Origin of the sequence: Marivita sp., assembly GCF_022763305.1 — a bacterium.
Taxonomy (GTDB): Bacteria; Pseudomonadota; Alphaproteobacteria; order Rhodobacterales; family Rhodobacteraceae; genus Marivita.
This window is the reverse complement of the sequence record NZ_JALEGT010000066.1, coordinates 1-46,339: the sequence shown is the minus strand read 5'-3', so window position 1 is coordinate 46,339 and position 46,339 is coordinate 1. Positions and strand designations below refer to the sequence as shown.

The 46,339-nt window shown below is 62.8% G+C and carries 62 protein-coding genes; 34 read left to right on the top strand and 28 right to left on the bottom strand.

The window, feature by feature from the left end:
- Window positions 1-140 precede the first annotated feature (140 nt).
- From MRY75_RS13125 to MRY75_RS13095, 7 genes are all read left to right on the top strand, one after another.
- The gene (locus MRY75_RS13125) at window positions 141-1,238 is read left to right on the top strand and encodes a chemotaxis response regulator protein-glutamate methylesterase (protein WP_292308462.1); all 1,098 of its coding nucleotides are present in this window, start codon (window positions 141-143) and stop codon (window positions 1,236-1,238) included.
- Window positions 1,239-1,242: 4 nt separating this feature from the next.
- A complete protein-coding gene (locus MRY75_RS13120) occupies window positions 1,243-2,967 on the top strand; it encodes a hypothetical protein (RefSeq protein WP_292308461.1) in 1,725 nt (574 codons plus the stop codon).
- Window positions 2,968-3,066: 99 nt separating this feature from the next.
- A complete protein-coding gene (locus MRY75_RS13115; protein ID WP_292308460.1) occupies window positions 3,067-4,092 on the top strand; it encodes an AraC family transcriptional regulator in 1,026 nt (341 codons plus the stop codon).
- A 114-nt stretch (window positions 4,093-4,206) separates the two neighbouring features.
- A complete protein-coding gene (locus MRY75_RS13110; protein WP_292308459.1) occupies window positions 4,207-4,572 on the top strand; it encodes a glycine zipper family protein in 366 nt (121 codons plus the stop codon).
- 22 nt (window positions 4,573-4,594) lie between these two features.
- On the top strand, window positions 4,595-4,771 hold the full coding sequence (locus MRY75_RS13105) for a hypothetical protein (RefSeq protein ID WP_292308458.1): 177 nt from the start codon (window positions 4,595-4,597) through the stop codon (window positions 4,769-4,771).
- A 12-nt stretch (window positions 4,772-4,783) separates the two neighbouring features.
- Window positions 4,784-5,650, top strand: coding sequence for an SDR family oxidoreductase (locus tag MRY75_RS13100; RefSeq protein WP_292308457.1), 867 nt, complete (start codon window positions 4,784-4,786; stop codon window positions 5,648-5,650).
- Window positions 5,647-6,309 carry a hypothetical protein gene (locus MRY75_RS13095; RefSeq protein ID WP_292308456.1) on the top strand — a complete coding sequence of 221 codons (663 nt, stop codon included), beginning with the start codon at window positions 5,647-5,649 and terminating at the stop codon, window positions 6,307-6,309. Before MRY75_RS13100 ends, MRY75_RS13095 begins: the two co-directional genes overlap by 4 nt.
- A 16-nt stretch (window positions 6,310-6,325) precedes the next feature.
- Here the strand turns inward: MRY75_RS13095 and MRY75_RS13090 are convergent, their stop codons facing one another.
- On the bottom strand, window positions 6,326-6,943 hold the full coding sequence (locus tag MRY75_RS13090; RefSeq protein WP_292308455.1) for a TetR/AcrR family transcriptional regulator: 618 nt from the start codon (window positions 6,941-6,943) through the stop codon (window positions 6,326-6,328).
- A gap of 377 nt (window positions 6,944-7,320) precedes the next feature.
- Between MRY75_RS13090 and MRY75_RS13085 the strand changes: the two genes are divergently transcribed.
- Complete coding sequence (locus MRY75_RS13085) at window positions 7,321-7,932, top strand: ferric reductase-like transmembrane domain-containing protein (RefSeq protein ID WP_292308454.1); 612 nt, start codon at window positions 7,321-7,323, stop codon at window positions 7,930-7,932.
- 45 nt (window positions 7,933-7,977) lie between these two features.
- Here the strand turns inward: MRY75_RS13085 and MRY75_RS13080 are convergent, their stop codons facing one another.
- From MRY75_RS13080 to MRY75_RS13070, 3 genes are read right to left on the bottom strand one after another with little or no spacing between them, the layout of a single operon-like run.
- Window positions 7,978-8,796, bottom strand: a complete 819-nt coding sequence (locus MRY75_RS13080; protein ID WP_292308453.1) for a substrate-binding domain-containing protein — start codon at window positions 8,794-8,796, stop codon at window positions 7,978-7,980.
- Window positions 8,797-8,825: 29 nt separating this feature from the next.
- Entirely contained in the window at window positions 8,826-9,581 is a 756-nt protein-coding gene (locus tag MRY75_RS13075) for an ATP-binding cassette domain-containing protein (RefSeq protein ID WP_292308452.1), read from the bottom strand.
- Window positions 9,574-10,281 (bottom strand): ABC transporter permease, encoded by a 708-nt coding sequence (locus MRY75_RS13070; protein ID WP_292308451.1) that lies wholly within the window; start codon window positions 10,279-10,281, stop codon window positions 9,574-9,576. Before MRY75_RS13070 ends, MRY75_RS13075 begins: the two co-directional genes overlap by 8 nt.
- A 293-nt stretch (window positions 10,282-10,574) precedes the next feature.
- Between MRY75_RS13070 and MRY75_RS13065 the strand changes: the two genes are divergently transcribed.
- From MRY75_RS13065 to MRY75_RS13055, 3 genes are read left to right on the top strand one after another with little or no spacing between them, the layout of a single operon-like run.
- Window positions 10,575-10,745, top strand: a complete 171-nt coding sequence (locus MRY75_RS13065) for a hypothetical protein (RefSeq protein ID WP_292308450.1) — start codon at window positions 10,575-10,577, stop codon at window positions 10,743-10,745.
- Between the two features lie 5 nt (window positions 10,746-10,750).
- The gene (locus MRY75_RS13060; protein WP_292308465.1) at window positions 10,751-10,915 is read left to right on the top strand and encodes a hemin uptake protein HemP; all 165 of its coding nucleotides are present in this window, start codon (window positions 10,751-10,753) and stop codon (window positions 10,913-10,915) included.
- The gene (locus tag MRY75_RS13055; RefSeq protein WP_292308449.1) at window positions 10,912-11,394 is read left to right on the top strand and encodes a hypothetical protein; all 483 of its coding nucleotides are present in this window, start codon (window positions 10,912-10,914) and stop codon (window positions 11,392-11,394) included. The genes MRY75_RS13060 and MRY75_RS13055 overlap by 4 nt, the downstream gene beginning before the upstream one ends.
- Window positions 11,395-11,435: 41 nt before the next feature.
- Here the strand turns inward: MRY75_RS13055 and MRY75_RS13050 are convergent, their stop codons facing one another.
- The 5 genes from MRY75_RS13050 to MRY75_RS13030 form a co-directional block, all read right to left on the bottom strand.
- The gene (locus MRY75_RS13050; RefSeq protein ID WP_292308448.1) at window positions 11,436-12,152 is read right to left on the bottom strand and encodes a GNAT family N-acetyltransferase; all 717 of its coding nucleotides are present in this window, start codon (window positions 12,150-12,152) and stop codon (window positions 11,436-11,438) included.
- Between the two features lie 94 nt (window positions 12,153-12,246).
- The gene (locus MRY75_RS13045; protein WP_292308447.1) at window positions 12,247-13,725 is read right to left on the bottom strand and encodes an aldehyde dehydrogenase; all 1,479 of its coding nucleotides are present in this window, start codon (window positions 13,723-13,725) and stop codon (window positions 12,247-12,249) included.
- 8 nt (window positions 13,726-13,733) lie between these two features.
- A complete protein-coding gene (locus MRY75_RS13040) occupies window positions 13,734-14,768 on the bottom strand; it encodes an LLM class flavin-dependent oxidoreductase (RefSeq protein WP_292308446.1) in 1,035 nt (344 codons plus the stop codon).
- 41 nt (window positions 14,769-14,809) lie between these two features.
- The gene (locus MRY75_RS13035; RefSeq protein WP_292308445.1) at window positions 14,810-15,589 is read right to left on the bottom strand and encodes an alpha/beta hydrolase; all 780 of its coding nucleotides are present in this window, start codon (window positions 15,587-15,589) and stop codon (window positions 14,810-14,812) included.
- The gene (locus tag MRY75_RS13030) at window positions 15,561-16,160 is read right to left on the bottom strand and encodes an amino acid synthesis family protein (protein ID WP_292308444.1); all 600 of its coding nucleotides are present in this window, start codon (window positions 16,158-16,160) and stop codon (window positions 15,561-15,563) included. The genes MRY75_RS13035 and MRY75_RS13030 overlap by 29 nt, the downstream gene beginning before the upstream one ends.
- Before the next feature lie 106 nt (window positions 16,161-16,266).
- Between MRY75_RS13030 and MRY75_RS13025 the strand changes: the two genes are divergently transcribed.
- The 3 genes from MRY75_RS13025 to MRY75_RS13015 all read left to right on the top strand — a co-directional run bounded on the left by MRY75_RS13025 (window position 16,267) and on the right by MRY75_RS13015 (window position 19,515).
- A complete protein-coding gene (locus MRY75_RS13025) occupies window positions 16,267-17,109 on the top strand; it encodes a LysR family transcriptional regulator (RefSeq protein WP_292308443.1) in 843 nt (280 codons plus the stop codon).
- A gap of 122 nt (window positions 17,110-17,231) precedes the next feature.
- The gene (locus MRY75_RS13020) at window positions 17,232-18,848 is read left to right on the top strand and encodes a GMC family oxidoreductase N-terminal domain-containing protein (protein ID WP_292308442.1); all 1,617 of its coding nucleotides are present in this window, start codon (window positions 17,232-17,234) and stop codon (window positions 18,846-18,848) included.
- 91 nt (window positions 18,849-18,939) lie between these two features.
- Window positions 18,940-19,515: a carboxymuconolactone decarboxylase family protein gene (locus MRY75_RS13015; protein ID WP_292308441.1), complete on the top strand. Its 576-nt coding sequence runs from the start codon at window positions 18,940-18,942 to the stop codon at window positions 19,513-19,515.
- Here MRY75_RS13015 and MRY75_RS13010 read toward each other — a convergent pair.
- The gene (locus MRY75_RS13010; protein ID WP_292308440.1) at window positions 19,503-20,510 is read right to left on the bottom strand and encodes a succinylglutamate desuccinylase/aspartoacylase family protein; all 1,008 of its coding nucleotides are present in this window, start codon (window positions 20,508-20,510) and stop codon (window positions 19,503-19,505) included. The two genes, MRY75_RS13015 and MRY75_RS13010, sit on opposite strands and share 13 nt — an antisense overlap.
- A gap of 210 nt (window positions 20,511-20,720) precedes the next feature.
- Between MRY75_RS13010 and MRY75_RS13005 the strand changes: the two genes are divergently transcribed.
- Genes MRY75_RS13005 through MRY75_RS12990 form a run of 4 tightly spaced genes read left to right on the top strand, consistent with a single transcriptional unit; the run spans window position 20,721 to window position 24,116 of the window.
- The gene (locus MRY75_RS13005) at window positions 20,721-21,470 is read left to right on the top strand and encodes an amino acid ABC transporter ATP-binding protein (protein ID WP_292308439.1); all 750 of its coding nucleotides are present in this window, start codon (window positions 20,721-20,723) and stop codon (window positions 21,468-21,470) included.
- A complete protein-coding gene (locus MRY75_RS13000; protein ID WP_292308438.1) occupies window positions 21,467-22,312 on the top strand; it encodes an amino acid ABC transporter permease in 846 nt (281 codons plus the stop codon). The genes MRY75_RS13005 and MRY75_RS13000 overlap by 4 nt, the downstream gene beginning before the upstream one ends.
- Before the next feature lie 42 nt (window positions 22,313-22,354).
- Window positions 22,355-23,185 (top strand): transporter substrate-binding domain-containing protein, encoded by an 831-nt coding sequence (locus MRY75_RS12995; protein ID WP_292308437.1) that lies wholly within the window; start codon window positions 22,355-22,357, stop codon window positions 23,183-23,185.
- Between the two features lie 55 nt (window positions 23,186-23,240).
- Window positions 23,241-24,116 (top strand): amino acid ABC transporter permease, encoded by an 876-nt coding sequence (locus MRY75_RS12990; RefSeq protein WP_292308436.1) that lies wholly within the window; start codon window positions 23,241-23,243, stop codon window positions 24,114-24,116.
- Here the strand turns inward: MRY75_RS12990 and MRY75_RS12985 are convergent.
- Window positions 24,113-25,231 carry a hypothetical protein gene (locus MRY75_RS12985; RefSeq protein WP_292308435.1) on the bottom strand — a complete coding sequence of 373 codons (1,119 nt, stop codon included), beginning with the start codon at window positions 25,229-25,231 and terminating at the stop codon, window positions 24,113-24,115. The two genes, MRY75_RS12990 and MRY75_RS12985, sit on opposite strands and share 4 nt — an antisense overlap.
- A gap of 87 nt (window positions 25,232-25,318) precedes the next feature.
- Between MRY75_RS12985 and MRY75_RS12980 the strand changes: the two genes are divergently transcribed.
- Window positions 25,319-26,266, top strand: coding sequence for a LysR substrate-binding domain-containing protein (locus tag MRY75_RS12980; RefSeq protein WP_292308434.1), 948 nt, complete (start codon window positions 25,319-25,321; stop codon window positions 26,264-26,266).
- Between the two features lie 90 nt (window positions 26,267-26,356).
- Entirely contained in the window at window positions 26,357-27,382 is a 1,026-nt protein-coding gene (locus MRY75_RS12975; RefSeq protein ID WP_292308433.1) for an aromatic ring-hydroxylating dioxygenase subunit alpha, read from the top strand.
- A gap of 2 nt (window positions 27,383-27,384) precedes the next feature.
- Here MRY75_RS12975 and MRY75_RS12970 read toward each other — a convergent pair whose 3' ends face one another.
- The 11 genes from MRY75_RS12970 to MRY75_RS12920 form a co-directional block, all read right to left on the bottom strand.
- Window positions 27,385-27,705: a non-heme iron oxygenase ferredoxin subunit gene (locus MRY75_RS12970; RefSeq protein WP_292308432.1), complete on the bottom strand. Its 321-nt coding sequence runs from the start codon at window positions 27,703-27,705 to the stop codon at window positions 27,385-27,387.
- Window positions 27,702-28,676: a fatty acid desaturase family protein gene (locus MRY75_RS12965; protein WP_292308431.1), complete on the bottom strand. Its 975-nt coding sequence runs from the start codon at window positions 28,674-28,676 to the stop codon at window positions 27,702-27,704. The genes MRY75_RS12970 and MRY75_RS12965 overlap by 4 nt, the downstream gene beginning before the upstream one ends.
- A 178-nt stretch (window positions 28,677-28,854) precedes the next feature.
- On the bottom strand, window positions 28,855-29,052 hold the full coding sequence (locus tag MRY75_RS12960; RefSeq protein WP_292308464.1) for a CsbD family protein: 198 nt from the start codon (window positions 29,050-29,052) through the stop codon (window positions 28,855-28,857).
- A 24-nt stretch (window positions 29,053-29,076) separates the two neighbouring features.
- Complete coding sequence (locus tag MRY75_RS12955) at window positions 29,077-29,319, bottom strand: hypothetical protein (RefSeq protein ID WP_292308430.1); 243 nt, start codon at window positions 29,317-29,319, stop codon at window positions 29,077-29,079.
- Between the two features lie 60 nt (window positions 29,320-29,379).
- On the bottom strand, window positions 29,380-29,841 hold the full coding sequence (locus tag MRY75_RS12950; RefSeq protein WP_292308429.1) for a host attachment family protein: 462 nt from the start codon (window positions 29,839-29,841) through the stop codon (window positions 29,380-29,382).
- Window positions 29,834-30,046: a hypothetical protein gene (locus MRY75_RS12945; RefSeq protein WP_292308428.1), complete on the bottom strand. Its 213-nt coding sequence runs from the start codon at window positions 30,044-30,046 to the stop codon at window positions 29,834-29,836. The genes MRY75_RS12950 and MRY75_RS12945 overlap by 8 nt, the downstream gene beginning before the upstream one ends.
- On the bottom strand, window positions 30,039-30,437 hold the full coding sequence (locus MRY75_RS12940) for a DUF4112 domain-containing protein (RefSeq protein WP_292308427.1): 399 nt from the start codon (window positions 30,435-30,437) through the stop codon (window positions 30,039-30,041). Before MRY75_RS12940 ends, MRY75_RS12945 begins: the two co-directional genes overlap by 8 nt.
- A 36-nt stretch (window positions 30,438-30,473) precedes the next feature.
- On the bottom strand, window positions 30,474-31,442 hold the full coding sequence (locus MRY75_RS12935) for a YihY/virulence factor BrkB family protein (RefSeq protein ID WP_292308426.1): 969 nt from the start codon (window positions 31,440-31,442) through the stop codon (window positions 30,474-30,476).
- A gap of 56 nt (window positions 31,443-31,498) precedes the next feature.
- Complete coding sequence (locus MRY75_RS12930) at window positions 31,499-33,010, bottom strand: phospholipase D-like domain-containing protein (RefSeq protein WP_292308425.1); 1,512 nt, start codon at window positions 33,008-33,010, stop codon at window positions 31,499-31,501.
- A 38-nt stretch (window positions 33,011-33,048) separates the two neighbouring features.
- On the bottom strand, window positions 33,049-33,597 hold the full coding sequence (locus MRY75_RS12925; RefSeq protein WP_292308424.1) for an RNA polymerase sigma factor: 549 nt from the start codon (window positions 33,595-33,597) through the stop codon (window positions 33,049-33,051).
- The gene (locus MRY75_RS12920; RefSeq protein WP_292308423.1) at window positions 33,590-33,754 is read right to left on the bottom strand and encodes a NepR family anti-sigma factor; all 165 of its coding nucleotides are present in this window, start codon (window positions 33,752-33,754) and stop codon (window positions 33,590-33,592) included. The genes MRY75_RS12925 and MRY75_RS12920 overlap by 8 nt, the downstream gene beginning before the upstream one ends.
- Window positions 33,755-33,861: 107 nt before the next feature.
- Here MRY75_RS12920 and MRY75_RS12915 point away from each other — a divergent pair, with 107 nt between their 5' ends.
- Complete coding sequence (locus tag MRY75_RS12915) at window positions 33,862-34,671, top strand: response regulator (protein WP_292308422.1); 810 nt, start codon at window positions 33,862-33,864, stop codon at window positions 34,669-34,671.
- A gap of 57 nt (window positions 34,672-34,728) precedes the next feature.
- On the opposite strand, the gene MRY75_RS12910 is transcribed toward MRY75_RS12915, so the two are convergent.
- On the bottom strand, window positions 34,729-34,890 hold the full coding sequence (locus MRY75_RS12910; RefSeq protein WP_292308421.1) for a DUF1328 domain-containing protein: 162 nt from the start codon (window positions 34,888-34,890) through the stop codon (window positions 34,729-34,731).
- Between the two features lie 119 nt (window positions 34,891-35,009).
- On the opposite strand from MRY75_RS12910, the gene MRY75_RS12905 reads away from it, so the two are divergent.
- Window positions 35,010-35,300: a hypothetical protein gene (locus tag MRY75_RS12905; protein ID WP_292308420.1), complete on the top strand. Its 291-nt coding sequence runs from the start codon at window positions 35,010-35,012 to the stop codon at window positions 35,298-35,300.
- Here MRY75_RS12905 and MRY75_RS12900 read toward each other — a convergent pair.
- A complete protein-coding gene (locus MRY75_RS12900) occupies window positions 35,297-35,665 on the bottom strand; it encodes a hypothetical protein (protein WP_292308419.1) in 369 nt (122 codons plus the stop codon). The two genes, MRY75_RS12905 and MRY75_RS12900, sit on opposite strands and share 4 nt — an antisense overlap.
- Before the next feature lie 79 nt (window positions 35,666-35,744).
- On the opposite strand from MRY75_RS12900, the gene MRY75_RS12895 reads away from it, so the two are divergent.
- The 11 genes from MRY75_RS12895 to MRY75_RS12845 all read left to right on the top strand — a co-directional run bounded on the left by MRY75_RS12895 (window position 35,745) and on the right by MRY75_RS12845 (window position 42,294).
- Complete coding sequence (locus MRY75_RS12895) at window positions 35,745-36,473, top strand: Crp/Fnr family transcriptional regulator (RefSeq protein ID WP_292308418.1); 729 nt, start codon at window positions 35,745-35,747, stop codon at window positions 36,471-36,473.
- Window positions 36,474-36,709: 236 nt separating this feature from the next.
- On the top strand, window positions 36,710-37,147 hold the full coding sequence (locus tag MRY75_RS12890) for a DUF2383 domain-containing protein (protein ID WP_292308417.1): 438 nt from the start codon (window positions 36,710-36,712) through the stop codon (window positions 37,145-37,147).
- A 23-nt stretch (window positions 37,148-37,170) separates the two neighbouring features.
- Window positions 37,171-37,620, top strand: coding sequence for a hypothetical protein (locus MRY75_RS12885; protein WP_292308416.1), 450 nt, complete (start codon window positions 37,171-37,173; stop codon window positions 37,618-37,620).
- A complete protein-coding gene (locus MRY75_RS12880; RefSeq protein ID WP_292308415.1) occupies window positions 37,617-38,018 on the top strand; it encodes a phage holin family protein in 402 nt (133 codons plus the stop codon). The genes MRY75_RS12885 and MRY75_RS12880 overlap by 4 nt, the downstream gene beginning before the upstream one ends.
- Window positions 38,011-38,784, top strand: coding sequence for a DUF3618 domain-containing protein (locus MRY75_RS12875; RefSeq protein WP_292308414.1), 774 nt, complete (start codon window positions 38,011-38,013; stop codon window positions 38,782-38,784). The genes MRY75_RS12880 and MRY75_RS12875 overlap by 8 nt, the downstream gene beginning before the upstream one ends.
- The gene (locus tag MRY75_RS12870; RefSeq protein WP_292308413.1) at window positions 38,781-39,806 is read left to right on the top strand and encodes an AI-2E family transporter; all 1,026 of its coding nucleotides are present in this window, start codon (window positions 38,781-38,783) and stop codon (window positions 39,804-39,806) included. The genes MRY75_RS12875 and MRY75_RS12870 overlap by 4 nt, the downstream gene beginning before the upstream one ends.
- Before the next feature lies 1 nt (window position 39,807).
- Window positions 39,808-40,779, top strand: a complete 972-nt coding sequence (locus tag MRY75_RS12865; RefSeq protein ID WP_292308412.1) for an amidoligase family protein — start codon at window positions 39,808-39,810, stop codon at window positions 40,777-40,779.
- Window positions 40,776-41,489 (top strand): gamma-glutamyl-gamma-aminobutyrate hydrolase family protein, encoded by a 714-nt coding sequence (locus MRY75_RS12860; RefSeq protein ID WP_292308411.1) that lies wholly within the window; start codon window positions 40,776-40,778, stop codon window positions 41,487-41,489. The genes MRY75_RS12865 and MRY75_RS12860 overlap by 4 nt, the downstream gene beginning before the upstream one ends.
- Window positions 41,490-41,575: 86 nt before the next feature.
- Window positions 41,576-41,767 (top strand): hypothetical protein, encoded by a 192-nt coding sequence (locus MRY75_RS12855; RefSeq protein ID WP_292308410.1) that lies wholly within the window; start codon window positions 41,576-41,578, stop codon window positions 41,765-41,767.
- Window positions 41,768-41,772: 5 nt separating this feature from the next.
- On the top strand, window positions 41,773-42,036 hold the full coding sequence (locus MRY75_RS12850; RefSeq protein ID WP_292308409.1) for a Rho termination factor: 264 nt from the start codon (window positions 41,773-41,775) through the stop codon (window positions 42,034-42,036).
- 63 nt (window positions 42,037-42,099) lie between these two features.
- Complete coding sequence (locus MRY75_RS12845) at window positions 42,100-42,294, top strand: PLDc N-terminal domain-containing protein (protein WP_292308408.1); 195 nt, start codon at window positions 42,100-42,102, stop codon at window positions 42,292-42,294.
- A gap of 51 nt (window positions 42,295-42,345) precedes the next feature.
- Here MRY75_RS12845 and MRY75_RS12840 read toward each other — a convergent pair whose 3' ends face one another.
- Window positions 42,346-42,768 (bottom strand): cytochrome c, encoded by a 423-nt coding sequence (locus MRY75_RS12840; RefSeq protein WP_292308407.1) that lies wholly within the window; start codon window positions 42,766-42,768, stop codon window positions 42,346-42,348.
- A gap of 145 nt (window positions 42,769-42,913) precedes the next feature.
- Between MRY75_RS12840 and MRY75_RS12835 the strand changes: the two genes are divergently transcribed.
- Complete coding sequence (locus MRY75_RS12835; protein ID WP_292308406.1) at window positions 42,914-43,348, top strand: DMT family transporter; 435 nt, start codon at window positions 42,914-42,916, stop codon at window positions 43,346-43,348.
- 34 nt (window positions 43,349-43,382) lie between these two features.
- Here the strand turns inward: MRY75_RS12835 and MRY75_RS12830 are convergent, their stop codons facing one another.
- The 3 genes from MRY75_RS12830 to MRY75_RS12820 all read right to left on the bottom strand — a co-directional run bounded on the left by MRY75_RS12830 (window position 43,383) and on the right by MRY75_RS12820 (window position 46,068).
- Window positions 43,383-44,024, bottom strand: a complete 642-nt coding sequence (locus MRY75_RS12830; protein WP_292308405.1) for a DUF3047 domain-containing protein — start codon at window positions 44,022-44,024, stop codon at window positions 43,383-43,385.
- Window positions 44,025-44,105: 81 nt separating this feature from the next.
- Window positions 44,106-44,789 carry an ABC transporter ATP-binding protein gene (locus MRY75_RS12825; RefSeq protein WP_292308404.1) on the bottom strand — a complete coding sequence of 228 codons (684 nt, stop codon included), beginning with the start codon at window positions 44,787-44,789 and terminating at the stop codon, window positions 44,106-44,108.
- The gene (locus MRY75_RS12820) at window positions 44,782-46,068 is read right to left on the bottom strand and encodes a lipoprotein-releasing ABC transporter permease subunit (RefSeq protein ID WP_292308463.1); all 1,287 of its coding nucleotides are present in this window, start codon (window positions 46,066-46,068) and stop codon (window positions 44,782-44,784) included. Before MRY75_RS12820 ends, MRY75_RS12825 begins: the two co-directional genes overlap by 8 nt.
- Window positions 46,069-46,339: the final 271 nt, after the last annotated feature.

Here is a 46,339-nt window from a genome sequence, read left to right as displayed (position 1 = left end):
CCGTGCGGCTTCGGAAAGAAAGGTTCCAAACGCGCCATTTGCGCGTCGCTCAGCCAAAAAAGATCGCTCATGTCACAGCTCCATTTTCGGAGCCGTGGATCAGGCAGGGCAACCGAAATCAATGCATCCTGACCCTAAACATGACACGTTCCATCAGTGTCCTTGTCGTCGATGACAGCGTGGCAGTACGCTCTGCCTTTTCCGCCATCATCAATGCCGATCCCGGCCTGACCCTGTTCGGGACCGCACAGGATCCGTTCGCAGCCGTGGAACGGATGCGGGACAACCTTCCCGACGTGATCCTGCTCGACATCGAGATGCCGCGCATGGACGGCCTGACCTTTCTGCGCAAGATCATGTCCCAGTGCCCCGTGCCCGTCGTGGTCTGTTCGAGCCATTCCCAGAAAGGCTCCATGGCGGCATTGAAGGCGCTTGATCTTGGCGCGGCGGAAGTGCTGGCCAAACCCGACCTCACCACGGCGGAGGCCCGGAACCGGGCGGGGATGCGCATCGGGCAGGCCGTTCGCAACGCTGTCGGCGGGACCGACACCGCCAGCGTGAGAGGCGTCAACACCGATGAGGGACGCAGCGATGCGCGCATCAGTCCGGACAAGATCCTCGCCAAGAAACCGCCTGTCCGCAAGGCTGGCCCGACCCCGCTCGTCGTCATCGGCTCGTCCACCGGGGGTCCGGACGCGCTGCGACAGGTTCTGACCGGGCTTCCGGCGAATTCGCCGCCCATCGCCATCGTCCAGCACATGCCCGCGGAATTCACCGGACCGCTTGCCAAACGGTTGAACGGGAACTGCCAGATCGAGGTGATCGAAGCGACTTCGGGCGATCTGCTGCTGCCCGGCTGCGCAGTCATCGCGCCGGGCGACCAGCATCTTCTCATCCACCGCGAAGGACGGGGTTACGTGGCGGAGGTCGTGAACGGACCGTATATCTCGCGGCACCGCCCGTCGGTCGATTTGCTGTTCCGCTCGGCCGCGCAGGCGGCAGGTGAAAACGCCATGGGGATGATCCTGACCGGCATGGGCGACGATGGCGCCACCTGTCTGGGCGAGATCCGCGATTGCGGCGGCTATACCGTCGCCCAGAACGAGCAAAGCTGCGTGGTCTACGGGATGCCGCGATCCGCTGTCGAGGCGGGCGTCGTGGACAAGGTGGCACCGCTCTCGGAGATGTCCTCGGAAATCGTGGGCTGGTACAACGGCAAGTCCCGCAAGGCTGGGTGATCGCATGAAAGACTTGTGGACCGACCGACCTGCGCAGACCGCATTCCACGCGGCACCCGCCAACGATCTTGTATCCCGGGAGCGGGCGATTTCCGATCTCGGCCGGAAGACCGAAGAGGTCTTTCTCGCGGCGGGCGATCACCTTGCGGCGACGTCGGACGCGCTGGGACAAACCCGGGGCGTGCTGGCGGTCTTCGACGAGATGAACGCCAACGGCACATTGTCCGATCTGCGTCAGCACGGACATTGGCATGACAGCGAGATGCGATCGCTCTCCGACGAGGTGTTCAAGGCGCTGGATCTTGTGTCGGCCCTGATGGAGCGCGCCCGCGGCGTCGATGCGCAGGTTCGCGAATTGCGCGGCATCCTGAAGATGATGAACATCGTGGTTCTGAACGCACGGATCACCGTCGCGGCGATCCCGATCGGTCCCGAAGATTCCGGCTCGAACCTGACCGGGTTCACCGAGGATGCGACCCACCTTGTTGCCGAGCTGGGCAGCATTCTTGGCGGGTTGGACGAGGCGATGCAGCGCATCAAGAGCGGCAGCAGCGATGCGCTCGACCGCGCCCGGTCTCTGGGGGATCTCCTGACCTCCAGCCTTTCCGGTCCGGTGGCTACGCTCAACCGCAATCTTGCGACCTTCGAAAGCCACATCCAGTCGCTCGGTTCGGCCAGCGCCGAAATCGCCGACCGGTCACGCGCGCTGATGTCCGCATCGGCAACAGCGGTATCGGGCCTGCAGATCGGGGACACGACGCGCCAGCGCCTCGAGCACGTGCTTTTCATCCTCGAGCGCATTCCCGACGCTCATGACGAAGCCGACGCCCTGACCGCATTGGCAGCCCACCAGATGCAGGATATCGCCGATCTGCATGTCGCTGGGGTGGACGCGGTCCGCGACGGATCGACCGCCCTGCAGGAGGGCATTCTGACCCTCATCCGGGACCACCTCGGCATCTTCGAAAAGCGCAACGGATCGCGCCGCCTGATGGACGGGCTCGAAGAGATCGAGAACAGGATCGCACAGGCGGTGACGACGCAAGGCCAGTTGATGGATTTTGCGCGCTCCCTTTCTCGGGAATTCGAGGCTCTGACCAGCGTGATCGCTGCAGGGGAGTCCTTTGAGGCGCGCATGCGGATGATCGGCATCAATGCGGTCATCGCCTGCGCCCGTCTGGGACGGCGCGGTCTGGCGCTGCGCGAGATCGCGGGTCAGCTTCAGCAGCTTGCGGGCGATGCCTCTGCCGGACTGCCCGTCGTGAAATCCGACCTGACCGAAATGATGGACCTCGCCAGCCAGACCATCGCTCTTCTGGAAGCCGCATGCGAGTGGGCCAACGCCTTGCCCGAGGGCGCGGTGCGGCAGCTCTCTGAAGGTGTGAAGCAGATCGGCGAGGCCGCTTATCGCAGCGGCGATGTCGTGGCGTCGATCCGCACTAAGCTCGACGAATCCCGCGGATGGCTGGCTCCGGTGTCGGAACATGCACATCTGATCGAGAAGACCGCGCGCATGTTTGCCAATGATCTTGGCGATACCGGCTTCCCGGGCAAGATCGACGGCATCGCGTCGGAGGCCTTCAGGATCTACACGATGGAGCGCGAACGCGACATCCACCGCAGCGTGATCCTGCCACCCGAGGGCGCCAAGGAAGCGAAAACACCCGAGCCGACCGTCGCCGAGACGACACCTGATAGCACAGAGTCGCTCGACGATATCTTCTTCTGACCCGGTCTCATGGCCCCCGCCCCGGTTTGGGCGTGGGGGCTTCCGTTTCCTGCAACCCCTGGCCTAAGGTGGGCGGGGACCAACAAGTGAAACCGGACCATGTCGGAACCGATGATGGCGGCGGGCTTCGCCTCGGCGCTTCTGGACTACGCGGTATCGCGCGGCGCAGACAGGCGCGTCCTGCTGGACGCGGCCGGGCTGGATGTGGCGGCGCTCGCGGATCAGGACAATCGCATCCCTGTCGCGGCCTACCAGGCGTTGATCGCGGCCGCGATGGCGGCCACCGGGGACACCGCGCTGCTCTTGCGGCATACGCTCACATCGCGGCTTGAAACGATCTCGGTTGTTGGTCAGATCGTCCATCACTCCGCGTCCCTGCCCCATTCCATCGACCAGCTGAACCGATACCTGCGGCTCATGGCGGACAATGACGCGCTGGCAGGCCGCGACCGGTTCGCACTTGTTCAGGAGCGGGGAGAGGTCTGGATCGTCGATCACCTGCCTGTCGCGGGCCCGGACTATATCGGGATCGAGGCGTCTTTTGCGCGGTTCATCAGCGAATTCCGGCGCTCCTTCCCTGACCAGACGTTCGAGCTTGAAATGCAGGTGACCTACGCGCCGCCGCCTCACGTGGACGACTACCCCGAACTTTTCCGGGTTCCCGTGACCTTCAACGCGACGCGCAACGCCCTGCGTATCGACCCCGTCTGGCTGTCCGACAAGACCGCGTTCGAACCCGGCAATGCCTATGTGTTCGGCGTGTTCACCCGGCATGCGGACACGCTCTTGCAGGAACTGGCCACGCGCGATTCTCTGCGCGCGCGGATCGAGGCGCACATCCTGCCCGATCTGCATGAAGGCACCCTGTCCATGGACAAGGTGGCCCGCGATCTCGGGATGAGTCGCCAGACGCTCTACCGGCGCCTGCGCGAGGAAGGCGTGACCTTTGCCGAACTGCATGACGATCTGCGCCAGCGCATGGCGCGGGATTATCTGACCGCGCGCAAGGTGTCGGTGAACGAAACCGCATACCTGCTTGGATTTTCCGAAGCCTCGTCCTTTGTCCGGGCGTTCAAACGCTGGACCGGACAAAGCCCCAGCGCGTTTCGGGAAAGCGCGGCCTGACCGCTGGCATCATTCTGGCACCAGATGTCAACGGATTGACACCTGCGGTCATCCCCGGGCGTCGGATGCAGGCGTATGTCCCCCGCATCACAACCGATGCAAAGGACAAAAGAGATGAAACCCGTTTCCCTGATCACGCTTGGCGCTGTCACCCTGATGTCGGCCTGTGCCGATACCGGCGCACAGGTCACCCCCATCCTCGACGGACCGCCCTCTGCGAGCTACGACGCCGATTTGGCCGAGTGCCGGGCGCTGGCGCGCAATCAGCGGCAGTTCGACCAAGAAACCCTTGGGGCTGCGGCCCTTGGCGCCGGGGCTGGCGCAGTGCTTGGCCACTGGGACGACGATGGCGATGCGCTGGGTGGCGCGGTGGCCGGTGCGTTGGCCGGCGGTGTGGCCAGCGCGGTTGACGTGTCGGAGCGGCGCGCAGCCATCGTTCTCAGCTGTCTGCGCGGCCGTGGCCACCGGGTCGTCGGTTGATCCCGGACGGAAGGAGACCCCCATGCCTGACCTGATCACCCTCCGCCGCCACCGCTTCGACGCGCTGCACGATCTGCTGACCGGCGCATCGGCAGAGCGGCCCCGCCGTCCCCAACCGTCGCCCGCGCAGCACGGTCTGCTGTGCGCCACTGTTCTGCTGACAGCTGGCGCTGCGGTGATCGGACTTGTCACATCCTGAAGGGAGCCCCCAATGAAAACCGTATTCATCGCAGGCGCGACCGGCTATCTGGGCCGCTATCTCTGTGCCGAATTTCAACGCCGGGGGTGGTACGTGACCGCATTGGTGCGTGACGCGCATCGGTGCGGCGCGCTTGACGCCGACAGCGTGATCGAGGCGCAGGCCACCCAGCCCGAGAGCCTGAACGGTGTGATGCAGGGTGCCGATCTCGTGGTCTCGGCGCTCGGGATCACGCGACAAACCGACGGCTTGAGCTACCGCGACGTTGACTACCAGGCCAATCTGAACCTGCTGCGCGAAGCGGAACGCGCCGGTGTGTCCCGCTTCGCCTATGTGCATGTGCTCAATGCCGACGCGATGCGGCACGTGCCCTTGGTTGCCGCCAAGGCCCAGTTCGTCGATGCGCTCCAAGCCTCGCGCCTTGCCTCCACGGTGATCGCACCGTCGGGATATTTCTCGGATATGGGAGAGATCCTCGATATGGCCAGGTCAGGCCGGGTCTGGCTCTTTGGTGACGGGTCAGCCCGGATCAATCCGATCCACGGGGCGGACCTGGCCAAGGTGGTGGCGGATGCGACCGAACATGGAACAGACTGGGTCGATGCGGGCGGACCAGAGACCTTTTCGCAGACAGAGCTGGCCGAATTGGCCTTTGCCACGCTCGACCGGGCGCCACGGATCACCCATGTGCCGGACGTCCTGCGCAAAATCGCCCTCGCCGTCCTGCCGCGCGTCACACCGCAAAGGGTTCACGGTCCACTGCAGTTCTTCCTGACGGCCTGTGCCATGGACATGGTGGGCACGGCTTTCGGCACATGTCGACTGGCTCGGTCATTTCAGGACAGCGCCATGGCCCGCAACAACGGAGGTCAGTCATGACCCTCATACGAACAGGCGGTCTGGCCGCGTGGGCCTGCGCAGCGACCTACGGTATCGGGTTTGCCCTTCTCGTGACCGTTCTTGCGCCTCTCGGCTATGGCACAAAAGAGATCGACATCGCGGCTGTCGTCGCCTTCATCAATGCGTCCCCCGGCCTCCTGATCTTCTGGAACACGACGATCTACATCGTCAACGCGCTTGCGCTCGCCTGTCTGGTCGTGGCGCTCGCCTCGCTGGTGCAGCGCGGCTCATCGGCATGGGCCGAACTCAGCCGGGCGCTTGGCCTGATCTGGGCCACGCTGGTTCTGGGGGCCGGGATGATCGCCAATGTAGCAATCGAGCGGGTGCTGACGGTCTTCCCCTCCGACCCCGAAGGCGCCGTCGGGATCTGGACGGTCCTGCATGCGGTCGAACTGGGCCTTGGCGGGGGCAACGAGATTGCCGGTGGCGCTTGGTGTCTGTGCGTCAGCCTCGCCGGGCAGACGACCCGGACCATTCCTGTCGTGACCAACGCGGTTGGCATCTGCACCGGCCTTGCAGGTCTGGCCACGCTTGCTCCGCCCATGGGTGACACCGCCGGGGCGATCTTTGGCCTTGGCGCCCTCGCATGGTTTCTGCTGATCGGCCTGCATCTGGTCCGCGCACCGCGCCGGAGCTGACGACCAGCGCACCTCGTCAGGTGTCGCGGGGGGACAGATCAGCGGCCAGCAAGTTGCGGAAGAACGCATCACGTTCGGCTGGGTCACCGTCCGGAAGGTCGATATACCCCGACAGGATCAGGTCGGCCATGCCATGGGCGCGGGTCCAGCAGGCCAGAACCTCAATCCGGCCCTCGGCAGACTGCATCGGATCCTGCCCGCGGAACTCTCCGACCGCGCGGGCCAGAACAAGGAACGCCGACAGGGCCGCCGCCTGCAGCGCCGATCCTTCTTTCGGCGTATCCGAGAGCCCGAAGATCAGGCGGAACATGGCCGGTTCGGACAGCGCGAAATCCAGATAGCCCTGCCCAGTCGCGATGAGCCGTTCATAAGGCGTCTGGATCGCGCGGGCCTGTCGGTCCTGCATGCAGGCCACCAGTCGCAGAAAGCCGCGCTCTGCCAGTGCTTCGATCAGCCCCGAGGCATCGCCGAAATGATGCGCCGGTGCGGTGTGGCTGACGCCGACACGGGCCGCGACCCTGCGCAGCGAAAACCCGGCGACACCGCGCGCGGCCAATTCCTCTTCTCCGGCATCGAGAATGGCCCGGCGCAGATCACCGTGGTGGTAGGTTGTCGATTTGCCATCGACCGTCATGCGGACGCACCCTGGATTTCGCTTCGGAAAAAATCTTTACAGTGGAAAGATGGGGTCTGATCTGCTAAGGGTCCAGTGCATAATTTGTGTCAGAGTCGGTCTCTTGTCTTCGAAATGGTCTGCCGGTGCTGACATGGCGACCCGTTCCATGACGATCGGACCCGTTCACATACCCTGTCGCTGAAATGGTAATTCGGTGAATGTGAGACAGGGTGGCCCTGCGCTGCGTGTCAACGCGGCGCAGGGTTTTGATTTTGGGCACCCGCGCATGTGGACGCCGGCCCAGGACATGAACCCGCAGAAATTTTCGCCGCAACCGACGGAAAACCGCCCCTCGCACGTGTACCGATTCAGGACCACAGATGACGGAGGGCGCCATGCTCGAACGACTTTCCTTTCTCAACCCGTATTGGCTTTGGGCACTGCTCGCCCTGCCGGCGCTTGGCATCTCGGTCGAGGCTCTGACCTCGGCCGATCCACGGGTGTTTCACATCCTCGTGCACCCGACCGGCGAGTTTTCGGCGCGCTTTCTGATCATCACGATGATGGCCACCCCGCTGATGCTGGTTCTGCGCGGCTGGCGCGGGCCGCAATGGCTCAAGAAGAACCGCCGCTATTTCGGCGTGGCCGCGTTCGGTTATGCGCTGCTGCACACGCTGTTCTACCTGATCGACAAGGGATCGCTGAGCACGGTCACGGGTGAATTGTCCCGGCTTTACATCTGGACCGGCTGGATCGCCTTCCTGATCTTCGTGCCGCTGGCCATTACGTCCGCCGATCTGTTCGTGCGCAAGATGGGAACCTGGTGGAAATGGGTCCAGCGCTGGACCTACGCGGCAGCTGTGCTGACGCTGGTGCACTGGGCCGCTTTGCATGACTGGGGCAGCTGGGTGCCTGCGGCGGTGCATTTCGCACCCCTGATCGCCCTGGAAAGCTACCGCGTCTGGTACTGGTATCTGCGCCCGCGCCCGGTGCGCAGCCCTGCCTGACCGGAACAGGCAGGGGCGGCGTCAGGGCCGCCCCTGCCCCTGACCTCAGTTGGTCGGTGCGTTCGGGAAGAACAGTTGCTGATCAGCCACCTTGAAACCTGCGATCGCTTCCTGACCCTCGGCCGACACCAGCCAGTCTGCAAAGGTCTGCGCCGCGTCGACATTCACGCTCGGGCATTTCGCCGGGTTCACCGGGATCACGCCATACTGGTTGAACATGTCCTGGTCGCCTTCCACGACGACGCTGTAGTCCTGCTTGTTCTCGAAGCTGATCCAGGTCGCCCGGTCTGTCATGACATAGGCACCCATGCCGATGCCCGTGTTGAGCGTCGCGCCCATGCCCGAGCCGGTTTCGCGATACCAGCCGCCGGAGGCCGCCGTCGGATCGACGTCTGCGGATTTCCAAAGCGCCATTTCCGCCTTGTGGGTGCCGCTGTCGTCACCGCGCGACGCGAACGGCGCTTCCGACTCCGCGATCTTGGCCAGCGCGCCCTGCACGTCATTCATGCCGGCAACACCCGCCGGATCGGCCGCAGGTCCGACGACAACGAAGTCATTGTACATCAGGTCGGTGCGTTCCGTGCCAAAGCCATCCGCGACGAATTTCTCTTCCGACGCCTTGGCGTGAACCAGAAGCACATCGCCGTCGCAGTTTTCTGCGTTCTTGATCGCCTGACCGGTCCCGACGGCAACCACGTTCACCTGGATACCGGTCTCGTTCTGGAAGATCGGCAAAAGGTAATCATAGAGCCCGGAATTGGCTGTCGATGTGGTCGACTGGACGATGATCGACTGGTCCTGTGCGGATGCCGCACCGGCAATGATCAGCGCCACGGCAGTCGCGGCAAAAGGTTTCTTGAACATAGGTCCCTCCTCGGTTGTGTGAGATTGTGTCAGACGACAAGTCTGCCATTCAGGTAGTCCCGCGCCGCATCGGATTGCGGATCGGGGAAAAACGCCTGCGCCGTGCTGTGCTCGGCAACACGGCCCTTGTGCAGGAAGACCACGTCATCGGCCATGCGCCGCGCCTGCCCGAGATCATGCGTCACCAGAATGATGCGCACGCCGCGCGATCGGGCGTCGGACACGATCCGCTCGATGGCGAGGACCGATGCGGGATCAAGGCTTGCCGTGGGTTCATCGAGAAACAGCACCTCCGGCTCGGTGGCCAGTGCCCGCGCAAGGGCCAGCCGCTGCGCTTCACCGCCCGACAGGAGGCGCGCGGGCTGGGCAGATTTGTGCAGCAGTCCGACATGGTCGAGCAGCGCATCGCGCTGTGCCCTGTCCTGCCCCCGAACCTTGAGCACGAAGTCGATATTCGCAGCGACCGAGCGGCGCAGCAGCACCGGTTTCTGAAATACCAGCGCCTGACGTGCCATCACCTCGGACGGCGCCGCACCGCCCCAGCGGATATCCCCGGAGGTGGGCGCGATCAGGCCGTGCATCATCCGCAGCAGCAGGCTTTTTCCGGCACCGTTCGATCCCATGATCGCGGTGCACCCGGTCTGGCCCAGCTCGAGCGAGACGTCCTCCAGAACAAACGCCCCCCCCAGACGCAGGGCCACACCCTGCAGGGTCACCGGCAGGATCGGTGCGTCGGCTGTGGGGGTGTCCTCGGCGTCGGACTTCATTGCGGATGCATCAAACATAAGCTTGCCGCGCGGCTGTCATGCGCACCGATTGCACCGCCGCGTTCACGCCAAGCGCAATGACAAGCAGAATGATCCCCAGCGCCAACGCCAGCGCCAAATCCCCTTTCGACGTCTCGAGCGCGATGGCGGTGGTCATGACCCGCGTCAGATGGTCGATATTGCCGCCCACGATGATCACCGCCCCCACTTCGGCCACCGCGCGCCCGAAGCCGGCCAGCCCAACGGTCAGCAGTGAATAGCGCGCATCCCAAAGCAGCGCCTGCACCGTCTGCAGCCGCGTCAGACACAAGGACCGGAACTGCTCGGCATATTCGGCATGGAGGTCTTCGATCACCTGCCGTGACAGCGCGGCGACGATGGGCGCGATCAGAATGGTCTGCGCGATGATCATGGCGGTTGGTGTGTACAGCAGCCCAAGGAAACCCAGCGGTCCGGACCGCGACAGGTACAGATAGACCAAAAGCCCCACGACCACCGGCGGCAGACCCATCAGCGCATTCATCAGGATGAGCACCGCATTGCGACCACGGAAGCGCCCAATCGCCACCAAGGCACCAATCGGGAGACCGATCATGCAGGCAATCACCGTCGCCGTCAGGCTGACCCGCAAGGACAGCAGAACGATTTCCAGCAGATCGGGATCGCCGGACAATACGAGCGCGATGGCCAGTCCCAGGGCTTCTCCGATGCTCTGCAAATTTTCCCTCAGGATGCATGATTTTCAAGCACTCCGAAGGTATGCAGTAATTTCCGGCGAGATCAAGGGCAGCCGAAACATAAACATTTATCTGAAACCGGCTTTTTCCGGATGCGCAAACCGACCCGTCTGATCGTCAGGGACGAGGCATTCAGTGCGGCGCAAATTATCTTGACTAAAATTGTAGGATTAAATTAGATACCCCCATTGAAGGCGCCGCCGACACGCGCCGCTGAAACCGTCATCCCAGCCACCCGCACGGCAGCCCGGATGTCAGAGGAAAGGACTGACCTGTGACGACACGCGAGCCGAAATCCCATGGAACCAACAGCAGGGAGAGCGCCCTTGGGTGGCGCGATCTCATCCAGTCGAACAACGATCTGGGCAGCATCGAAGGTTTTGCCCTGGAACAGCTGATCGACATGCAGCGCGACCGCCAGACGCAAAAGGTGGACACGCCATGAGCCTCATGCAGCATCTTCCCGGGTCTCGCGGCGCCGATGGGTCGGGCAGCGCGCCCGTCTACAATGCGCGGGACCTCATCCCGAACGGGCACACCGCAGAGCTTGTGCTCGACGGACAGGTCTACACGCTGCGGATCACCCGCGCCGGCAAGCTGATCCTCACGAAATGAAGGATATGTCGGATTTCCCCGGTCGCAGCGTGGTCGGACATCTGGGCGACCTTCCCGCCTGGGAAGCGACCCTGATTCTGTCAACGCGTCTCTGGATGGACGGGCCCGACGGTCAGGCCGAGGTCTGGTCGGATTTTGCCCGCTGCTTTGGTCCCGCGCGCGGTCGCGATGAATTGCGCCAGTTCGAAACATTCCTGTCCCGTCTGCTCAGTGCCGCCCGTCGCCCGCTCGTGCGGCACGGGACCGGCTGTGCCTGCATCGGATCGGACGAAGCTGTCCTGCGCCTGCTGGTCCATGAAGCGGCCAAAGGCGATCTGGCCGAAGCCGCGATGATCGCGAGCCTCATTCTGCCAGCACATCACGCGGAACCCATCGCCCTGATGGCCGCCCGTATCGGGTCTGCGATGAAAGCACTGGCAGACCACCCATCGGCTGCGCTGCACCCGCCCAAGCCCCAACCGGCGCGGCGCTTGCACTAGCCGACGCCCGGCCTGCCAGTGCGGGCCGGGCCCCTTGAGCCTTAGCGCTCGCGCAGAAACAGGTCCCAGCCGGGTTGCGCCAGTCCGCCTGACCGGAACCCCGCCCGGTCCAGCACCCGCCGAGAGGCAGTATTGCCCTGTTTGACTCTGGCGATAAGGCGCATGAGCAACGCATCTTCCGCGAAGGATTGCTTCACGAAGGTGGTGATGGCCGCCCGCGCGAACCCCTGCCCCCAATAGCTGCGCCCGATCCAGTAACTGAGTTCCGCGACACCTGAGGCACGGTCGTCTTCCCAGTGCAGCCGCACCTGTCCGACGGGGACATCGTCAAAGAGAATGGCGAGCACCTGATGGTGTGATCCCGCATTGGAAATCTCGATCAACGCTTCGGCCATTTCGGTGGTCACAGGGTCCGGATAAGGTTCCGGCAGGGTCTCCCAAAGGACCGGATCATCCAGAAGATCGGCCAGACGCGGCGCATCCCGACGCTCCCACGGGCGCAGATGAAGGTGCAGACCGATATCCGTATGCCTGCGGGTCGCCCGGGGATGGGTCGGGTCGACCACCTCGTTCGGAAAGAGATCATCCACGCTCTGCGCCAGCACCCACCCGCTTTGCATCGGATCGAAGGCAACCGGGATGCCTTCGGACCGGCAGAAATCAAGCTCTGCCTGGGTCAGAATCCCGTCCGATCGCAATCGGTCCAGACGAAATGGCCGACCGCAGGGCAGAGTGACGGTTTTTTCACCACGCAACATCTCACAGACCTTTCCCCAATACCTCGTATGTGGGGGCGGTTGCGAAAGTTGCAACTGAGATGTCTCTTTTTCCCGGCCCAGCCCTGCGCCCGTGTCAGCGCATCACAAACGGATTGGCCATCGGGGTCTCGGATGTGCTGATCCAGACCGTCTTGGTGCGGGTATAGTCATGGATCGCCTCGATCCCCGCTTCGCGCCCATAGCCGGACTGGTTGAACCCGCCGAAGGGCGCGATGGGCGACACCGCGCGATAGGTGTTGACCCAGCAAATCCCTGCCCTGATCCGTGCCGACACCCGATGCGCCCGCGCGATGTTCTGGGTGAAGACGCCCGATCCAAGGCCGAACGGCGTGTCATTGGCCAGCGCGATGGCCTCGTCTTCCGTATCGAACGGCAAGAGAGACATGACGGGACCGAACATCTCGACCTTGAGCGTTTCGGTCCCGGCATCGGCGCACTGAACCAGCGTGGGGGCCATGTAATTGCCGGGCCGGTCCAGACGCGCCCCGCCGAACCGGATGTGCGCACCACCCTCAACCGCTGCCGCCAGGGTGGCCTCGATCCGCCTGACCTGCGCCTCGGTGCAAAGCGGACCCACATGCGTTGCCGCCTCCAGCGGGTCGCCAATCACAACGCCCGCCATCTTCGACTCGATCCGCGCGATCAGGTCGTCCATCACAGATCGGTGCACCAAGCCGCGACTGCCCGCGACGCAGCTTTGCCCCGACGCGCCGAAATTGCCCGCGATCAGCCCGTTGGCCGCGCCATCCAGATCGGCATCCTCGAACACGAGGATCGGGGATTTCCCGCCCAGTTCCAGCGTCGTCACGGCGAAATTTTCGGCCGAATTGCGCACAACATGCCGCGCCGTTTCCGGCCCGCCGGTAAAGGCAATCCGGTCCACATCGGGATGACGGGTCAGCGGGATCGCGCAGTTCTCTGCATCGCCGGTGATCACCGACACCACACCGGGCGGAAAGCCCGCCTGTTCGATCAACCGCGCAAATTCCAGCATCGGCGCAGGCGCGATTTCCGACGCCTTGAGCACCACGGTGCAGCCCGCCGCCAAGGCCGGACCCAGCTTGGTCGCGGTGAGGAACATCTGCGCGTTCCAAGGCACAATGGCCACCACGACACCAATTGGTTCACGACGGGTGAAGACATGCATGTCCGGCTTGTCGATGGGCAGAACCGCCCCTTCGATCTTGTCCGCAAGACCCGCATAATAGCGATAGTAATCCGCAACATAGCCGGTCTGGCTTGCGGTCTCTGCCAAGAGCTTGCCACTGTCCGTGGTCTCGATCCGGCCAATCTCCTGCGCATGTTCCGCAATCAGATCCGCCAGACGATAGAGCAGCTTGCCCCGCTGCGTCTGGGTCATGTCGCGCCAAGCCGGATCGTTCAGCGCCCGCTTTGCCGCTACAATCGCACGGTCCACATCCCCCGCATCCGCGCAGGCGAATGTCGCCCAATCCGCGCCCGTCGCCGGGTTCTGCGACCGCATCACCTGCCCGCTGCCTCCTTCGGTCCAGGCACCGTCTATGAAAAGCGGATAATGCGGTAGCTGGGTCATAACATCTCTCACTCAAAAGCCGGCATCACGTCGTCGATGAAGCGCGCCAGGGATGCGCGTTTGCGCTCGAAACTCATGCCGCTGTCGATCCAGAACGAATATTCGTCATAGCCCAGATCCTCGTATGTCTTGATCCGATCCACAACCTGATCCGCTGTCCCGATGGTCAGGTCGCGCGCCATGTTCTCGGGCGCCATCAGCGCATTTGCCGCCATCTCATCCTCGGTGAGCGGTGCGATCAAGCCTTGGCTGACCGGGCGCTTGTTCTGGAACCATGCCCCGAAATAGCAATAAAACCGCGACAATTCCCTAGCCGCAACCGCCACATCATCGGCATCCGCGCCGACATAGGTGTGATGCAACAGCATGATCTTCGGGCGCGGCCCATCATAGCTGGCGCAAGCGGCGTTGAAGCGGCCCATCAGGGTTTCGATCTCCTCCATCCCCATCCAGAGCGGCGTGACCTGAATGTTGAACCCGTTGTGAACGCCGAACTCATGGCTGTTCGGATCCCGCGCGGCGATCCAGATCGGCGGGCCATCGGGTTGCACAGGCTTGGGCGAAGCCGTGGTGGACGGGAACTGGAAGAACTCGCCCTCATGCGCACAATCCCCCGTCCACAGTTTGCGCAGCAGTGGCGTTATTTCCCGCATGCGCTGCCCGGCTTCCCACGCATCCATGCCGGGCCGCAGGCGTTGGTATTCATACGTGTACGCCCCCCGCGCGATGCCCAACTCGATCCGCCCACCGGTCAGCAGGTCCGCCGACGCGGCCTCTCCGGCCAGCTTGATCGGATGCCAGAAGGGCGCGATCACCGTGCCGGTGCCCAGCCGCACATTCTTGGTATGATGCGCGACATTCACCAGCGACATCAGGGGGTTGGGCGCAATGGTGAACTCCATCCCGTGATGCTCACCTGTCCAGACCGCCCGCATCCCGGCGTCGTCCGCCATCTTGCACAGCGCGATGAACTCCTCGTTCAACTGGTCATGCGGCTGGTCCGGCGTCAGGCGTTCCATATGCACGAAAAGCGAGAACTCCATGTCTCAGGTCCTTTTCTGAAAGTAGGCAAGATCAGCCGGGGTCACAACAAAACCTCGGCCGCGAAATCCAACAGGGCCGCGTTCACCACCTCGGGATGGGTCATCGGCATCATATGCGCCGCACCCGGCACGATGATCGCGCGGCCCTTGGGGGCCAGCGCCGCCATCGCCTCGGACATCGCGGGGGTCGAATTCGGCTCCAACGCGCCGGTCATGAAGAGCGCGGGACAGGAGAGACGCGCCAAGTCCGCGCGGCGCGGGCCGGGGTTGTGGGCGAAGGCGGTATAGGCCGCCTTGTAGCCTGCTTGTGTCACGGAGCAGAGCCAGTCATGGCACGCCGCGCGTTCGGGCGTGTCGTCGGTGCTGAACCAGCGCGCCAAAGCGCCTGTCGGGTCGGCCACGGTGACGCCATCCAACTCCTCCGCCCGCGCCTGCACCGCGCGCGCGGCCTCGGCGCTCCGCTCGAAAACCGCGTTCAGCGCGACGACACCCTTGACCTGATCCGGCGCCCGCACCGCGAGGTCCAGCGCGATCATCGCGCCCATCGAATGGCCGACCACCAATGCAGGGCCTTCGAGGGCAGCGAGCACCGCATCGGTGTAGTCCGACACGCTTGTCACACCCGCCCGAACAGAGCTATCCCCATGCCCCGGCATGTCGAGTGCGGTGACGTGATACCGTGCTGCCAAGGCGTCGATCTGCCGGTTCCACGCCTCGGACCGAAGGCCCACGCCGTGCAACAGCACGATCTGCGCACCAGCTCCCGCCTCGATCGCGGCAAGGCCCGCCCGGTCAGACCGCGGCCGGGTTGTCCAGGTCATGGCCCAAATCCTTGAGGTCCTGATACCGATCCCCAATCCGGTGATGCGGCCGTCCCGACGTGGCTCCACCCAGCACGACGACAATCTCGTTCGCGCGCGGCGCGTCGGGAATGGCGAACTGGATGGTCAGGTAATGCGACCGCCGCCCGGCATCGTTCTTGTCCATCAGCGGCACCATGATCGGCGCATTTGCCGGGCCGCGCGTGTTGGTAAAGGCAAGGTACGACTTGGCCCCGACCGCCTGCCGGTAGAAGTTACCGAAGCGCAGCGTGTGGATCAGGCCCGAGGCATGTTCGACCTCGCCATCCAGACCCACGACCGCCGCCTTGCCATATGCCTCGATTGCGTCGCCACCGCCCGCCAGCCGCAGCATCCGCTCGGTCATCATCTCGCCCAGAACCGGACCATAGGCGCGGATTTCCGGGGTCAGGTCTTCGACATAGCGCCCCGCCCACGGGTTCCGGACAACCGCCGCCACGGCAAACATGCGCCACGGGGTTTCAGCCGCTTTGAACCCTTCGATCAGCACCTCTTCGTCATAGGTCACGATCTTGCGGATTTCTGGTGTCATGTCGGTCTCCTGTTCGCTGAGGGCGACACTAGGAACCGGCAAAATCTTTGACAAACGAATGAATTGCGGGGCTAGGTGTTAATAACAGTAATGGCTGATTTGACCCATGGCTAAATCCCTTCCTCCACTCACATGGTTCCGCTCGTTCGAGGCAGCCGCCCGGCATCTGAGCTTTACCGCCGCTGCCGAGGAAATCGGCCTCACGCAATCCGCCGTCAGCCAGCAGGTGAAGTCGCTCGAGATGCGCTTGCGCGTGCCGCTTTTCGTCCGTCAGGCGCGAGGTTTGATGCTCACCGATGACGGGCGCAGGCTTCTGCCCGAGATCAGCGCGGCGCTTGATGCGCTGGCAGGCGCGGCAAGCCGGTTCGAGGCGGGGCCGGTCGAGGACCTGCTGACCGTCGCCACCTCGGTCAGCATCGCCCAATGGGTCATCGCGCCGCGCCTGCCCGACTTTACCGCGCGCCATCCGTACATTCGATTACGCCTTCTCAGCGCGATCTGGCCCGACGATTTCCACACGGCCCGCGCCGATGTCGAAATCCGGTTCGGATCGTCAAAACAGGCCGGGCGCAATGCGCAGCCTTTGCAGCCCAACAACCTGATCGCGCTGAAATCCCCTACGCTGCAAGGCACGCTCGACACGGTGCCGCTGATCGAAGCGGTGGGCACGTCCAGCGGCTGGCGCGCGTGGTCGGACAAGGTGGGCGGGCCACGTCAGCCGTCGCTGTTTGCCGACACCTACGGCATGGCGCTGCAATTGGCGGTGCATGGCAACGGGGTGGCTCTGGTCAGCGCCGTGCTGGCCGGACATGCGCTCGAGACCGGGCTGGTGGAACGCGCGCATCCAGCGTCGATCCCCAGCCAGGAAGGCTATTACCTGTCGATTGTCGAACCCAGCCAAACGGCGACACAGTTCCAATCCTGGCTGATGGAGCAATTGCCGAAATGATCCCGGCTGTGCCGCGACGGCTTGCACGACCAGAATGATCCATCTAACGCTGTGCCACTGAAAATTCCGATTGTGCGGACCGCGCCCCGGACAATCGAACCGCGACCCATCGGAGGACAGGATTGGACGCATTTGATTTCGTGATCGTCGGGGCCGGGTCCGCCGGATCGGTGCTGGCCAACCGGTTGACGGCTTCAGGCAAATACACCGTGCTTCTTCTCGAAGCCGGTGGGTCCGACAAGACCCCGCTGGTCCAGATACCCATCGGCTACGGCAAGATCTTCTACGATGCCAAGGTCAATTGGAAATACGTCACGGAACCCGATCCCAATCTCGACAATCGCCCGATCTACTGGCCGCGCGGCAAGGTGCTGGGCGGGTCAAGCTCGATCAACGCGATGGTCTATGTGCGCGGGCACCAGAACGATTACGCAGAATGGAACGCGGTCGCCCCGGGCTGGGGCTGGTCCGATGTGGAGCCGCTGTTTCGCCGGATGGAAAACTGGGACGGCGCGCCCAGCCCGGCGAGGGGCACGGGTGGCCCGCTGGCGGTGCATGATGTCCTGTCCGAGGTGCATCCGCTCACCCGCGTCTATCTTGAAGCTGCTGCTCAGGCCGGGTTTCCGACGAACCCGGATTACAACGGTCCCGACATGGAAGGCGCCACGACCTACCAGATCACCACGAAGGGTGGCTTCCGCGCCTCGGCTGCACGCTGCTACCTCGATCCCGCCCGCACGCGCCCCAATCTCGACATCCGCACGCGCGCGCATGTGACCCGCGTTCTCTTCGAAGGCAGCCGCGCCATCGGTGTTGAATACCGCCACAAGGGCCAGACCAAGACCGCCCGCGCCCGGGCCGAGGTGATCCTGTCGGGTGGCGCGATCAACTCGCCGCAACTGCTGCAACTCTCGGGCATCGGGCCGGGACAGGTTCTGCGGGACCACGGCATCGACGTGCGGCTGGACGCGTCTCAGGTGGGCCGGAACCTTCAGGACCATCTGGGCAGCGACAACCTCTTTGTGTCGAAGGTCGCAAGCCTCAATCAGGAACTGCGCCCGCTGCTTGGCAAGGTGAAGGTCGCGCTACACTACGCGCTGAACCGCAAGGGTCCATTGTCGCTCAGCCTCAATCAGGGTGGCGGGTTCATCCGCGTGCGCGAGGACTCGCCCGGCCCCGACCTGCAGCTTTACTTCTCGCCGGTCAGCTACACCCGTGCCCCTGTCGGTGTGCGGCCCTTGATGAGCCCTGACCCCTTCCCCGGCCTGTTGATAGGATTCAACCCGTGCAAGCCCACCAGCGTCGGGCATCTGCAGATCCGTTCGGCCGATCCGTTCACGCCGCCCGAACTGCACCCGAATTACCTTTCCACCGAATATGACCGCAGCCTGATGCTGGCCGGCAGCAAACTGATGCGCCAGATTGCAGCAACCCCGGCGATGAGCGCCGTCATCGAAAGCGAACTTTTGCCCGGTGCCGCGGTCGATGATGACGCGGGCCTTGAGGCCTATATCCGCAAGACCGCATGGACCGTGTTTCACCAATGTTCGACCTGCCGCATGGGCAGCGATCCGGCGACCTCGGTCGTGGATCCAAGGCTCAGGGTGCGGGGTGTCGACGGGCTGCGGGTGGCGGATGCGTCGATCTTCCCGTCCATCCCGACGGGCAACACCAACGCCCCCGCCATCATGGTGGGCGAAAAGGCGTCGGACCTCATCCTCGAGGATGCGCGCGGCTGAGCGCAGACAGGCGGTTGGTCAAAGGACCTCGCCTGTGCGGCGCCGCGCGGTTTACACTCGTTCCAACCCTCACTGAACACAGGAGCCTGCCATGAGCGCATGGATCGAGATGATCTCGGACGAAGACGCCTCTCCCCGGTTGAAGGAATTGCTGGACCATGCCCGCACCCCGCATGGCACGGTGGATACGGTGATGCGCGTGCATTCGCTGCGCCCGGAGACCATGCACGGGCATGTGGCGCTTTACCGATCGGTGCTGCATTCAGACGACAACACGCTGCCCTTCTGGTTTCTCGAAGTGGTGGCCAGCTACACGTCGATCCTGAATGACTGCACCTATTCGCTGACGCATCATTTCATGAACGTGCGCAACCTTCTCAAGGATCAGCCCCGATCCGACCGCATCTTCACCGCGCTCAAGGCGCACCGGCCCGAGGACGAATTCGACGGCAAGGAGCTGGCCCTGCTGCGTTACGCGGCCAAGCTGACGGTCTCGGTGGGCAAGATGGTCAAATCGGATTTCGAAGCGCTCAAGATCGCGGGATGCGAGGACGGAGAGATCCTCGAGGTCAATCAGGTCTGCGCCTATTTCAATTATTCCAACCGCTTGCTGAACGGTCTTGGGGCAACGACGGACGGCGATATCGTCGGGTATTACAAGGCCTGATCCACGTCCTGCACGACCAGAAGCAACAGGTCCCCGCGCGACACCAGCCCGCGATTGGTGTGGGCGAGGATCAACCCGTCCTGCGGTATCGTCAGCCGGATGGAGGGACGTTCGGGTTCGGTCACATGGTGGAACCAGCCGGCGAAATCACCGGCGCGCACGTCCTGTCCTGCGGCCAGCGCACGGTCAAACAGCCCTTGCGCGGTGGCATAGAGCGATGCGCCGGGGTCGCGTATTTCGACCACGCGGGGTATCGGCGGGTGGTGCACCTCGCCCTCCACCATGCCCAGGTGGCGCAGGATGTTCCACATCCCCGTCTCGGCCATGTCTGTGATGGCAGGATCAACCCCACCGCCGCCGCCGAGTTCTGCGGCGATCATCGGCACCCGCACCCGCTCTGCTGCGGAATTCACGGACCGGTTGTCGTTGTTCGCCCCGAGCCGCCAGACCAGTGGCAGACCGAACAGCTGTGCCAGTTCCATGTTCCGCGCCGCAAGCGCGGGATCGGTGGTTTGGGTCGGCAGGGCACAGGGCTGAAAGACCGATGCCTTGCCCCCCGAATGCAGGTCGATGGCGGCATCGCATCGCGGCAGGATCTCGGTTTCGAGGAAATGCGCGATCATCGCGGTCGGTCCGCCGTCACGATCCCCGGGGAAGGCGCGGTTCAGGTTTGCCCCATCGAGCGGCGAGACCCGCGACGACGCGACCAGGGCGGGCATGTTGAGCGCGGGAAACGCGATGATTTGTCCGCGCAGCCCCGCCGGATTGATCGCGTTCAGCACGCGCATGATTGCCGAAGGTCCTTCGAATTCATCGCCATGTGTGCCCCCGACGAGCAGCAGCACCGGCCCGTCCGTCCCCTTGATCGAGACCACAGGGATCGGGTGATACCCCAGCGGCGTGCTGTTGTCGGACCAGCGCAGCATCGCGTCCCCCGCCTGCGTGCCGCTCCGGTCGAGATCAATCGTCAGGGACACTCTGCTTGTCTGGGTCATCGGCGGTCATCCTTGGGGCGAGTTTTTCAACCTGACGCCAACGTACGGAAAAGTGCAACAGCCCGTGCCGATGCGCTGATCAGTTTCGCGTCAGTCCGGCAGGGAAGACCTGCCGCGACCGAATGAAACAAAACTTTGCCTTGCACCTGCAAGGACTTCCTTGGTTTGATGGCGTCAGCCACTGGGGAAGTTTGTAGATGTCTGCTTTGCATGCCGGATAGCGCGCCGATCATCACGTTTGACCGGGTCGACAAGTTCTACGGCGACTTCCATGCCCTCAAGGACATCTCGATTTCGGTCCGCGAAGGCGAGCGCATGGTCGTCTGCGGCCCGTCGGGTTCCGGCAAATCCACCCTGATCCGCTGCATCAATGGGCTGGAGTTCCACAATTCCGGCGTGCTGACCGTCGACGGGGTCGAGGTCTTCGAGGAGTCCAAACAGATCTACCGGCTGCGCCAGGAGGTCGGCATGGTGTTCCAGCAGTTCAACCTGTTCCCGCACCTGACCGTTCTGGAGAATCTGACGATCGGGCCGATCAAGGTGCGCAAGGTGTCCCCATCCGAAGCGGAACGCACCGCGCGCAAATACCTGGAGCGCGTCCGCATCCCAGAACAGGCTGACAAATACCCCTCGGCGCTGTCGGGGGGGCAGCAGCAGCGTGTGGCGATTGCCCGCTCGCTGTGCATGCAGAGCCGGATCATGCTGTTTGACGAGCCGACATCGGCTCTCGATCCCGAGATGATCAACGAGGTGCTGGACGTGATGGTCGAACTGGCAGACACCGGCATGACGATGGTCGTGGTGACGCATGAAATGGGGTTTGCCCGCAAGGTCGCGGACACGATGGTGTTCATGGACGCCGGCGAAATCGTCGAGACGGCCCCGCCTGACGTGTTCTTCACCAATCCCAAGAGCGCCCGCTGCCGCGCCTTCCTCGATCAGATTCTGGATCACGGATGAGCATTGCAGAGCCGTCATACACGCCAAAGGGCCGGGCCTTGCCGCAACGCCAACCGCTTGCCCGGGCCATCGACTCGGTCACGTTCTCGATCCTGGCCTACAGCGTGATCATCGGCGGAATCGTCTGGCTGGCCTATAGCGGCGCGCAGGCCATGGGCTACAACTGGCAGTGGTATCGCATCCCGCAGTATTTCTATTCCTTCACCGACGACGGGTTCCAATGGGGCGAGATCAGCATCGGTCTGGTCCAGACCCTGACCCTGTCGGGCCTCGCCTTTGCGCTTGCCGTCGTGATGGGGCTGATCGTGGCGCTCTTGCGCCTGTCGGGACTGGTTGTCTGCACGGCGGTGTCGATCGGGTTTCTCGAACTGATCCGCAACATCCCCCTCCTCGTCCTGCTTTACCTTTTCTACTACGTGCTGGGACCCATCTTCGGCTTTGACCGGTATTGGGCCAGCATTCTCTGCCTTGCCGTGTTCCATTCCGTCCTGATTTCCGAGATTTTCCGCGCCGGTATCAATGCGGTGCCCAAGGGCCAGTGGGAAGCGGCCACCTCGATCGGCATGTCGAAAGGACAGGCGTACCGCTATATCATCCTGCCGCAGTCGATCCGGTTCATGCTGCCGCCGATGACCGGCGAGGTTGTGCACATGGTCAAGTCCTCGGCCATCGTCAGCGTGATTGCGGTCGCCGAGCTGACCACCATCGGGCGCAACATCATCTCGGAAACCTACATGAGTTTCGAAGTCTGGTTCACCATCGCCGCCGTCTACATGGCGGTGACGCTGATCCTGTCCGTCGGCGTGTCCTATGTCGAGAAACGATACGCCGTTGACACATAACCCGCGCCGTCAAGGCGCATTTTCTGAACAGGGAGTTCATCCATGAATATCACAAGACGATTTCTAGGCGCCGCCCTTGGCGCAACCCTGGCCACGGCGGGCCTGCCCGCGCTGGCCCAGAGCACAGCGCAGGAGGTTGCCTCTGCAAGCGTGATCGAAACCATCAAGGAGCGCGGTGTCATCAAGATCGGCCTGTCGCTCTTCAAGCCGTGGTCCATGCGCGACTTGAATGGCGATCTGATTGGGTTCGAGCTCGATGTGGGCCGTCAGTTGGCCGAGGACATGGGCGTCGAGGTGGAATTCGTTCCGACCTCGTGGGATGGCATCATCCCGGCACTGGTCGCGGGCAATTTCGACACGATCATCAGCGGCATGACGATCACACCCCAGCGCAACCTGACGGTCAACTTCACCGTGCCTTATGCCTATTCGGGCATGACCATTCTTGCCAACACGGCCATGACCGAAGGCTTCACGCTCGAGGATTACAACAGCCCGGACGTCACCTTTGCCGCCCGTCGGGGGGCCACGCCTGCGACCGTGATCGCAGACATGTTCCCGGAAGCGCAGCTGCTGCTTTTTGACGAGGACGGTGCGGCGACGCAGGAAGTGCTGAACGGCAATGCCCACGCGACCATGGCGTCCGAGCCCACCCCGTCCAGCGAGGCGCGCCGCTATCCCGACGTGCTGAGCGTGCCCTTCGATCGGGCATTCCAGGCGGGTGGCGAAGGCTTTGCCGTGCGCAAGGGCGATCCCGACGCGCTGGCCTTCTTCAACAGCTGGATCACCGCCAAAACGAACACCGGCTGGCTGAAGGAACGCCATGACTACTGGTTCCGTGGCGACGACTGGGCCGAACTGGTTCCGGAATAAGCGACACACGCCCCCCGACCAGCCGTCGGGGGGCGGCTTTGCAAAGGCAAATGATGTGCTGAACCGACTGAAGAAACTGCACTGGCTCGACTGGCTTGTCCTTGCCGTGGTGCTGGGATTCTTCGGTTATATCTGGTGGAAGATCGAAGGCACGCTGAACTACAACTGGCGCTGGCACCTGATCCCCAACTACATCCTACGCTACCACACAGTGCGCGAGGAATGGTTCGCCAACGTCCTGCTGCAAGGGTTGATCGCGACCATTCGCATCTCGATCTACGCGAGCATTCTTGCAGTCATACTGGGCACGATCCTTGGCATCGCGCGCTGCGCCAAGAACCTCACCATCCGCATGCTGGCGCGCACCTATCTGGAATTCCTGCGCAACATCCCACCCGTGGTGGTGATCTTCATCTTCTTTTTCTTCCTGTCGCAGCAACTCATCACCGCGCTCAATATCGAAAGCTGGGCGCGCGAGATTGCCCGGTCCGAGAACCGTGCAGTCTGGGAATTCTTCTTCGGCGACATGCGCCGCTTTCCCTCGCTCATCTCGGGTGTGATCGTGCTGGCCCTGTTCGAAAGCGCCTTTGTCGGCGAGATCGTCCGCGCGGGCATTCAGTCGATCCCGAAGGGCCAGCGCGAAGCGGCGCGATCCATCGGCATGAGCCGGTATCAGGAGATGCGCTACATCGTGCTGCCACAGGCCATGCACAAGGTGATGCCGCCCATGGCGAACCAGTTCATCACCCTGATCAAGGACAGTGCGATCATCTCGCTCATTTCCGTGCAGGAGCTGACCTTCAAGACGGTCGAGCTTGTGGCGTCCACGCGCCTGATCTTCGAGGCGTGGATCACCACGGCGGCGTTTTATTTCGTGATCTGCTTCGGCTTGTCGATGCTGTTCCGCAGGCTGGAACGGCGCAGGTCCTAGGACACCGTCTCAAGGGCGCGGGTTGGCCCGGTCAGCGCATCCCATGCGGTCAGGCCGACATGCGTGTCGGGATGCGCAAAAATTGCCGCAGCATCGGGATAGGAGTCCAGAATGGCCTGCCCTCCCGCCAGACGCGCGGGGTGGAACACGCCGTGATCCCAGACGGGAACACCGTCGATCCAGATGGTCGGGTCCAGAACGTTCCAGGAAATCTCGCCCGGGGCATAGGCCCCGCAGGTGTGGAAGTGCAGGATGCGCGGATTGCCAAAGGCGGCACCGCCCCAGCGTTCGTAATTCGCCTTCGCCTCTTGCAGGTAGCCGCATCCGGGATGAATGCCTGCGTGCCATGAATGGACGAAATTGCGCTCGATCCCGAGATGGGCCGCGACACGGTCGTAATGCGCATTGGCCGCCGCAACATCGCGCGGGCTGCCGTCAAAGCCCAGCACCCGACCGTGCCCGAGATAGGCCATCACGCGACCCTCGAATTCCAGTGTGTAGTCGTCATAGTAATGCGAGCCGGTACCCGTCAGGAAACCGCACAGGGCCACGCGCCCCGAAAAGCTGTGCGCTGGCACGGGTTTGAACACCGACATCGGAAAGCGCAGCACGGTCGTGTCGCCCTCTTCGTCGCGGGGCATCGCCGGCGCACCGACCACATCCGTCCCGTTGGGACAGGTCACGCGAACGGTTGCGGCACGGTCGAGACTGTCGGTGATCAACGCCTTCAGCGCGACGAACGCGCCGTAGGACGTTGTGCCGAAGCCAGACCCCAGCAGCCCCTCGTCGAGGGCGAAGCTGACAACGATCCGTTTGCCCGGCGGCATGTCGGAAAAGCGCAGCTGATCCCCCAACCGGGCAAGAAAGACGACAAGGTCCGCCTTGTCGATCTGGGTCCGCAGCGCATCGGGAAGCCGGGTTGCATCGGGATCGAAGCCGACATTCACCGTCTTGACCTGCAGCCCCATCTCGCGGGCCGTCCGCACCACGGCATTGAGGACCTGGGCGTCGAAATACCCGTACTCGGCCGGCTCGTAGGCCACCAGAAGGTGCTCGCCGCGCTGCGCCTGCGCGCAGTGCGTCAGCATGTTGAACGCGCCTGCCTGTGCCGTCATCCTGTGGCCTCCTGTGACAAAAGGTTAAGATCGCGGCGCGGCGCTCACCAATTGAAAGGCCGCATGAAATGCATTAGTGCAGCTAATATGATCTTGAATCTTCCCTACGCGGCGCTAAGGGCGTTCGAGGCGGTGGCCCGCCATGGCAGTTTTTCCGAGGCTGCCGAAGAGCTTGGCGTCGGCCAGAGCGCCGTGAGCCAGCACGTGAAGGCGCTCGAGGAATGGCTTGGGCATGACCTGATCACACGCGGTCCCAAGCGGTCGCTTCCCACGCGGGACGGCGCACGCCTCGCTCTCAGCATCGCGGACGGGTTGGGCCAAATCTCGGAGGTCTGCGAGGACATCCGCGACAAGCAGCGTGACGACCGCACGATCGTCATCAGCTGCCATCCCGGCTTTGCCTTCATCTGGCTGTTTCCGCGCCTTCTGAGTTTTGACCAGACCCACCCGGATTTCGCCATTTCCATTACCACCGATACAGGGCTGCGGGGTGTCGCGCGGGCCGAGGCCGACATCGCGATCCGCTACGGCACCGGCGATTTCCCCGGTTTTGCCGTCATTCCTCTCATGCACGAAACTTTGTGCCCAGTCTGTGCCCCCGGTCTGCTGTCGGGTGCGAAACCGCTGCGCCATGTTGCCGATCTGGCGCACCACACCCAGATCCGGGACGAATTCGCCCCGACAACGACAGACCTTCCCACATGGGAATACTGGGCGCGGGAAACCGGTCAGAGCCTGCCGACGCCCGCCCGCATTCGCAGCTTCAGCCAGTCCAACATGGTGGTTCAGGCGACGATCCAGGGGGACGGCGTGGCCATGGGGCGCAGCCCGCTGGTCATGGACGCGTTGCGCGATGGTCGGCTGGTGCAGCCGTTTCCGATCAGTGTGCCCTCCCCCCTGAACTACTGGTTGGTCTATCCCGAAGACCAGCGCCGCGCCCGCAAGATCGCGCTGTTCCTCGACTGGATCACAACCGAGGCCCGGATACAGGCACAAGACCACGCGCGCCTTTATGCCGGCCATCTCCACGATTAGCCTGGGTAATCCCGAAAATCAGTTGTGCGCACTGGTGCCGCGTGGCGTTCCGGGGCAAGCTGCCTGCACGCGATGCAGGAAAGGAACCCCATGTTCATCAGGAATGCGTGGTATGTGGCCGGTTGGTCCAGCGAATATGGACGGTCGCTCAAGGCGGAAACCTATCTTGGGGAAAACGTCGTCATCTATCGCACCGAGGCGGGATCGCCTGTCGCCCTCGAAGATGCGTGCCCGCATCGCAAACTGCCGCTGTCCGCAGGCAATCTGCGGGGGGATACCGTCGAATGCGGCTATCATGGCCTGACCTTCGACTGCTCCGGAGCCTGCGTCGATGCACCAACCCAGCGCGGCCAGATCCCGCGCCGTGCCGTGGTGAAATCCTATCCCGTTGTCGACCGGTATCGCCTGCTCTGGATCTGGATGGGCGATCCGGACAAGGCCGATCCCGACCTGATCTTCCCCATCGAGAATTACGACAGCCCGGACTGGGGCACGACCGATGGAGGGGTGATGGACATCGATTGTCATTATCTCTGGGTCTGCGACAACCTTCTGGACCCGAGTCATGTGGCATGGGTACATGTCACCTCGTTTGCCGGGGCGGGCACCGATGACGGGCCGCTCGATGTCAGCAAGACCGACCGCGGGGTGATTGTTGCGCGCTGGATCTATGGTCAGCCGCCCTCGCCCTACTATGCCAAGCTTGTGAAGTTCGATGGGATCTGTGACAGGCTCCAGCATTACGAGATGTGCCTTCCGGGGATCGGCCTGAACAAGTCGATCTACACACCTCCGGGCACCGGCGGGCCGGACAGCACCCCGGTTGAGACCACGCTGATCAACATCTCGTACAATTTCATGACCCCGATCACCGAGGACAAGACCCGCTATTTCTGGTTCCAGCACCGCAATACCGATCCACATGACAAAGAGGTGTCAGAACGCATGAACGCAGGCGCACGCATGGCGTTCGAAGAGGATCGCGTGGTCCTGGAACAGGTGCATCGCGGTATGAAGGACCCGGCCACACCCTATATTGATCTTGGATTGGACGCGGGGGCGAAGCTGTTTCGCCAGATGGTCAGCCGCACCATCGAGGCCGAGCAGGCCGCCTGAGGTCAGATCAGGATCTGAACCATTCCATCCATGACCCGGGTTTCGAACATCCTCAGCGGTAGCCGCGCCGGTGCCGCCTTGGGTGCGCCCGTGCGCACGTCGAAGAGGCCTTGATGCAGGGGGCATTCGATATGGATGCCGTCGAAATGCCCGTCACACAGATTGGCCGCGCCATGGGTACATCGGGCCAGGCTCACGGTAATCCCGCCGCGCGCATCAAACACTGCAAGCTCCCGTGATCCCAGTGTCACCGGGGTGGCGTCGCCGGGCTCCAGATCGCTGACAGCGATCACATCCGTCCAGGTCTTCTCGCGTGCCGTCACGCTTTGCGCACCGCGCCATCGCTGCCATCGCTTCGGGGTTTGCGGCCGATCAACTGGCTGATGATGTCCACATGTGCACCCAGATAGCCGCGCTCTTCGACATGAACATAGCCTTTGAGTTTCTCGTGCAGCTGGGGCAGCGCGTGGAACGGCACCGATGCGGCGTAATGGTGTTCCGCGTGGTAATTCATGTTCCAGCAGAGAAACCGCATCGGAGCAGAAACCAGAGATGTGCGCGTGTTGACCTTCATGTCGTCCACATTCGGCCGTCCGACATGTTCGGTCAGGCGGATGGCGCGCATCACCGGTTCGCCCAGAAAAAGCGGAACAAGCCAGTACCAGATCGGTGCCGTCCAACCCATCGCGACAGAGACAACCGCGATCAGGCCATAGAAGGTCAGCATCATGCGGGCCTCCCGGATGATGATCGGCGCTTCGTATTTCGTCAGGAACGTGCGGTCCTCGTCGTTCAAGCGCCCCGAGGCGTTGCGCAGGATCTGGCTGAACTTGTTACGCCAATAGGGCACCGAAGAGATGTACCAGAGGTATGTCCAGACCGAGATCGGCAGTTCGATCAGCTCGGGGTCCTGCCCCTTCAGTTGTGTATAGGTGTGGTGGTTGCAATGCTCGTAGCGGAACTGCTGGAACGGCAGGATGATGGCGTATCCGCAGATATTGCCGAAAATGTCGTTGAGTTTGCGCGTCTTGAACACCGTGTAATGCACGCATTCATGCTGCAGCGAAAACAGATGGACGATCACGACGCCGTGCAGAAACATCGCGGGCCAGACCCACCAGCTGTCATACGTCAGATGGATCAGGGCGGACGTCGCCACAAGGACCAAGGCAAAGCCCGCCACCCGCACCAAAGCCGGCCCGTCCGAGCGCACCATCAAGGCCTTCAGTTCGCGCCGGCTGAGCGCGCCTTCCTGCAAGGCCTGCGTGATGGGTGTGCGGACATCTGTCGGCATGGGATCTCCTGAAATCTGCAGCCTCAGGCTAAAGTCCCTGCCCGGCCGCAGCAATTCCCAAAGTTGCCGCTGTGTCGATCTGCGGTTGCGTGGCAGCCGCCGTGCCTGCCTGACAGGCAAAAAAACGCGTGGCTGGAGGGAACCAGCCACGCGCCTTGATACGTGCCCCGAAACCGGGTCAGACGTTGTTCAGAATGCGGTCCACAGTCTGCCGGACTTCGTCCTTGGACTTGCCCAGCTTCTGCTGCAGCACGCCTTCCATCTGCTCGCGGTCACCCTTGGCTTCCTCGACGTCGTCATCCGTCAAGTCGCCATAGGCTTCCCGGAGTTGACCCTTGATTTCGGTCCATTTGCCTTCGATTACATCGCGGTCCATCATGAGACCCTCCTTTCGTTGAATTCAGTTCGACGCAACAGCGTCTTCTTCGGGCGATTCAACGTCGACCGTGGGAACGGTGACGGTGATATCGCGCTCTCCGACTTCGACATCGCCGACCTCGGCGTCATATTCGGGCAAGGTGCCCCCATCGATCGAAACGGTGGGCAGCGCGCCTTCCCGCGTCTGATCGATGTCGACCATGTAGACGCCAAATGCGACTGCCGCGACGAGCACAACGCCCGCAATAATAGCTCCAAGCTTCATGACAATATCTCCTTTTATCAATATGTTAACGCAGATATCGCCAGATGGTTCCCGTGGGTTTCAGCTATTTTCCAGTTCCTTGCTGACAAGCGTCTCAATCTCGTCGATCGGGTGATTGGTCAGCACTTTCGCCACATCAAGGCGCAGAGTGGCCAAGACTTCGGGATGAAGTTCCTTGCGCAGTTCCGCAAGTGCAGGTCGGCTGGCGATCAGGATCAGGTCCTTGAACCGGCCCTTGTGCACGTCCTTGTACAACTGATCCGCGACATCCTTGGCGAACCGCTCTTTTTCAAGCTGGTGCCAATCGGTGTCGTCGACCGCCGAACGCTGCACCGAGGGACCGTCGTTGAAACGGCCCGGCCGGTTCGCCGCCCAGTCCTGCGCCTTTGGGTTCTCCTGTTCGTCCTTGTTCCGAACGACGAGGTTCATGTCGATCTCGTCCCCTTCATTGACAAGGTACAGCGCCTTTTCGCCATCGCAGATGACGACCCATGCGTTCTGCGGAACTCCGGATTTACGCATCGCCGTCGCCCTCCTCGTCTTCGAGCGACTTGGTTACCCGGGTCGCACCTGCGGGACGTTCGGTGCTGCGCTTGAGTTCGTCGGCACTGCCGACACGGCGGGACAACCGTCCGCCCGTCCGACCGGATTGGTCGATATCCGCGCTGTCGCCGACGACGTCCTCGGTTTCGCGACGGCCGTCTTTTGATCTGTGACGTTCAGCCATGGGCCACCTCCTGTGATGTTGCATGAACAACCTGACGCTGCAGTTCCGTTTTCAGCAGAGCGAGGTTCTTCTGGTGGGATTTGAAGACGACATCGAAGACGTCGCCGATGATCGGCACGCTGCCGATGGCAAGATCAATCGCGGCATTCACACCCATCCGTGCCAGAACGCGCTTTCGTGCACCCATCGGGTGCCCGTGCCAGATCATCCAGCCTGCAGGCAGCGTCGTGACCAGATCGCCCGCTCCGGGGATCAGGCCGAGGATGGAATCCCATCCGACGCGGACGCCGACGACGGGCAGACGGAACCGGCTGTCCAACAGACCGGCGACGCGTTCAAGGCGCGCCAGACGGTCCGCCGTATTGACGGCGGGCAAGGATGTGCGTGACATGACCCCTCTTGAGATGCTCGGAGGGTCAACGTGTGATCAGCGTGTCGGTTCCGTGATTTCGGCGCCGATGGACGCGCCCAGAGTGTCGGCTTTCACCGCTCCGCGCGACCCCATCGGACGGTCTTCGCCAACCGTGCTGTCGCGCCTGGTCTGTGCCTCAAGCTCGGCATCGAGCAGCGCTCCGAGCAACACGATGAACGCCGACAGCCACAGCCAGGTCAGCAGGATGATCACCCCGCCCAGCGCTCCGAAGGTTTCGTTATAGGAACCGAAGGATTGCACGTAGAGGCTGAAACCAAAGCTGCCAGCAACCCAGAGCGCGCAGGCGATGAACGCGCCGGGCGTGAGCCAGCGCCAGCGCGCGGACCTGCGGTTCGGCCCCAATCGGTAAAGCACCGCGATTCCCAAGGCCCCCATAAGAAAGAGGAACGGCCAGCGCAGAAACATCACGAGATCGTCGACGATGCCGTAATCCCCGAAGATCGCGGCGATCACCGGGATCGCGGCAACGACAATGATCGCGATCAGCAGTCCGAAGATGAGGAAAGCGGTCAAGAGGATGGTCAGCGCCTTCACGAGGAAGAAATTGCGCGTTTCCTTTTCCTCGTAGATGACGTTCAGCCCGGAGATGAAATTCGCCACCGCCTTGGACGCGGAGTAAAGCGCGATGGCCAGACTGAACAGCGCCGCGAAGCTGAGCGTGGAACTGTCAGCTTCCGCGACATCACGCAACTGGCCCATGACGATGGTCCGCGCAGCTTCGGGCAGCATGGCGGTGATCTCGTCGCTGTTCTCGACCAGCATTTCAGGATTCAGAAAGGTCCCGGCGAATGCCACCGCAGCGGTTATGCCTGGAAACAGCGACAAAAGGCCGTAAAACGCTATGCCCGCTGCAATCAGCCCGAGGTTCAGATGCGCCTGCTTGTGCCACATTCGGACCAGCACGTCCAAAACCCCCTTCAACGGGATATGGGTCGGGCGTCGGGCCAAACGTCCACGGCTCATGCAATACACTCCTTGACTGTCACAAAAGGAACCGACCGCCCGGCTGTCAAGTTCCGTCAGACGATGTTTTCCGTGATCCCCGGCAAGGCCTGCGCCAGATCGGCCCGGTTGTCGGGATCATACGGAACAAGGAAACCGGTCCGGTTTTCCGGCAGGCACACGGCATTGGCCGCAATCGCCCGCGACCACCACGGGACAAGCGTTTCGGGCTCCATTGCCTCGGCTGGTAGGTCATCGAACCACCAGTGGTTCAGCAGACGCGCACGCAGACGGGCAACGGTGTCGATGCCGCTGAGCGCGACCGCCGCCTCTGTATCCCAGCGCATGGAGCGACCGTTCAGATTGCCCGAACCGATCAGGGCGAAATCGTCGTCCTGCACCAGAACCTTATTGTGGACATAGACCATGGGCGAGCCGGCCAGAACGGCCAGTCCCTCGCGCGAGGCCATCACCGGACGAACGGGCGACGCAAAAAGCGCCCGATCACCGAACGCCGCCTGCACATGGCTCACTGCATCACGTTGCAGGCACATCCCGAACCGGGTGTCGAGACCGTCTTCCTCGTAGAAGGCGAGGCTTTCCGGCAAGGCCGGCAGGATCGCGAGAAGATGCAGATCGGGATTGCGTCGGGCCGCATGCGCCAAGGCGTCGGCGATCACGCTCGACCGCAGGAATTGCGTCTCGATATGGATCAGATGGCGTGCCGTGTTGAAGCTCGCAATGTGGGTTTCCTCGATCTCGTTCAGCACCGTGAGCGGCGAGAGATAGGGAAACTGCACGCGGCGCGGTGCGGAAATCGTGCGCCTGATCCGACCGAGGGACGGTGGCGCGCGGCGACCGGCGGACACTTCGAGAAAACTGTCGAGATGCAATTGCGCTTCGGCGACCTCGGGCTTGCCGCGCACCATCAGATGCACGTCAGACCACGTTTCCCGCGCCGGTCGATCATGGTCGAGCGTGTCGAACCGTCGTTCGTTGAGATCAAGCCCGCCGATGAACAGGGTGTCGTCGTCGATCACGGCCAGCTTCTGGTGATGCGTGACGGTGCGCAACTCGGGCAGCACCGTGCGATCCAGCAGCACCGCCTGCCGCGACAGCCGGTCCTTGGACAGCCCTGCCATCTGGTCCCATTTCCGCTTGATGACCGCAGGCAAGAGCATGCCCCAGGGCAGCACTCCAGCGCGTGCGGGATGCAGCGCAGCAAAGATGCGCACCTGTCCGGCACGTGCATCGGCGATCTCGGTCAGGGCAGCGCCCTGTCTCACGGTTTGCCACGTCAATTCGTGCAACGGGGTGGCCATGACCGGATCGAAATCGCTGACCACGATCGTCACCTTCACCCCGCGCCGGATCACATGGGCCAACAGATCGAACCAGTCGTGCCCGACGGCCCGTGCCTCGGGGCTGCGAAGCCGCGTGCGCAGGTCGAACACGCGGAACGAGCCGTGCACATGCGACTGCGCGCGTAAAACGGCCCGCTCGAAGGCGGGCCAGGCTTCTTCGGCGGTGATCAGGACATCCACGTCAGGCACAGGATCCGCCTGCGTTTCCGGTAAAGGGTCGAACACGGGACTCCCTTTCTCCTCCTTCAGCAGTTCAATGTCGGTCAGGCGACGTTCTTCTGGTTGGTCACGATGCCGGTTGTGACGATGTCGGTCGCCTCCATCACCTCGTCATCGCTCATCTGGAGGATTTCGACCAACTGCTTGCGGGCACGGTTCACGCGGCTTTTGATGGTCCCCACAGCGACGCCGCAGGTTTCGGCGGCTTCCTCGTAGGAGAACCCGCCAGCACCGACCAGAACCAGAGCTTCGCGTTGTTCGTCGTTCAGCTGATCGAAGGCACGGTTGAAATCCCGCATCTGCAGACGGCCATCATGGTCCGGCTTCTGAGCCAGCGACGCGGCCATCTCACCATCGACATCCGCAACCTCACGCCGCGCCTTGCGATGATGCGAGTAATACGTGTTGCGCAGGATGGTGAACAGCCAGGCGCGCATGTTTGTCCCGGGCTTGTAGGTGTCGATCTTGGTCCACGCCTTGACAAGCGCGTCCTGAACCATGTCATCCGCCAAGGCCGAGTTTCGGGTCAAGCTCATGGCAAAGGCGCGCATTGCGCTCAAATGCTCTACGATTTCCTCTTTGGGATCAACCATTTGCTTTCTCCGAAGAGGCTTTGTCCGCCTCGCGAAGTTGCTCGAGCAATTGGGTGAAACGATCAGGCACCTCTTGTTTCGCGACGTCCTCATAGACGCGCTTGAGGTTTGCTTCGATCTCCTGCTCAAGGCTTGATAATTTCCGATCCTGTTTCATGTAGCCCTTCAGATGGTTTTTGCATTACGTCGCGCGATAGCTGGAACTTAACGCCATGTAGCGCGTTCGGTTCCCGTAACATCTAAAAAAAGTGGGAGCTTTTCTCTATGTCGACCGAACAACCACAGGACCTGACCTCCAAGATCGGAGCGAACCTGCCGTTCCTCCGCCGCTATGCGAGGGCTCTCACCGGTTCGCAGGTCGAAGGCGATAAATACGCCGTCGCCGCGCTGGAGGCGATCTTGAGCGACACATCCATCTTCGACCATGAAGCTTCCAACAAGGTCGCTTTGTTCAAGGTTTTCCATTCGATCTGGTCCAGCTCTGGCGCGACGCTGAGCACGTCCGAAACCGGGGTCGCGGCCAAGGCACAGAAACACCTCGCTCGCCTGACCTCGGGCACGCGGGAGGCCCTGTTGCTGCACACGATCGAGGAAATGTCCTTTGACGATGTGGCAAACGTCCTCGACATCTCGGCAAGCGAGGCACAGAACCTCGTGGACATCGCCTATACCGAGATGGCCAAGTCCTTGGCCGGACGTGTCATGATCATCGAAGACGAGGCGATCATCGCGATGGATCTCGAAGCCATCGTAGCGGATATGGGCCATGCCGTCACCGGGATCGCGCGGACGGCCGACGCGGCGGTCAAGCTCTACAACACCGAAAAACCGCATCTCATCATGTCGGACATTCAACTGGCCGACGGGTCCAGCGGGATCGATGCGGTGAACAAGATCGTGGCGGATGATCCGGACATTCCGATCATCTTCATCACCGCCTTTCCCGAGCGTCTGTTGACCGGTGAAGGGCCTGAACCTGCGTTTCTCATCTCGAAACCCTATACCGAAGAACAGGTGCGTTCCGCGGTCAGCCAGGCGATGTTTTTCTCGTCCACGGAAACGCTTAAAGCCTGATCCGTCAGGTTACGATACAAACAACAACCGGAGCGCCTGCGCTCCGGTTGTTTTCGTTCAGGATCGCACCGCACGCACGACCAAGGCTGCCACGAAGAGCACGAGAAAGACGACGAACAGGATCTGTGCGATGCCTGCGCTTGCCGAGGCGATGCCGCCAAATCCGAACAAGGCGGCGATGAGTGCGATAACGAAGAAGATTGCTGCCCAGTAAAGCATGGGTAAGTCCTTTCCATTTCAATCGGTAACTGCGGCGTCAACCCGCCGCGCCGTCCGTTGGTTCCGAGGAACTTTGCCGTCCCGGCTCGCGTTGGGAGGCAAACAGAAGGAGACTTATCATGGCATCCACACACAGCATTCCGCACACCGAGACAACCAGCGCACAGGACACCGCACAGCGCACAACGGACAAGCTGCGCGACGCCGTCAGCCATGCACAGCACAATGCGCAGGACGCTGCCGGCACGGTACGCGACACTGCCGTGCAGGCAGCTGAAACGACGGCCGATCATGCGAGGGGATTGCAGGGCGATTTCGACAGCGCGGTGCGCCGCAACCCGACCGTTGCCGTGCTCGGCGCGCTCGGCGTCGGCATTTTCGTCGGTCTGGCGCTGACCAAACGCGCCTAATCCGGCAACCCAAGCCGCGCCAGAGCGGCCATCACATCGCGCGTGGAGAAGGGGCGGAACAACAAACCCGCCCCGTCCCCCTGCGAAAACTCGGCCGGTCCGTCAATCACCACAAGTGACAGGGAGGACCGGTCGACCGAAGCGAGGAACTCCGCCACACCATGCAGATGCAGCGAGAGCCCGCACATCATCAACCTCAGACTTTGGCCAGACCGCGCCACGATACCCGTCGCATCCATGACGTCGCGCGCGTGCAGCACCGGCCCGAGGCCCAGCCCGGTCAGCATTTCGGTCAGATCATCCGCTTCGACCATGTTGTTCGAAATGATCAAGGTCCTTGGAGCTAATGAAATCAACTCGGTCATGCCAATACACCCCCTGTGTTTCATACGACATGACAGCCCACGGGCCTCTTTGCATTAAACTGTGACATAGCGAGGCGACATGAAAACAAAATGCGAAACCTGTCCGTTGCGTCAACTTGATCTTTTCGAGGATATGTCACGTGACGAAGTTCAGTTCATGTCGCGCTTCAAAACCGGCGAATTCGTTGCCCAGCCCGGCACCGAAATCCTGGCCGAAGGGGCATCCTCCTCGCATCTCTATACGGCGCTCGAAGGCATGGGCCTGCGCTACAAAACGCTCGAAGATGGCAGCCGACAGGTGGTCGGCTTCGTTCTGCCCGGCGACTTCATCGGGCTGCAAAGTGGCGTCATGGGCGAGATGAAACATTCGGTCGAGGCAACGACGCGCATGACCATGTGCGTCTTCAACCGGTCCGATCTGTGGGAGCTGTTCCGAAACCAGCCGCGCCGCGCCTTCGACCTCACCCATGTCGCGGCAACCGAGGAATTTCTGTTGGGCGAGATGCTCGCCGTCGTGGGCCAGATGGATGGCATGGCCAAGATCGCCTGGGTTCTGAACCGTTTTTTCCGCAGGCTGACCGCCTTGGGCCTGAACGAGAACGATCAGGTGCCCCTGCCCTATCGTCAGCAGGACATTGCCGACTCGATGGGGTTGTCACTGGTTCACACCAACAAGACCCTCGCAAAACTCAGAGGCAAGGGCGTGGCCACATGGGCGAATGATGTCCTTACCGTGCACCGACCCGACCAATTGGCCGATCTGGGCTATTCCACCGGTCTTGGTGCCGCCCGCCGCCCTCTGATCTGACACTCTATGATCTGACCATTGTCACGGAACACGCTTCGAGATCATTTTCGCACCCCTGTCCAATCCAAGAAGCAGGCGCGCCCTGCGTCATCAAAACCTCCATCGGCGAGGTTTGGCCGTTTCAATGACGCGCCCCTCGGCACGCCTCAGCTAATCCAAACGACGTGCCGTCACCCTCTTGGCACAGGGAACTCTGCCGCAGGACCCGCGTTTCAATCTCAGTCAAGGAGGTCACAATGCCCAGCAAGACCACGCATACTGCGCATAACTGCGTCCAGTCCCTGTTCGACACGCTGATCGACATCAGCGAAGGATACACACTCCTGATTGAACGGGCGGAACCCTCGATCCGCGCGTTTATTCGGGATCTCGCGGATCAGCACACCCGCGACATATCGGTAATTGACGCGCAGGCATCGGCGCATGGGTTCGAACTGGACCGTTCGGGTACGGTGATGAGCGAAGTTCACAAGGCGGCAGTCAAACTGCGTGACCTGTTTTCCGATCTGGATCGCACTGCGCTCGAGGCGGTCGCCGAGGGGGAAGAAAACGTGGTCAAGCGCTACGACGACGCCATCAAGTGCCTGTCTCCCGACGACACCCTGCACACCACGCTGGTGGAACAGCGCAGCGCATTGCGCAGCAAGATCGCTGATATTTTCGAGGCCGTTTGAACCGGTACGCCAAGGAGGCTGACATGACCGATACAACAGACACATTGACCGCTGCCAAGCAGCGCGCCACCGACCTCGCAAAAGGTGCGCGCGACGAAATGGTGGACGAAGCCCGGACGCACGCAACGGCCGCGCGCGACCATACGGTCGAGACCGCAGAGACGGCCGCGCAGGCAGCCGAAGCCGCAAGTGACGAATTCGGCGCAGAGTCGATCCAGGCCGCAGCGCTGGATCAGATCGGGGCTCAGATCAACTCTGTCGCAGAACGGCTGCGCGACAAGCCTGTTGACGAAATGGTGGATGATGTCGCCGTCTTCGCACGCCGCAATCCGCTTCTCTTCCTCGGCGGAGCAGCACTGGTCGGCTTTGCCGCCGCACGGTTTTTCAAGGCTGGCGATGGCACCAGAGGCGCATCCGGTGCGACCGATGACCCGTGGTCCGGGCATCTGGACACTTCCGAGGTGCGCTCGTGACACAGCCGTTAGACCATAGCAGCGATCTGCGCAGTTTGATCGTCGGCATTCTCGCGGATGCCCGCGCGCTTCTGAGCACCGAACTGCAGCTCGCGCGGCGTGAGTTGTCCGACAGCGCGGCCAAGGCTGGTTCTGGACTGGTGCTCTTTGGCTTTGCCGCCCTTGTCGCCCTTGTCGGCCTCAGTGCACTGGCCGTGGCCGCAGTCTTGGGCGTGGCTGCGCTGGGAGTGGCCTATCACTGGGCGGCGCTGAGTGTCGCCATCGCGTGCCTCGTCCTCGCGCTGCTTTTCGCGCTGATCGGCAGATCGCGCCTTTCGACCGCGGCGCTGGCCCCCCGGCGCACGCTGAACCAAGTGAAATCAGATATCGACGCAGTCAAGGAGATGGCCCGTGCCTAATGCAGATCAACTCGAACGGAATGCCGAAACCCATCGCGCACATCTCACCGACCGGATCGGCGCGCTCGCCGCATCTGTTCATCCCGAAGCCACCGCGAAACGCGCGGTGGGCCAGACTGCGGATTTGGGGCAGACCGTCGCCAAGGCCATGTTCGATGGCGCGCGCCGGGCGCCGGCAGGGCTGGCTCTTGTCGGATTGGGCGCTGCGGTGATCGCGCTCAACACCGGGCGCAAAACCGACGCGCCCGCAGCACTGCCCCCCTATGATGAAATGGCGGGCCACGACGCGCGCATTGCCCGTGCTGACCGCCAGATGAAGGCACGCGAGCAGGTTCAGACTGGACGATTTGCTGATACGACATCGGCGTCGACTCTGCGCAAGTCCCTCGACCGTGGCTTGGACAGGCTGCCGCCCGAGGCGCGGGCCCGTGTCACCGAAGCGCGGCTGAAAGCCATCGACGCGCAGGAGAAGCTGGAGCGACAGGCCCGCCGCAGTGCCCGGCAGGCACGCGATGCGCATGACCGCCAACCCTTTCTGACTGGCGCCATCGTCGCTGCGCTTGGGGCGTTGCTGGGAGCGCTCCTGCCCTCGACCAAAGCCGAGGCAGACCTGATGGGGTCCACGCGCGACCGGTTGATGCGCGACGCCGAAGCCATCCTGCACAATGAACTCACGCAGCTTGAACGCCAGGGCAAGGCCGCTGTCGAAAGCGGACTGCGCGAGGCCCGCGCGGAGTTTTCCGGCGCATCCCGAACTGCCGGATGATCGCCCGGCCCGAGACGCGCGCCCGTCTTCAAACCGTATCCATCGCGCTGATCGCGCTGGTGGCCGGTGTGACGGCGCTCAAACTGGCTCAGGGTCTGCTCGCCCCGGTGACGCTAGGCCTGATCGTGGCCATCGTTGCCGCTCCGGGGATGCGCCTTCTGGCGCGGCTTGGCATTCCCCGCGCGGTCAGCGCGAGCATCAGCCTGCTTTTCGTCGGCGCGATGACCGTGCTGCTGATCGCCGGGTTGGGTCCGATCGTGATGGACCTGATTGGACAGGTGCCCCGGATTGAGGACGAGATCCGCTGGTGGGTGATCGACGCCAGCCGCGCCATTCGTGGTCTGGAATCCATGCAGTTCGAGCTGGAGCAAAGTCTGGCCGAAGACGGCAAGGCTGTGGAAGAGGCGATGCCAAGCCTTCTGGATGCGCTTTCTGTTGCGCCGAACTTTGCAGCGCAATTGCTGACCTTCGCAGGAACGTTCTTCTTCTTTACCCTGACGCAGAACGAGATTTACGCCACCGTTACCGGCCGCGCGACGGCTCTGCGCCAGGCGGACAAGGCGGTGTCGCACTATTTCCTGACGGTCACAGCCATCAATTCCGGGCTGGGGGTGGCGGTCTTTGCCGGGATGACCCTTGTGGGATTGCCGAACCCGATCCTGTGGGGCGCAGCGGCGTTCATCCTGAATTTCGTGCTCTATCTCGGGCCGGTCATGCTGCTGGTGGCCTTGGGCGTGGTGGGATTTACTGAATTCAACGGGGCCTATGCGGTGCTGCCCGCGCTTGTCTACTTCCTGCTCAACATGACCGAGGCGCAATTCGTGACGCCGACCCTCGTCGGTCAGCGACTGCAATTGAATCCGCTGGTCGTGTTCCTTGCCATCCTCTTCGGGCTCTGGCTCTGGGGCCCGATTGGCGGCATCGTTTCGCTGCCTCTTCTGGTCTGGGTGACGGCCTATATGGCACATGATCCGACCCCGGCACCCGATCTCGACACCGATCTTGCAGCGACACAGGCCTGACATGGACCCGATCAAACCCACCTTTCCCGCCCTTCCCTTCGAGCAAACCGCCGGGGGCGACGAACGCCTGTGCGGGATCGAAATCGAATTCGCCGGACCGACCGAGCTTGAAACCGGCACCCTGATCGCCAAGTCCTTTGGCGGAACCGTCGATGATGGGGGTGATCACAGTGTCACCGTGCGCGACACGCGCTTCGGAGATATCGAGGTCGAACTGGACATCACTTTGCGCAAACGCAAGGACCTGCCGTTTCTGCAGGAAAGCCTTGACGCAATGCGTGGCTTGATCCCGGTCGAGGTGGTCACACCGCCGCTCAGCCGTGCGCAGCTTGAAGAGTTCAACACGATCTGCGCCGGCCTGCGCCGGATCGGCGCGATGGGGTCACGCAGCGGGGTGCTTCTGGGCTTCGGCGTGCACGTCAATCCCGAAGTGGTGGCCCCCGATCACCGCTTTACCCTCGACACGATCACCGCCTACGCCATGCTGGAGCCGTGGCTGCGCGATCATGAACAGGTGGACACCACCCGTCGCATGATGCCCTTCATCGGCGCATGGCCCAAGGGTCTGATCTCGGACCTGGCCAACACCTCCTATGACAGTCTTGCCGATCTCATGCGGATGGCGCGCCAGCACATCACCAGCCGCAATCTGAGCCTTGATCTGCTGCCGCTTTTCAAACATGCCGAACCCGATCTGTTCGACACGCTGTTCGACATCGACGACAAGACGGCCGCGCGCCCGACCTTTCACTTCCGCCTGCCCGACAGCCGCATCGACGAACCGGATTGGTCACTGCGGCAACCCTGGCAGCTCTGGCGTCAGGTGGAGGTCGTCGCGGCGAATGACACGCTTCTGGCCGCGCTGCGCGACGCGTGGAAAACCCACGATGCCGCCTGGTTCGAACGCAGATCGGTCTGGGTCAAGACGATCGACACGCTCCTTCTGGATCACGACGCACGGGCCGATCTATGACGCGACCGCTGATTGCCGTGACCACCTCGGCCCGCACTGGCTGGCGGGTCTTTCCCCTCATCAACCTGAACCTCTGGATCACCGGTGGACGCGGCGTGCGGTGGGGTGTCGGGCGCATTGTCGATCTTGAAAAGGTGGATGGGCTCATCATCGGCGGCGGCGATGACATCGGACCCGAGCTCTATGGCGGGAAACTGGGGATCTCGGCCCGGCTGGACCCCGACCGCGATAACCTGGAACGTCGGCTGGCGCAGGCCGCTCTGGAGCGGAACATCCCGGTTCTTGGAATTTGCCGTGGCTCGCAGATGCTCAACATCGCACTGGGTGGCACGCTCGATCAGGATGCCTGGACGACCTATGGCCCCGAGCGCAAGATCACAACCATCCTTCCCAAACGCGAAATCTGCGTCGAGACCGACACGCACCTGTCGCTGATCAGCGGCCAGCAGCCAATGAAGGTGAACGCCTTGCACAGCCAGGCTGTCGACCGCCTTGGCGACGGGTTGCGGGTCTCTGCGCGGGACACAGGCGGAATGGTGCAGGCCATCGAACGCGTGCGCGATCCCTTTGCTCTGGGGGTTCAATGGCACCCGGAACACCTGTTCTACGCGCATCGCCAGCGTGCGATTTTCCGCGCCCTCGTCACGGCGGCGGATGCCTATCGAAGCGACCGCAACCAGATGCAGGCGATGCGCACAGATCTGGCCTGAGCATTCCCTTGAACCTTCGTGCCATGGGAACCAGAGCGCCCCGATCGGCGTTTTCCCCATGAATCCGACAAGACAAGGGGTACAGAATGTCCGCTCCATCCACGAATATCGAAAAGCAGTCGAAACGCCACCGTCCGGCCCTTTGGGGGATACTCGCCGCCATCGTCTTCGCGGCCGTGATCTTTCTGGCGTATCTTGCCAATCTTGCTGCCGAAGGCAACGAACCGGGTGAAGAGTCCACATCCGCACCGGCAGCCGCCACGGCGACCGACGGGTAAACGCCATGGCAGAGCAGCATTCATCGTCCATCAAGGATGAAGACACCTATGAGGCGCTGCGCGACGACGGCTACAGCAAGGAAACCGCTGCGCGCATCGCCAACGCCCAAGCCAACCCGGATCAATCCCCGTCGAAAAAGGGAGGCAAGGCCCCACCCTACGAGGACTGGACCAAGGACGCGCTTTATGACCGCGCGCAGGAGTTGGACATCGATGGCCGCTCGGACATGACCAAGTCCGACCTCATTTCCGCGCTCCGGGATCGGTAACAGCGACACAGGAGCAGACCTTCAAACCGCCTGCGCCGCAGGGGGCGCTTTCAGGAGACCATCATGGGAATTGAAATCACCGGCATCGGAGGGTTCATCCTCCTTGTTCTCAACGTCTGGGCCTTCGTTTCGATCATCGGCTCGACCCGTTCCACCGGGGCCAAGGTGCTTTGGTGCCTGCTCGTGCTGCTGTTGCCGTTGCTCGGCTTCATCATCTGGCTGATTGCCGGACCAAGATCGGCGACGGCGCGCGCTTGACTGACGAGATCACAGCCCCGCTATTGCAGCGGGGCTGTTTTGTATTGACGCCTATCGACTGACCTGAACGCTTTCCAGGTATTCCACCAGCGCCACCAGCTTGCGGGGTGTCGGCGTCATCAGGCCATCGCCCGTGTCGAAAGGCACAAGATCACCTTCCAGCAAAGCGCCGAATTCCGGCATGTTTGGTCCGGCGGGTGCGGCACGCGTGTAGCCGTCAATGGTCGACATGACGCGGACCGCGGGAAAGCTGCCGCCGTTGCGCGCAGCAATCCGCGTCAGATCAGGCGGCGCCTTGGCCAGCTCAGCCGCCATCGGGCCCGTACCCTTGGCATCGGCACCGTGGCAGATGGCACAGTTTTCCACAAAAAGCGCCCGGCCATCAGCTGGCTCGGGCATATCGTTCGGGGTGCAGGCTGCGATCAGTCCGGCAGCACAGGCCCCCAGTGACAGGCTGAAGAGAAATGGGCGCATTTCGGCCTCCTTGCTCGATGGGCGCAGAGTGCCTTTGTTTGCGACGCGGTGCAACCGCCGCACCGTCGCATATGTCCCACGCGGGCGTGACAATCGGCAGAACCCGGCGCAGTCTGGCCCCGAATCGTGACTTACGGAGCCCCCAATGCCGATTTACGCTTTCACCATGCTGGCCGCCGGGATCGGCATCCCACTTCTGGCCGCGCTCAACGCGGCGCTTGGCCTGCGCATCGGATCGCCCGCGGCGGCGGCCATGGTGCTGTTCTGCGTCGCCCTGCTCGCAACCACACTTGTGACCCTCGTCACAGGTCCGCGCGCCTTGCTCAATGTGCCGCTTGCGCCGCGCCACCTGCTGTTGGCCGGCCTCTTCGTGGCGTTCTACGTGCTGTCCGTCACCTATATCGCACCCACCTTCGGGGTCGGGAACGCGGTGTTCTTCGTGCTCTTGGGACAGCTTGTCTCGGCTGCACTGATCGACCATTTCGGCCTGTTCGGCGCGCGCGTCAGCCCGTTGACCCTGACACGGTCCACAGGGATCGCGGTGATGGCGCTTGGTGTGTGGATCACCCAGCGGGCCTAGACCGAAGCCTTCAGCACATCAAAGGCGCATAATGCTAGTTGACCGTCAGCCCACTGATCGACGCGCGGATGCGGCTGTCCGTGTCGTCACTGTCCCCGGACAGGGCCAACCCGACAAGCGCCGCCTCGCCGCCTCCGAAGGCCCGTGCATAATCCCGCTCGAGGTTGACGTTTTCCTGGGCACTCCCCGTCCCCGACCCGCGCAGCACAATGGTCTTGCCGCGATTGCCGAGATACGGGCTGTTCAGCACAGCACCACGGTCATGCGCACCGCCCCAGACATAGACCAGCACCCGGGCTGCGTCATTGGTCAGAAGCTGGCGCACGCTGGCGCCCTTGAGCGCCTGCGCCTCGGCTGAAGGCAGGAACACGAAATAGAGCGCAAGATTGCGGTCATCGCCGCCTTTCTTGCGCAGATCCGTGGCCGGCACGCCTTCCTGAACGCTCCACGACCACGCCGCGTTGGACGCGCCCCAATAACTTTCCGGCAAGGGGCGATAGGCGAGTGACACCGACCCATCTGACACAACGCTGACCGAGCCGCCGTTGAAGCCATATTTATTGGACGAGAAGAGCGAAAACTTCTGGGTTTTCCAGCTCCCGTCGAAGGACACCGGAGCGGCCAAGGCAGGCAACGCGGCAAGAGACAGGGCGGCAGCGGCAAGCGTTCGGAACATCGGGCACCTCCTTGATGGTGCACCCGTTCTAACAGGGCGTGGCGATCACCCGCATCAAACGTTCGCGTGAGACCCGTGCTCTCAAGGAGCCGTCAGACGACCCTGATCAAGCCGCACCTGCCGGTCCATGCGCGCAGCCAGCGCCATGTTGTGCGTTGCGATGAGCGCCGACAGGCCCGTTTCGCGCACGAGCGTCATGAGTGCCTCGAAGACCGTATCCGAGGTGTCCGGATCCAGATTGCCCGTCGGCTCATCCGCGAGCAGGACCGACGGGCCGTTGGCCAGCGCCCGGCAGAACGCGACACGCTGCTGTTCCCCGCCGGACAGGGCCGCAGGACGGTGCTGCGCCCGCGCCGCAACGCCGACGATGCCCAACAACTCCTGTGCCCGGGCCTCAGCGTCCGTGCGCGGCACCCCGGCCGCAAGCTGTGGCAGGATGATGTTCTCGGCTGCGCTGAACTCGGGCAGCAGGTGGTGGAACTGGTAGACAAAGCCCACCTCGTCGCGCCGGACCAGTGTGCGTTTGCGATCCGCTGCACCGGTCACGTCCGTGCCGGCGATCTCGACCCGGCCACCATCCGGCGTATCGAGCAGCCCTGCAATGTGCAGAAGCGTTGATTTCCCCGCGCCGGAGGGGGCCACCAGGGCCACGACTTCGCCCCGCGCCAGCGACAGGTCGATCCCGCGCAACACATCGACCGCTGAGGGCGTCCCGGGATTGTACGTCTTGGTGATGCCGTCAAGGCGCAGCGCTACGTCATTCATAGCGCAGCGCCTCCACCGGGTTCATCCGTGCCGCGCGCCGCGCCGGGAAAATGGTGACCACAAAGCTCAGTCCCAGTGACAGCGCCACCGCGCTCAATACATCCTCAAGCCGCAGCTGTGCCGGAAGCTGGTAGATCCCGCGCACCGCCGGATCCCACACACCGCCACCCGCGACATAGTTCACGAAGGAAAAGATCGGATCAATGTAGAGTGCAAACAGGCAGCCGAGGATCACCCCGGCCATCGTGCCCAGAAGCCCGGTGAAGGCACCGCAGATGAAAAAGACCCGCAGGACCGCGCCCTCGGTCAGGCCCATGGTGCGCAGGATGCCGATGTCGCGGCCCTTGTTCTTGACCAGCATGATCAGGCCCGACACGATGTTCATCGCCGCGATGAGCACCAGAATGGACAGGATGATGAACATCACGTTGTCCTCGATCTCGAGTGCCCGCAGAAAGCCGCCGCTGGCGTCCTGCCAGGTCCAGACCAGCACCCGCGCGCCCCCCGCTTGGACAATCGGCAACGCCATGTCCGCGACCCGGTCGGGATCGGCGACCATGACCTCGATCTCGTCCGCCGCGCCGTCGCGATTGAAATAGAGCTGCGCTTCGGCAAAGGGCATGTAGATCCGCGTCCGGTCGATGTCATAACGCCCCGCTGTGAAGACATAGACCACCTCGTAGGCCTTGACGCGCGGGCTGGTGCCAAAGGCCGTACGCACCCCGTCGGGCGAGATGAGCTTGACCTTGTCGCCCAGCGCCACACCGAGTTCACGCGCCACACCCGAGCCGATGGCGATCCCCTCGTCGAAGCGGGCCAAATCGCCTTGCGCCGTCTCGGGATCGGCAATGCGCGGGATGGTTTCGAGATCGTCGGCTTCGATGCCGAAGACCTCGACGCCGGCGTTGCGGCTGTTGGCCGTGGCCATCACCTGCCCCTTCACGAGCGAGGCCGCCCGGGTGACACCGGGCACAGCGGCGATCCGGTCAGACAGGTCGGCATAGTCGGTGATGGCGCGCGAGGCACGGCCGAACTCATCAGCCTCCTGCGTGTAATAGACGGTCACATGGGCGTTTGCGCCAAGGATCGTGTCGACGAATTCCGCACGAAAGCCCGACCGCACCGCAAGCGTGGCGATCAGGGCAAAGACGGCAAGCGTGATGCCGATCAGGCTGATCCAGGTCATGACACTGACCCCGCCCTCGGCGCGACGGGCGCGCAGGTAGCGCCAGGCGATCATCCATTCAAAGGGCGCAAAAGGGGGTGGGGTCTGGGCCATATCGGTCTCGTGCTGCTCTGGGGGATAAGTGGCCGCTTGGGTCGGGCGGGTCAAGCCGCCCCGGCCCACGGCTGGCTTTTGCACGCCTCGCAACCGTACCAAGGTTTCGTTCCAGTGTAGCAATTCGGCAATGGTGGTGCCCGCCGTCAAAGAAACGCACGCTCTCTTAACCTTTTTCGAGCACAGTTCGAGCCGGGCCCCGATTTTTAGGCCGAAAAAACGGGGGGGGCGCCGCGGCATTTAGGCCGGTCCACCACCAACGGCGCGTGTG

Bases quoted from the DNA above. Each gene is read 5' to 3' on its own strand.
- MRY75_RS13125 (WP_292308462.1), top strand. From the start codon at position 141: ATGACACGTTCCATCAGTGTCCTTGTCGTCGATGACAGCGTGGCAGTA.
- MRY75_RS13120 (WP_292308461.1), top strand. From the start codon at position 1,243: ATGAAAGACTTGTGGACCGACCGACCTGCGCAGACCGCATTCCACGCG.
- MRY75_RS13115 (WP_292308460.1), top strand. From the start codon at position 3,067: ATGTCGGAACCGATGATGGCGGCGGGCTTCGCCTCGGCGCTTCTGGAC.
- MRY75_RS13110 (WP_292308459.1), top strand. From the start codon at position 4,207: ATGAAACCCGTTTCCCTGATCACGCTTGGCGCTGTCACCCTGATGTCG.
- MRY75_RS13105 (WP_292308458.1), top strand. From the start codon at position 4,595: ATGCCTGACCTGATCACCCTCCGCCGCCACCGCTTCGACGCGCTGCAC.
- MRY75_RS13100 (WP_292308457.1), top strand. From the start codon at position 4,784: ATGAAAACCGTATTCATCGCAGGCGCGACCGGCTATCTGGGCCGCTAT.
- MRY75_RS13095 (WP_292308456.1), top strand. From the start codon at position 5,647: ATGACCCTCATACGAACAGGCGGTCTGGCCGCGTGGGCCTGCGCAGCG.
- MRY75_RS13090 (WP_292308455.1), bottom strand. From the start codon at position 6,943: ATGACGGTCGATGGCAAATCGACAACCTACCACCACGGTGATCTGCGC.
- MRY75_RS13085 (WP_292308454.1), top strand. From the start codon at position 7,321: ATGCTCGAACGACTTTCCTTTCTCAACCCGTATTGGCTTTGGGCACTG.
- MRY75_RS13080 (WP_292308453.1), bottom strand. From the start codon at position 8,796: ATGTTCAAGAAACCTTTTGCCGCGACTGCCGTGGCGCTGATCATTGCC.
- MRY75_RS13075 (WP_292308452.1), bottom strand. From the start codon at position 9,581: ATGTTTGATGCATCCGCAATGAAGTCCGACGCCGAGGACACCCCCACA.
- MRY75_RS13060 (WP_292308465.1), top strand. From the start codon at position 10,751: ATGCAGCATCTTCCCGGGTCTCGCGGCGCCGATGGGTCGGGCAGCGCG.
- MRY75_RS13055 (WP_292308449.1), top strand. From the start codon at position 10,912: ATGAAGGATATGTCGGATTTCCCCGGTCGCAGCGTGGTCGGACATCTG.
- MRY75_RS13050 (WP_292308448.1), bottom strand. From the start codon at position 12,152: ATGTTGCGTGGTGAAAAAACCGTCACTCTGCCCTGCGGTCGGCCATTT.
- MRY75_RS13045 (WP_292308447.1), bottom strand. From the start codon at position 13,725: ATGACCCAGCTACCGCATTATCCGCTTTTCATAGACGGTGCCTGGACC.
- MRY75_RS13040 (WP_292308446.1), bottom strand. From the start codon at position 14,768: ATGGAGTTCTCGCTTTTCGTGCATATGGAACGCCTGACGCCGGACCAG.
- MRY75_RS13035 (WP_292308445.1), bottom strand. From the start codon at position 15,589: ATGACCTGGACAACCCGGCCGCGGTCTGACCGGGCGGGCCTTGCCGCG.
- MRY75_RS13030 (WP_292308444.1), bottom strand. From the start codon at position 16,160: ATGACACCAGAAATCCGCAAGATCGTGACCTATGACGAAGAGGTGCTG.
- MRY75_RS13025 (WP_292308443.1), top strand. From the start codon at position 16,267: ATGGCTAAATCCCTTCCTCCACTCACATGGTTCCGCTCGTTCGAGGCA.
- MRY75_RS13015 (WP_292308441.1), top strand. From the start codon at position 18,940: ATGAGCGCATGGATCGAGATGATCTCGGACGAAGACGCCTCTCCCCGG.
- MRY75_RS13010 (WP_292308440.1), bottom strand. From the start codon at position 20,510: ATGACCCAGACAAGCAGAGTGTCCCTGACGATTGATCTCGACCGGAGC.
- MRY75_RS13005 (WP_292308439.1), top strand. From the start codon at position 20,721: ATGCCGGATAGCGCGCCGATCATCACGTTTGACCGGGTCGACAAGTTC.
- MRY75_RS13000 (WP_292308438.1), top strand. From the start codon at position 21,467: ATGAGCATTGCAGAGCCGTCATACACGCCAAAGGGCCGGGCCTTGCCG.
- MRY75_RS12995 (WP_292308437.1), top strand. From the start codon at position 22,355: ATGAATATCACAAGACGATTTCTAGGCGCCGCCCTTGGCGCAACCCTG.
- MRY75_RS12985 (WP_292308435.1), bottom strand. From the start codon at position 25,231: ATGACGGCACAGGCAGGCGCGTTCAACATGCTGACGCACTGCGCGCAG.
- MRY75_RS12980 (WP_292308434.1), top strand. From the start codon at position 25,319: ATGATCTTGAATCTTCCCTACGCGGCGCTAAGGGCGTTCGAGGCGGTG.
- MRY75_RS12975 (WP_292308433.1), top strand. From the start codon at position 26,357: ATGTTCATCAGGAATGCGTGGTATGTGGCCGGTTGGTCCAGCGAATAT.
- MRY75_RS12965 (WP_292308431.1), bottom strand. From the start codon at position 28,676: ATGCCGACAGATGTCCGCACACCCATCACGCAGGCCTTGCAGGAAGGC.
- MRY75_RS12960 (WP_292308464.1), bottom strand. From the start codon at position 29,052: ATGGACCGCGATGTAATCGAAGGCAAATGGACCGAAATCAAGGGTCAA.
- MRY75_RS12955 (WP_292308430.1), bottom strand. From the start codon at position 29,319: ATGAAGCTTGGAGCTATTATTGCGGGCGTTGTGCTCGTCGCGGCAGTC.
- MRY75_RS12950 (WP_292308429.1), bottom strand. From the start codon at position 29,841: ATGCGTAAATCCGGAGTTCCGCAGAACGCATGGGTCGTCATCTGCGAT.
- MRY75_RS12945 (WP_292308428.1), bottom strand. From the start codon at position 30,046: ATGGCTGAACGTCACAGATCAAAAGACGGCCGTCGCGAAACCGAGGAC.
- MRY75_RS12940 (WP_292308427.1), bottom strand. From the start codon at position 30,437: ATGTCACGCACATCCTTGCCCGCCGTCAATACGGCGGACCGTCTGGCG.
- MRY75_RS12935 (WP_292308426.1), bottom strand. From the start codon at position 31,442: ATGAGCCGTGGACGTTTGGCCCGACGCCCGACCCATATCCCGTTGAAG.
- MRY75_RS12925 (WP_292308424.1), bottom strand. From the start codon at position 33,597: ATGGTTGATCCCAAAGAGGAAATCGTAGAGCATTTGAGCGCAATGCGC.
- MRY75_RS12920 (WP_292308423.1), bottom strand. From the start codon at position 33,754: ATGAAACAGGATCGGAAATTATCAAGCCTTGAGCAGGAGATCGAAGCA.
- MRY75_RS12915 (WP_292308422.1), top strand. From the start codon at position 33,862: ATGTCGACCGAACAACCACAGGACCTGACCTCCAAGATCGGAGCGAAC.
- MRY75_RS12910 (WP_292308421.1), bottom strand. From the start codon at position 34,890: ATGCTTTACTGGGCAGCAATCTTCTTCGTTATCGCACTCATCGCCGCC.
- MRY75_RS12905 (WP_292308420.1), top strand. From the start codon at position 35,010: ATGGCATCCACACACAGCATTCCGCACACCGAGACAACCAGCGCACAG.
- MRY75_RS12900 (WP_292308419.1), bottom strand. From the start codon at position 35,665: ATGACCGAGTTGATTTCATTAGCTCCAAGGACCTTGATCATTTCGAAC.
- MRY75_RS12895 (WP_292308418.1), top strand. From the start codon at position 35,745: ATGAAAACAAAATGCGAAACCTGTCCGTTGCGTCAACTTGATCTTTTC.
- MRY75_RS12890 (WP_292308417.1), top strand. From the start codon at position 36,710: ATGCCCAGCAAGACCACGCATACTGCGCATAACTGCGTCCAGTCCCTG.
- MRY75_RS12885 (WP_292308416.1), top strand. From the start codon at position 37,171: ATGACCGATACAACAGACACATTGACCGCTGCCAAGCAGCGCGCCACC.
- MRY75_RS12870 (WP_292308413.1), top strand. From the start codon at position 38,781: ATGATCGCCCGGCCCGAGACGCGCGCCCGTCTTCAAACCGTATCCATC.
- MRY75_RS12865 (WP_292308412.1), top strand. From the start codon at position 39,808: ATGGACCCGATCAAACCCACCTTTCCCGCCCTTCCCTTCGAGCAAACC.
- MRY75_RS12860 (WP_292308411.1), top strand. From the start codon at position 40,776: ATGACGCGACCGCTGATTGCCGTGACCACCTCGGCCCGCACTGGCTGG.
- MRY75_RS12855 (WP_292308410.1), top strand. From the start codon at position 41,576: ATGTCCGCTCCATCCACGAATATCGAAAAGCAGTCGAAACGCCACCGT.
- MRY75_RS12850 (WP_292308409.1), top strand. From the start codon at position 41,773: ATGGCAGAGCAGCATTCATCGTCCATCAAGGATGAAGACACCTATGAG.
- MRY75_RS12845 (WP_292308408.1), top strand. From the start codon at position 42,100: ATGGGAATTGAAATCACCGGCATCGGAGGGTTCATCCTCCTTGTTCTC.
- MRY75_RS12840 (WP_292308407.1), bottom strand. From the start codon at position 42,768: ATGCGCCCATTTCTCTTCAGCCTGTCACTGGGGGCCTGTGCTGCCGGA.
- MRY75_RS12835 (WP_292308406.1), top strand. From the start codon at position 42,914: ATGCCGATTTACGCTTTCACCATGCTGGCCGCCGGGATCGGCATCCCA.
- MRY75_RS12830 (WP_292308405.1), bottom strand. From the start codon at position 44,024: ATGTTCCGAACGCTTGCCGCTGCCGCCCTGTCTCTTGCCGCGTTGCCT.
- MRY75_RS12825 (WP_292308404.1), bottom strand. From the start codon at position 44,789: ATGAATGACGTAGCGCTGCGCCTTGACGGCATCACCAAGACGTACAAT.
- MRY75_RS12820 (WP_292308463.1), bottom strand. From the start codon at position 46,068: ATGGCCCAGACCCCACCCCCTTTTGCGCCCTTTGAATGGATGATCGCC.